This window comes from Ruegeria sp. HKCCD9138 (assembly GCF_057220975.1).
Map to the genome: position 1 here is coordinate 57222 of NZ_JBWVAZ010000013.1, position 56614 is coordinate 113835.

Annotated in this window: 57 protein-coding genes (2 of these 57 only partly in view); 17 read left to right on the plus strand and 40 right to left on the minus strand. The window is 56.3% G+C overall.

Going from position 1 to position 56614, the window contains the following annotated elements; translation table 11 throughout:
* The 4 genes from AC2TEL_RS18880 to AC2TEL_RS18895 all read right to left on the minus strand — a co-directional run.
* A protein-coding gene (locus tag AC2TEL_RS18880) for an ABC transporter ATP-binding protein (protein WP_480844225.1) crosses the window boundary here: on the minus strand, positions 1 to 324 show its 5' portion. The gene continues 777 nt to the left of window position 1, outside the view; only the first 324 of its 1101 coding nucleotides appear in the window; the start codon lies at positions 322 to 324; its stop codon lies beyond the left edge, outside the window.
* 136 nt (positions 325 to 460) lie between these two features.
* Positions 461 to 1171, minus strand: a complete 711-nt coding sequence (locus tag AC2TEL_RS18885; protein WP_480844226.1) for a maleate cis-trans isomerase family protein — start codon at positions 1169 to 1171, stop codon at positions 461 to 463.
* Complete coding sequence (locus AC2TEL_RS18890; RefSeq protein ID WP_480844227.1) at positions 1168 to 2313, minus strand: M24 family metallopeptidase; 1146 nt, start codon at positions 2311 to 2313, stop codon at positions 1168 to 1170. The genes AC2TEL_RS18885 and AC2TEL_RS18890 overlap by 4 nt, the downstream gene beginning before the upstream one ends.
* Positions 2310 to 2543 carry a hypothetical protein gene (locus AC2TEL_RS18895; protein ID WP_480844228.1) on the minus strand — a complete coding sequence of 78 codons (234 nt, stop codon included), beginning with the start codon at positions 2541 to 2543 and terminating at the stop codon, positions 2310 to 2312. Before AC2TEL_RS18895 ends, AC2TEL_RS18890 begins: the two co-directional genes overlap by 4 nt.
* A 211-nt stretch (positions 2544 to 2754) precedes the next feature.
* Here AC2TEL_RS18895 and AC2TEL_RS18900 point away from each other — a divergent pair, with 211 nt between their 5' ends.
* The gene (locus AC2TEL_RS18900) at positions 2755 to 4146 is read left to right on the plus strand and encodes a DHA2 family efflux MFS transporter permease subunit (protein WP_480844229.1); all 1392 of its coding nucleotides are present in this window, start codon (positions 2755 to 2757) and stop codon (positions 4144 to 4146) included.
* Between the two features lie 105 nt (positions 4147 to 4251).
* On the opposite strand, the gene AC2TEL_RS18905 is transcribed toward AC2TEL_RS18900, so the two are convergent.
* Positions 4252 to 5529, minus strand: coding sequence for an aspartate aminotransferase family protein (locus AC2TEL_RS18905; RefSeq protein ID WP_480862761.1), 1278 nt, complete (start codon positions 5527 to 5529; stop codon positions 4252 to 4254).
* A 103-nt stretch (positions 5530 to 5632) separates the two neighbouring features.
* On the opposite strand from AC2TEL_RS18905, the gene AC2TEL_RS18910 reads away from it, so the two are divergent.
* Positions 5633 to 6553 (plus strand): LysR family transcriptional regulator, encoded by a 921-nt coding sequence (locus AC2TEL_RS18910; protein ID WP_480844231.1) that lies wholly within the window; start codon positions 5633 to 5635, stop codon positions 6551 to 6553.
* Here the strand turns inward: AC2TEL_RS18910 and AC2TEL_RS18915 are convergent.
* The 5 genes from AC2TEL_RS18915 to AC2TEL_RS18935 all read right to left on the minus strand — a co-directional run bounded on the left by AC2TEL_RS18915 (position 6550) and on the right by AC2TEL_RS18935 (position 12745).
* Positions 6550 to 8958 (minus strand): GcvT family protein, encoded by a 2409-nt coding sequence (locus tag AC2TEL_RS18915; RefSeq protein ID WP_480906129.1) that lies wholly within the window; start codon positions 8956 to 8958, stop codon positions 6550 to 6552. The genes AC2TEL_RS18910 and AC2TEL_RS18915 overlap by 4 nt on opposite strands.
* Positions 8959 to 9663 carry a maleate cis-trans isomerase family protein gene (locus tag AC2TEL_RS18920; RefSeq protein WP_480906131.1) on the minus strand — a complete coding sequence of 235 codons (705 nt, stop codon included), beginning with the start codon at positions 9661 to 9663 and terminating at the stop codon, positions 8959 to 8961.
* Between the two features lie 2 nt (positions 9664 to 9665).
* Positions 9666 to 10100: an SRPBCC family protein gene (locus AC2TEL_RS18925; RefSeq protein WP_480906133.1), complete on the minus strand. Its 435-nt coding sequence runs from the start codon at positions 10098 to 10100 to the stop codon at positions 9666 to 9668.
* Between the two features lie 11 nt (positions 10101 to 10111).
* Entirely contained in the window at positions 10112 to 11617 is a 1506-nt protein-coding gene (locus AC2TEL_RS18930; protein WP_480906136.1) for a trimethylamine methyltransferase family protein, read from the minus strand.
* Positions 11618 to 11866: 249 nt separating this feature from the next.
* The gene (locus AC2TEL_RS18935; protein WP_480844236.1) at positions 11867 to 12745 is read right to left on the minus strand and encodes a LysR family transcriptional regulator; all 879 of its coding nucleotides are present in this window, start codon (positions 12743 to 12745) and stop codon (positions 11867 to 11869) included.
* A 103-nt stretch (positions 12746 to 12848) separates the two neighbouring features.
* On the opposite strand from AC2TEL_RS18935, the gene AC2TEL_RS18940 reads away from it, so the two are divergent.
* Complete coding sequence (locus tag AC2TEL_RS18940) at positions 12849 to 13577, plus strand: TSUP family transporter (protein WP_480906139.1); 729 nt, start codon at positions 12849 to 12851, stop codon at positions 13575 to 13577.
* 18 nt (positions 13578 to 13595) lie between these two features.
* Positions 13596 to 14606, plus strand: coding sequence for a D-cysteine desulfhydrase family protein (locus AC2TEL_RS18945; RefSeq protein WP_480906142.1), 1011 nt, complete (start codon positions 13596 to 13598; stop codon positions 14604 to 14606).
* Between the two features lie 129 nt (positions 14607 to 14735).
* On the opposite strand, the gene AC2TEL_RS18950 is transcribed toward AC2TEL_RS18945, so the two are convergent.
* The 7 genes from AC2TEL_RS18950 to AC2TEL_RS18980 form a co-directional block, all read right to left on the minus strand.
* Positions 14736 to 16541 carry an aminopeptidase P family protein gene (locus AC2TEL_RS18950; protein ID WP_480906145.1) on the minus strand — a complete coding sequence of 602 codons (1806 nt, stop codon included), beginning with the start codon at positions 16539 to 16541 and terminating at the stop codon, positions 14736 to 14738.
* Positions 16534 to 17529, minus strand: coding sequence for an ABC transporter ATP-binding protein (locus AC2TEL_RS18955; RefSeq protein ID WP_480906148.1), 996 nt, complete (start codon positions 17527 to 17529; stop codon positions 16534 to 16536). The genes AC2TEL_RS18950 and AC2TEL_RS18955 overlap by 8 nt, the downstream gene beginning before the upstream one ends.
* The gene (locus AC2TEL_RS18960; RefSeq protein WP_480906151.1) at positions 17526 to 18518 is read right to left on the minus strand and encodes an ABC transporter ATP-binding protein; all 993 of its coding nucleotides are present in this window, start codon (positions 18516 to 18518) and stop codon (positions 17526 to 17528) included. Before AC2TEL_RS18960 ends, AC2TEL_RS18955 begins: the two co-directional genes overlap by 4 nt.
* Positions 18519 to 18521: 3 nt before the next feature.
* Positions 18522 to 19379, minus strand: a complete 858-nt coding sequence (locus AC2TEL_RS18965; protein ID WP_480906154.1) for an ABC transporter permease — start codon at positions 19377 to 19379, stop codon at positions 18522 to 18524.
* Positions 19376 to 20317: an ABC transporter permease gene (locus AC2TEL_RS18970; protein ID WP_480906157.1), complete on the minus strand. Its 942-nt coding sequence runs from the start codon at positions 20315 to 20317 to the stop codon at positions 19376 to 19378. The genes AC2TEL_RS18965 and AC2TEL_RS18970 overlap by 4 nt, the downstream gene beginning before the upstream one ends.
* A gap of 58 nt (positions 20318 to 20375) precedes the next feature.
* A complete protein-coding gene (locus tag AC2TEL_RS18975; RefSeq protein ID WP_480906160.1) occupies positions 20376 to 21959 on the minus strand; it encodes an ABC transporter substrate-binding protein in 1584 nt (527 codons plus the stop codon).
* Positions 21960 to 22071: 112 nt separating this feature from the next.
* Positions 22072 to 22668 carry a helix-turn-helix domain-containing protein gene (locus tag AC2TEL_RS18980; RefSeq protein ID WP_480844245.1) on the minus strand — a complete coding sequence of 199 codons (597 nt, stop codon included), beginning with the start codon at positions 22666 to 22668 and terminating at the stop codon, positions 22072 to 22074.
* Between AC2TEL_RS18980 and AC2TEL_RS18985 the strand changes: the two genes are divergently transcribed.
* Positions 22667 to 22825 carry a hypothetical protein gene (locus AC2TEL_RS18985; protein WP_480844246.1) on the plus strand — a complete coding sequence of 53 codons (159 nt, stop codon included), beginning with the start codon at positions 22667 to 22669 and terminating at the stop codon, positions 22823 to 22825. The genes AC2TEL_RS18980 and AC2TEL_RS18985 overlap by 2 nt on opposite strands.
* Before the next feature lie 91 nt (positions 22826 to 22916).
* Here AC2TEL_RS18985 and nadC read toward each other — a convergent pair whose 3' ends face one another.
* From nadC to AC2TEL_RS19025, 8 genes are all read right to left on the minus strand, one after another.
* Positions 22917 to 23765: a carboxylating nicotinate-nucleotide diphosphorylase gene (nadC, locus tag AC2TEL_RS18990; RefSeq protein WP_480906163.1), complete on the minus strand. Its 849-nt coding sequence runs from the start codon at positions 23763 to 23765 to the stop codon at positions 22917 to 22919.
* Positions 23762 to 25327 (minus strand): L-aspartate oxidase, encoded by a 1566-nt coding sequence (locus tag AC2TEL_RS18995; protein WP_480906165.1) that lies wholly within the window; start codon positions 25325 to 25327, stop codon positions 23762 to 23764. Before AC2TEL_RS18995 ends, nadC begins: the two co-directional genes overlap by 4 nt.
* A gap of 8 nt (positions 25328 to 25335) precedes the next feature.
* Positions 25336 to 26388, minus strand: coding sequence for a quinolinate synthase NadA (gene nadA / locus AC2TEL_RS19000; RefSeq protein ID WP_480906168.1), 1053 nt, complete (start codon positions 26386 to 26388; stop codon positions 25336 to 25338).
* A gap of 212 nt (positions 26389 to 26600) precedes the next feature.
* Positions 26601 to 27401 (minus strand): metal ABC transporter permease, encoded by an 801-nt coding sequence (locus AC2TEL_RS19005; protein ID WP_480844279.1) that lies wholly within the window; start codon positions 27399 to 27401, stop codon positions 26601 to 26603.
* Positions 27401 to 28147, minus strand: a complete 747-nt coding sequence (locus AC2TEL_RS19010; RefSeq protein ID WP_480906171.1) for a metal ABC transporter ATP-binding protein — start codon at positions 28145 to 28147, stop codon at positions 27401 to 27403. The genes AC2TEL_RS19005 and AC2TEL_RS19010 overlap by 1 nt, the downstream gene beginning before the upstream one ends.
* Positions 28148 to 28149: 2 nt before the next feature.
* On the minus strand, positions 28150 to 28662 hold the full coding sequence (locus tag AC2TEL_RS19015; RefSeq protein ID WP_480844251.1) for a transcriptional repressor: 513 nt from the start codon (positions 28660 to 28662) through the stop codon (positions 28150 to 28152).
* A 283-nt stretch (positions 28663 to 28945) separates the two neighbouring features.
* Positions 28946 to 29689, minus strand: coding sequence for a sulfotransferase-like domain-containing protein (locus AC2TEL_RS19020; protein WP_480906174.1), 744 nt, complete (start codon positions 29687 to 29689; stop codon positions 28946 to 28948).
* Positions 29682 to 30518, minus strand: coding sequence for a hypothetical protein (locus tag AC2TEL_RS19025; protein WP_480906177.1), 837 nt, complete (start codon positions 30516 to 30518; stop codon positions 29682 to 29684). The genes AC2TEL_RS19020 and AC2TEL_RS19025 overlap by 8 nt, the downstream gene beginning before the upstream one ends.
* A gap of 247 nt (positions 30519 to 30765) precedes the next feature.
* On the opposite strand from AC2TEL_RS19025, the gene AC2TEL_RS19030 reads away from it, so the two are divergent.
* The 5 genes from AC2TEL_RS19030 (at position 30766) to AC2TEL_RS19050 (ending at position 36353) form a co-directional block, all read left to right on the plus strand.
* On the plus strand, positions 30766 to 31848 hold the full coding sequence (locus tag AC2TEL_RS19030; RefSeq protein ID WP_480844254.1) for an alcohol dehydrogenase family protein: 1083 nt from the start codon (positions 30766 to 30768) through the stop codon (positions 31846 to 31848).
* Complete coding sequence (locus tag AC2TEL_RS19035) at positions 31845 to 32951, plus strand: mandelate racemase/muconate lactonizing enzyme family protein (protein WP_480906180.1); 1107 nt, start codon at positions 31845 to 31847, stop codon at positions 32949 to 32951. The genes AC2TEL_RS19030 and AC2TEL_RS19035 overlap by 4 nt, the downstream gene beginning before the upstream one ends.
* Positions 32948 to 34060 (plus strand): mandelate racemase/muconate lactonizing enzyme family protein, encoded by a 1113-nt coding sequence (locus AC2TEL_RS19040; protein WP_480844256.1) that lies wholly within the window; start codon positions 32948 to 32950, stop codon positions 34058 to 34060. The genes AC2TEL_RS19035 and AC2TEL_RS19040 overlap by 4 nt, the downstream gene beginning before the upstream one ends.
* Positions 34061 to 34341: 281 nt before the next feature.
* Positions 34342 to 35535 carry a CaiB/BaiF CoA transferase family protein gene (locus AC2TEL_RS19045; RefSeq protein ID WP_480906183.1) on the plus strand — a complete coding sequence of 398 codons (1194 nt, stop codon included), beginning with the start codon at positions 34342 to 34344 and terminating at the stop codon, positions 35533 to 35535.
* Positions 35532 to 36353, plus strand: a complete 822-nt coding sequence (locus AC2TEL_RS19050) for a citryl-CoA lyase (RefSeq protein WP_480906186.1) — start codon at positions 35532 to 35534, stop codon at positions 36351 to 36353. The genes AC2TEL_RS19045 and AC2TEL_RS19050 overlap by 4 nt, the downstream gene beginning before the upstream one ends.
* Before the next feature lie 366 nt (positions 36354 to 36719).
* Here the strand turns inward: AC2TEL_RS19050 and AC2TEL_RS19055 are convergent, their stop codons facing one another.
* Together AC2TEL_RS19055 and AC2TEL_RS19060 are read right to left on the minus strand one after the other, a co-directional pair.
* A complete protein-coding gene (locus AC2TEL_RS19055) occupies positions 36720 to 36938 on the minus strand; it encodes a GDCCVxC domain-containing (seleno)protein (protein WP_480906188.1) in 219 nt (72 codons plus the stop codon).
* A 4-nt stretch (positions 36939 to 36942) separates the two neighbouring features.
* Positions 36943 to 37191, minus strand: coding sequence for a hypothetical protein (locus AC2TEL_RS19060; protein ID WP_480906190.1), 249 nt, complete (start codon positions 37189 to 37191; stop codon positions 36943 to 36945).
* A 172-nt stretch (positions 37192 to 37363) separates the two neighbouring features.
* Here AC2TEL_RS19060 and AC2TEL_RS19065 point away from each other — a divergent pair, with 172 nt between their 5' ends.
* Together AC2TEL_RS19065 and AC2TEL_RS19070 are read left to right on the plus strand one after the other, a co-directional pair.
* Positions 37364 to 37753, plus strand: coding sequence for a MerR family transcriptional regulator (locus AC2TEL_RS19065; protein WP_480844261.1), 390 nt, complete (start codon positions 37364 to 37366; stop codon positions 37751 to 37753).
* A 206-nt stretch (positions 37754 to 37959) separates the two neighbouring features.
* Complete coding sequence (locus AC2TEL_RS19070; RefSeq protein WP_480906193.1) at positions 37960 to 38322, plus strand: YybH family protein; 363 nt, start codon at positions 37960 to 37962, stop codon at positions 38320 to 38322.
* Positions 38323 to 38526: 204 nt separating this feature from the next.
* On the opposite strand, the gene AC2TEL_RS19075 is transcribed toward AC2TEL_RS19070, so the two are convergent.
* From AC2TEL_RS19075 to AC2TEL_RS19120, 10 genes are all read right to left on the minus strand, one after another.
* Complete coding sequence (locus tag AC2TEL_RS19075) at positions 38527 to 39531, minus strand: DUF2652 domain-containing protein (protein ID WP_480906196.1); 1005 nt, start codon at positions 39529 to 39531, stop codon at positions 38527 to 38529.
* Between the two features lie 484 nt (positions 39532 to 40015).
* Positions 40016 to 41104 (minus strand): type II secretion system F family protein, encoded by a 1089-nt coding sequence (locus tag AC2TEL_RS19080; RefSeq protein ID WP_480906199.1) that lies wholly within the window; start codon positions 41102 to 41104, stop codon positions 40016 to 40018.
* Positions 41017 to 41985: a type II secretion system F family protein gene (locus tag AC2TEL_RS19085; protein ID WP_480906202.1), complete on the minus strand. Its 969-nt coding sequence runs from the start codon at positions 41983 to 41985 to the stop codon at positions 41017 to 41019. The genes AC2TEL_RS19080 and AC2TEL_RS19085 overlap by 88 nt, the downstream gene beginning before the upstream one ends.
* Entirely contained in the window at positions 41982 to 43373 is a 1392-nt protein-coding gene (locus tag AC2TEL_RS19090) for a TadA family conjugal transfer-associated ATPase (RefSeq protein ID WP_480906205.1), read from the minus strand. Before AC2TEL_RS19090 ends, AC2TEL_RS19085 begins: the two co-directional genes overlap by 4 nt.
* Positions 43374 to 43385: 12 nt before the next feature.
* Positions 43386 to 44612, minus strand: coding sequence for a CpaE/TadZ family protein (locus AC2TEL_RS19095; RefSeq protein WP_480906208.1), 1227 nt, complete (start codon positions 44610 to 44612; stop codon positions 43386 to 43388).
* Positions 44612 to 45259, minus strand: coding sequence for a TadE/TadG family type IV pilus assembly protein (locus tag AC2TEL_RS19100; RefSeq protein WP_480906211.1), 648 nt, complete (start codon positions 45257 to 45259; stop codon positions 44612 to 44614). The genes AC2TEL_RS19095 and AC2TEL_RS19100 overlap by 1 nt, the downstream gene beginning before the upstream one ends.
* Positions 45256 to 45753 carry a TadE/TadG family type IV pilus assembly protein gene (locus AC2TEL_RS19105; RefSeq protein ID WP_480906214.1) on the minus strand — a complete coding sequence of 166 codons (498 nt, stop codon included), beginning with the start codon at positions 45751 to 45753 and terminating at the stop codon, positions 45256 to 45258. Before AC2TEL_RS19105 ends, AC2TEL_RS19100 begins: the two co-directional genes overlap by 4 nt.
* 15 nt (positions 45754 to 45768) lie before the next feature.
* The gene (locus AC2TEL_RS19110; RefSeq protein WP_480906215.1) at positions 45769 to 47307 is read right to left on the minus strand and encodes a pilus assembly protein TadG-related protein; all 1539 of its coding nucleotides are present in this window, start codon (positions 47305 to 47307) and stop codon (positions 45769 to 45771) included.
* Between the two features lie 9 nt (positions 47308 to 47316).
* The gene (gene cpaB, locus AC2TEL_RS19115; protein ID WP_480844271.1) at positions 47317 to 48276 is read right to left on the minus strand and encodes a Flp pilus assembly protein CpaB; all 960 of its coding nucleotides are present in this window, start codon (positions 48274 to 48276) and stop codon (positions 47317 to 47319) included.
* A gap of 144 nt (positions 48277 to 48420) precedes the next feature.
* Entirely contained in the window at positions 48421 to 48585 is a 165-nt protein-coding gene (locus AC2TEL_RS19120) for a Flp family type IVb pilin (protein ID WP_480844272.1), read from the minus strand.
* Positions 48586 to 49127: 542 nt separating this feature from the next.
* Here AC2TEL_RS19120 and AC2TEL_RS19125 point away from each other — a divergent pair.
* Entirely contained in the window at positions 49128 to 49967 is an 840-nt protein-coding gene (locus AC2TEL_RS19125; protein ID WP_480906218.1) for a helix-turn-helix transcriptional regulator, read from the plus strand.
* 32 nt (positions 49968 to 49999) lie between these two features.
* Here the strand turns inward: AC2TEL_RS19125 and AC2TEL_RS19130 are convergent, their stop codons facing one another.
* The 3 genes from AC2TEL_RS19130 to AC2TEL_RS19140 form a co-directional block, all read right to left on the minus strand.
* The gene (locus AC2TEL_RS19130; RefSeq protein ID WP_480906221.1) at positions 50000 to 50833 is read right to left on the minus strand and encodes an ATP-binding protein; all 834 of its coding nucleotides are present in this window, start codon (positions 50831 to 50833) and stop codon (positions 50000 to 50002) included.
* Between the two features lie 539 nt (positions 50834 to 51372).
* Positions 51373 to 52032 carry a response regulator transcription factor gene (locus AC2TEL_RS19135; RefSeq protein ID WP_480844275.1) on the minus strand — a complete coding sequence of 220 codons (660 nt, stop codon included), beginning with the start codon at positions 52030 to 52032 and terminating at the stop codon, positions 51373 to 51375.
* A gap of 38 nt (positions 52033 to 52070) precedes the next feature.
* Positions 52071 to 52679, minus strand: coding sequence for a PepSY domain-containing protein (locus tag AC2TEL_RS19140; RefSeq protein ID WP_480906224.1), 609 nt, complete (start codon positions 52677 to 52679; stop codon positions 52071 to 52073).
* A gap of 211 nt (positions 52680 to 52890) precedes the next feature.
* Between AC2TEL_RS19140 and AC2TEL_RS19145 the strand changes: the two genes are divergently transcribed.
* The 4 genes from AC2TEL_RS19145 to AC2TEL_RS19160 all read left to right on the plus strand — a co-directional run.
* Positions 52891 to 53898, plus strand: a complete 1008-nt coding sequence (locus AC2TEL_RS19145) for a hypothetical protein (protein ID WP_480844277.1) — start codon at positions 52891 to 52893, stop codon at positions 53896 to 53898.
* Positions 53899 to 54703: 805 nt separating this feature from the next.
* Entirely contained in the window at positions 54704 to 55855 is a 1152-nt protein-coding gene (locus AC2TEL_RS19150; RefSeq protein ID WP_480906226.1) for a tyrosine-type recombinase/integrase, read from the plus strand.
* 74 nt (positions 55856 to 55929) lie between these two features.
* Positions 55930 to 56289: a hypothetical protein gene (locus AC2TEL_RS19155; protein ID WP_480906229.1), complete on the plus strand. Its 360-nt coding sequence runs from the start codon at positions 55930 to 55932 to the stop codon at positions 56287 to 56289.
* A gap of 115 nt (positions 56290 to 56404) precedes the next feature.
* A protein-coding gene (locus tag AC2TEL_RS19160) for a TrmH family RNA methyltransferase (protein WP_480839800.1) crosses the window boundary here: on the plus strand, positions 56405 to 56614 show its 5' end (the start). It continues 450 nt past the right edge of the window; only the first 210 of its 660 coding nucleotides appear in the window; its start codon is at positions 56405 to 56407; its stop codon lies beyond the right edge, outside the window.

Consider the following 56614-nt stretch of genomic DNA (forward strand, 5'->3'; position numbering starts at 1 on the left):
CAACGGGAACGAGAGATTTTCGGCCACCGTCATATGCGGGAAAAGGGCGTAATTCTGAAAAACCATGCCGATTCCACGCTTGTGTGGCGGAATGTTGTTGATGGGCTTGCCATCAAGCAGGATTTCCCCATGGGTGGCAGTTTCAAACCCGGCGAGCATCATAAGGCAGGTGGTTTTACCCGACCCTGACGGCCCAAGCATCGTCAGGAATTCGCCTTTGGGCATTGCCAGATTGAGATCTTTAACGACGAGATTTTCGCCATCATAAGACTTTTGAACGCGTTGAAATTCGACAAACGCGGCGTCGTTCGTTGTATCGGTCACAAGACCCCCTGTTGCGTCAAATGATTATCCGAGAGCGTCGGATTTCATTGATCAGTAGGCATCAGTTAAGACCATGCGATGTGCATATTGCAACTATGAATGCAGATTTTGCCAAATTTGATGAGCGATTGACAAGTCAATTGTCCGTGTTGAGACGGCGCATATGCCATGCAAGGCTTTGATTACTCGAAAGAACAGGCTTTCCAATCCGGGCGCGAATCTCGGGAATGGCCTCGCGGGTTCGAAGGTTGGTGCAACTCAGGAAAACCGCCTCGACAGACGGGTCCGACCCCAGTTTCGTGGCAGCATCAATCACGGATCGAACGGAAATCCGAACGACCTTGGCCTCTTCGGCTTCTCCGAACGTTCCAAACACATCCATTGTTATTCCGCTTTCGGCAAAAGCGCGGCGCAGCGGGATGTTGACCTCTTCAATATACGGTGAAAGCAACGCGAATTTCGAAACTCCAAGGTTTTCGGCGCAGGCCGTGGCGGCACGTAGGGGATTTGTGACCTCGGCCGTATTGCAGGCTTGTTTGACAAGGTGCGCAACACGTTCAGAACCAATGACCGAGCTCGCCGACGTGCACCCATATCCCACCACGCGGTAAGGGCGCGCACTGGGCAATAAGCCGGCGGCCGCTGGCAATGCACTCTCCATTTCAGCCAGGCTGTCAGTCGTCACCTCGATCCCGCTGGGAATGCGGGATACGTGGATCGGGTATCGGTGGTCCGAGAAATACTGACTGAATTCCGGCTCAAGCGTCTCGTCGGTCTGCAGCACAATCAGACCCAATGGCGAGGCTTGCGGATCGTCTTCATCCAGAGTGTACGGAATAAGGGTCATAGCTCGATTATCTCCGGCCCGATGCGCGGGCTGATAAAACGTGGGGCTCCATCGGTGACCACGAAATTTTCTTCGTGCACCAGGATCTTGCCACCGACGGAAATTCCCGGTTCCAGCGTCAATACCATGCCCGGCTCCAATACGGTGTGATCAGTCGGTATAAGAGACGGCCATTCGGTCAGCGACATCCCCAGCCCATGCCCCAAGCGCCCCGCATCCGTACTCTCGGCGTCCCTTGTAAGCACGGAGTTCATAGCATGAAACAAGTCCGCAGCGGTCGCGCCCGGGGTAGCGATTTCAAACGCAGTATCCGAGGCTTCGATGAGCCGGGCATAAGCAGATTTCACATCGGGCCGCGCGGTGCCTATGGACCAGTTGCGGTCGAAATCCGAAAAATATCCGTCCCAGACCAACCCGGTGTCCAGCATCAGAACGTCACCAACCGCCAAGGGGGTTGGCGATGCGGGTGAAATCACATCGGTATAGCCGCCCTGTTCTGCCCCGCCCGCCAGGTAGGGAACCCAATCGGCCCCCTCTTCCAGGCAAAGCACTTGAAATTTGCGGAACACCTCGTCCAGCGGAACACCCTCGCGAACTATCTCGGGCACACGTGCGAAAGCTTTGCCTGCGATGTCACAGGCAGTTTCAATCTTGTCGATCTCGGCCTCTGATTTGATAATGCGCAACCGCCTCAGAATACCGTGGTCGCCTGTAATTGCGCGTGTTCCTATCTCACTGCGCAAACGATCCAAATTCGCCATCGGCATCCGCACATGGGTCTCGTGACCATCCGGTATGCCGATTTTTCCGTCTGTCGGTGTCAGCGCAGCCAGTGCATCAGCCAAGAGCGAGACGCCATCGTCCCTCAGGTCCGGGGAACTCCAGGTTCGGATGTCCTCGATCCAGGTCTGCCCCATCAGCGCAGCACCTATGGATGGTATTATCGCCACTGGTTTTCCAGCGGCCGGGACGATCAGATACCAGGGACGCGTCGGGCTTTCCCAGAACCGGGTCAAATACCCTGTGAAGTAACGCACGCCTGTTTCCGTCGTAAGCAACAGAGCGGACAGGCCCGCTGTGTTCATCAACGTCTGTGCGCGCTCGGTACGCGCTTGGAACTCGGACGGCGCGAAACCCCTCATGCAGCAATCTCTGCATCGTGACACTTAATGCATTCCTGACGGTTTATCACCAGTGCGTTACCAGAGCATTCCTCTGCCAAAGAATAATCGCCCTCTTTGCAGGATGTCGTGAACGCCGGGCTTGTTGTGTCGTTATTGGGGTCAGCGGTGCGAGCTTTGCTCGCAAAACAAAAAGGCTCAGGTGGCCCCGATTTTTCCCTCGACCGGTGCAAGTCGTTGGCGATCTGCATGACCCCTCCGAATTTCTGATCTGTCGACGTGATCCGATCGGTGAAGTCCTGTCAACCTCAGCTTGCTGGCGAACGCTGTCGTCCTGTGGACGCCTCGGGCGGTTCAAAACACTTGATCAGCGTGAAAAACCGGACAAACCTGTTTGCGGCTATCAGGTCGCCGCGCACGCGTCGGATAAAGTGCCGACACAAGCGGTTGCTGCACGGCCGAATGACGCGAAATAATGAACTGGCGGGGGAGTTGCGGGTTTTGGACGCAGGCAATAACAGTCGTTGGTGGATTCTGGGCGCTATGGGCTGCATCCTCGGCGTAATCCTTCTGGATGAAACCGCGGTTGGCGTTGCCCTACCAACAATCCGCAATGAACTGGGGATGTCCGAACTCTCGTCGCATTGGGTGGTCAACATTTACCTGCTGACCCTCGCGGTTCTTGCAGGCGCGGCTGGTCGCATCGGCGATATTATCGGCACCCGGATTCTTCTGACCATCGGCCTGCTGATATTCGGCGCAGCCTCGGCGGCTGCGGGGCTGGCGCCGAATGGCCTTTTTCTGCTTTTGGCACGTGGAGTCCAGGGTGTGGGAGCCGCGATGATCTTCCCGCTTTCGCTTGTACTCATTGCCTTGTCTTTTGACGATTCCGAGCGCGGCATGGCCTTGGGCACCTACGGTGCAATCGGAACAAGTTTTCTGGCAGCAGGGCCATTGGTGGGCGGCGCACTGACAGAAGGTTTGTCCTGGCGATGGATCTTCTGGATCAATCCCATAGTCGTGATCTGCGTTGCCGCTGTTGTCTGGAAATACTGGCGCGATCCGCCGCGACAGGCCGAAGAGAGTTTTGACCTGATCGGCATGATCCTTTTGATCTGCGGACTGTCGCTTTTGATATTTGGCATCATGCAAGGGCCGGAAGAAGGATGGCAACAGACCGGTGTAATCGTTGCGCTTATCCTCGGGGCTGGCATGCTCATAGCTTTTGCGGTCGTGGAATTGCGCCTCACCAACCCTTTGCTTGCTATCGATTTGTTCCGGAACGCGACGTTTTCCGCGTCAAACCTGATTGTTGGAATGGCGCAATACGCCAAGATCGCGACCTTCGTCTTTGGTGCCATGTATTTTCAAACGGTTGAAGGGTGGAGCCCATTATGGGCCGGTCTTGCGCTGCTCCCGGCTGTTGTGCCTACTACTCTGATGGCGCCTGTTGCAGGCCGTTTGTCTGACAGCCGCGGAACCCGGTGGCCCGCGTTATTGGGATTGGTTTTGACGACCGGTGGCTTGATTGCGATGGCAATGGGGATGACGATTCAGGTTCAGATCCTCGTATTTTTCGGCTTCGTTTGTTTTGGGATCGCCGTGTCGCTTATGTTCGTCCCGTCCCAGCGGGCGGTGACCATGTCCGTCCCACCGCAGATGCAAGGTCAGGCCGGGGGTATGGTCCTGTCGAGCCAGCTAATCGGCGGCACCCTGGGAATGACCATCTGCAGCACGACACTGGCGATGACATCGTCTCAGGCCGCCGTCTTTTGGGTGGGCGCAGCCGTGTCCGCGCTGGTTCTTGTCTACGCATATTTTGCGATTGAGGTCTCCGAGACTGCGGCCAATTAGCGGAAATGCGTTATTGCTGCGGTGGGTTTGTCGTCGTGCAGCCTTGGTTTCACACATATCCGCGCACCTCGATCCTTGTGTTCATGCCTGATTGGCAACGGCGGATCAGAGATCTGCGCAGGAGTTCATGGCACGGGCGATTGCGTGTTCGGTTTCTTCAAGATCCGACGCGGTCAGAGCCAGTGAAGCATAGAATTTCATGGGCGCTTTCAAAATACCATCAGCCCGCAAGGATGCGTTGAACTGTTTCTGGCGATCTGCGTTGGCACGCAGCGTATCGCGATAGTCCACAACAGGGCCTTCTGCGAACACGATGTCGAAAAGAACCGGATCACCAACGACAGTCGCAGAAAAACCTCTCTTCGAGGCGGCTGCTTCCAATGCTTTCATCAACCTCTTCCCGGATCTGCGGAGGTCTTCATAGGCGCCGTCGCGCTTGAGTATTTCCAAGGTTTTCAACCCCGCCGCAGCGGCCACCGGATTGCCGCTGAGGGTTCCAACCTGAAACGTGAAGCCCTTTTGGCCCACTTTGTCGACGTCGAAATGGGCCATGATCTCGGCTGTCCCGGCAATGGCGGCCATTGGGAACCCGCCACCGATGACCTTCCCCAAAGTGCAAAGATCGGGCGTGACGCCGTACAATTCCTGTCCACCGCCCAGCGCCAGCCGGAAACCGGTGACAACTTCGTCGAAGATAAGAACGATGCCATGCCGGTGTGTTTCTTCCCGCAACGCCTCCAGAAATCCCGGCGCTGGCGGGATCAAGCGTTGAAGCGGCTCGACTATGATACCGGCAAGTTGTTCAGCGTATTCGGAAATAATCTGACGGGCAAATGAGATATCGTTGAACGGCGCAATGATTACACCGTCCTGCGTCGCCTGCGGAATTCCAGCAGAATCGGGGACGGGCTCGGGAAAGTTCGAAAGGTGCTGCGGGGACATGCTCATCAGGGCTTCACCGGACATCCCGTGATAGCCGCCTTCGAATTTCAGAATGAGGTCTCGCCCGGTATATGCACGCGCCAGACGCATGGCATACATATCTGCCTCGGAACCGGTGGAGACATAGCGTAGCTGATCCGCGCAAGGCACCGCATCGCAAATCACCTCGGCCAGTTCGATTCCGGCTGCGTTGGATGTGAAGAACGTCATGCCATCGGCAAGTTGCGCTTGCACGGCCTCCATGACTTCGGGATGATTGTGACCCACCAGCATTGGACCCGAGCCAATCAGGTAGTCAATGTATTCCTTGCCATCCTCATCCCAAACACGAGACCCCTGCCCCTTTTTCAGAACGACGCTCGGGTCGTAGTTCCCAAATCCTCCGGCGGGCAGAACCCGATTTGCACGTGCACGCCACTGTTCCAGATTGGTCTGAGTCATCCGGCTTCCCCTGTTCCGCTTTCATGGTGAGTTTCGTCTTGACCAAAGTTGAAAGGCAATTAAGAAAATTAGCAGTTATTGTGAATTTTCTTCAGGTGAAGTGATGGCCGACGGCCCTTTTCTCGATCTTCGGCACCTCAAAATGATACAGGCCATAGCGAAACACGGACGTGTAACGGATGCTGCCGAGGCACTGGGCGTGACTTCCTCAGCCTTGTCCCATCGCATCAGAGAAGCAGAGCGGCGGCTGGATCTGGTCCTGTTCACACGGATGCACAAGCGATTGCGCATGACACCGGCCGCCGAATACCTGGCAGATATGGCCGAGCGCGTTCTGAGTGAAATGGACCGTGCAGAACGCGATGTTCGGCGGATGGACCGCGGCGTCGAGCACGTGGTGCGTATCGGCGTTGAGGCCTACAGTTCCTATCACTGGCTGCCTGGTTTCAACTCGTACCTGCGCGCCCATTTGCCCGGCGTCGAGTTACAGGTGATGGCAAACGTCGCGCGCGACCCCATCCAGGCGCTAACAAATCGGCATGTTGATTTAATTGTCACCTCAGGCAACGCGCAGCCAATCGGGACGTATCAATTGCCCCTGTTCACAGATGAGTTGTTGTTCATCGTGCCACCGGATCATCCCCTGGCCGGAAAGTCATTTGTTGATGGTTCCGATATCGAAGGCGAAGAGTTCATCACCTATGCCTTGACGCCGGAACCTGATCGAGAATTCGCGCGGTTGTTCCGCCCTTCGGAAAGTTATCCGCGCTGGGCTGCAACAGTTGAACTTCCCGAAGCCATTGTTGAGCTTGTTGCCGCTGGTCAGGGCACCAGCGTGTTGGCCGGTTGGGCCGTACGCCCTGCGATCTTGGCGGGGCGCATTGTCGGAACGCGCGTCGGTGAAGATGGTATCGAGGTTTCGTGGCAGGCCCTTATTCGGTCAGAAGACAAGGACGCCGGACCAATATTGGAGGTTGGTCAGGCGCTTGCCGATTGGTCGGTCCGGAACGGCGGGTTTGGTTAGGCCCGCAACTTGCTGTTGTCGGAATCGTAGGCGTGGTGGTTATGACGTATGGCCGCACGCATGTCCCCGAAAGCCTGGATGTGGCAGGTCTGTCCAATCGCCAGCGCGCCATTTTCGACATAACCAAGAGCCAATAGATGACCTGTCCGATACCCCATCGAAACAGAAGTGAGATACCCGATGACCTTGCCCTCATTGGTGATCGGGTCCGAAGGCAGCGGTTCCGGCCCCGGGTCCGTGATCTCCAACCCGATGAATTGCCATTCGGGATCGGATTGAGCCTGCTGCACCACGGCTTCTCGGCCAATAAACGACCCTTTCGCCAAGTTGGCAAATTTCGCCAACCCGGCATCGAACAGAGTGTATTCTGTGCCGAAATCCGCACCCCAGCCGTGATACCCTTTTTCGATCCGCATGGCGTTCAACGCATAGGAACCGAAGTTGCAAATGCCATGTTCCGCCCCGGCCTTCCAGATTGCGGTGTAGAGTGCCACCAGATCGTGCGATGCAACGTGCAATTCCCACCCTAACTCGCCAACATAACTGACGCGCATTGCCGTGACGGATACCCCGGCAACGTCGATCTCGGCCACACTCATCCAAGGCGCATTCAGATCGGCGGATGTCAGGGACTGCAGCAGATCACGTGAGCGCGGCCCCATCACCAACAATGCGCCGTCATGGTCATGGCCTTTTCTCAAAGTCACATTTGCCGGGCCGATACTGTCGGAAATCCAGTCAAAATCCCGGTCCACGGCCAAGGTCGGACCGCAGAGCAGAAACCGATCCCCGGCCAATCGCGCAATCGTCGCTTCGGACCATATGCGGCCTTGTGGTGTCAGCATGTAGGACAGGCGGACCCGACCTATGGGCGGTAGCGTGCCACAAACCAACCGGTTCAGAACATCGAAGGCATCCGGCCCTTCCAGAACGAACTTCGTGAACCCGCCATGATCCATGATCCCAACGGCATCACGAACGGTTTCGCATTCTAGCCGAACGGCATCCTGCCAGGGTTCCTGCCCAAAGCTGAGTTCCCCGGTGTTCGTCATGCCATCGCGTTGGAACCAGAACGCACGCTCCCACCCGCCGATCTGCCCCATCACCGCGCCTTGTTCCTGCAAGCGCTCGTAAAGCGGGGTTTGGTTCACCGGCCGCCCGGACGACATGATCCGGTGCGGATAAGGAATTGCATATTGCAGGTCATAGTGTTCAGAAGCACGGGCTGCCGCATACTCGTGGGTGGCCCAGTTGCCGAAACGGCGCGGATCCCACGCCGACAGGTCCCACTCGGTCTCTCCCGCCGTCAGCCATTCGGCCATGGCCTTGCCGATCGCGGCCGAATGCGTGATGCCAATCTGAACCCCCGTCGCATGGTAAAAATTGCGTACCCCTCCGGCAGGCCCAACCAGCGGCAGCGCGTCGGGTGCGTAGGGGATCGGACCATTCACAAAGCGTTGCGCACCCGCCTCAGCCAGCAGTGGCACGTGTGATGCGGCGGCCTCGAACACCTCCATCATTCCGTCAACATCATCGGCAAACAGCTGGTGGTCAAAATCCGCAGGCACACCGTCCTGCCAAACCGGGCGGCCTTTATGTGCGTATGAACCCAGCAACAGGGCGTTGCGTTCGCGGCGCAAATAGAACCGAATATCCGGGTCGCGGATGAGGGGGAAAAGAGCTGCATCTTCCTCAAGTTGCGGCAATGCCGTCGTCACCATGTACTGATGTTCAAGAGTCACGACGGGTAGGTGCAGTCCCGCCATTTCAGCAATCATCGCGCCGCTGGACCCAGCCGCATTGATCACCGTCCCGGCCACCAACACCCCATCGGGCGTATCAACGTCCCATTCGCCATTTGGTCGCTGGCTCAGGCCGGTCACACGGGTGAAACGACGCACCTCGGCACCAAGCGCGCGCGCGTGTTTGGCAAGCGCCTGCGTCAGCTGGCTGGGATCGATGTCACCTTCATATGGGTCCAGAATGCCTCCGAGAACGGTGTTGTCTGCCCGCCAGTAGGGATGCATCCGTTCGATCTCGGTCGGTGAGAGCATCGACAACTCAAACCCGGCTGAGCGGGATACGCCGCAGAGATGTTGGAAAAGCTGCATGCGCTCAGGCGTATGCGCTGGCCAGATGGCCGATGTATGCCGATAGGTAATCGGCGCCTCGGGGTCTTTCGCAAGTTCCTTGTAGAGCGACCAGGCATAATTTCCAGCGCGCATCCCAAGCCACGAATTCGCATAAGTCGGGATATTACCCGCGGCGTGCCAGGTCGACCCCGCTGTCAGTTCGTTCTTTTCGATCAGAACCGTATCAGTGATGCCTGCCTTGGCCAGGTGATACAGGATGGCCGCGCCGACGGCCCCGCCGCCAATGACAACGACCTGAGCGTGTGTGCGCATCTAGTGTTGCTCCAACAATTTCCCAAAGCCTGAAACTGGATCGGTGATCCCTATGGCTCGCAGCGTTTGCCAGTAAACAGCCGCGTTGCAAGCCACGATTGGCTTGCCATGGGCTTGTTCAAGCTCGGCAATCAGCGCCACGACGGGAAGTGCCGTTCCGACCTGCAGAATGACATCGCAATCGGATGCGGCCACCTGAGCGAAGACCTCGCGAATATCGCTTAAAGGTGTCTCGCAGATTTCAGGCAATGTCGGCGCCTCGGTGCCTTTTATCGCGACCACTTCGAACCCTGCGGCTTCGGTGTTGGTTTTGACCACTGCGTCCACTTCGGCGTTAAACGGCGTCACGATACCAACCCGTTGCGCGCCCAGCACCCGTAGCGCCTCGTAATCCGCGCCGGACGCTGCCAACACCGGGACACCAACTTGTTCCGATATTTCGTCACAGCGAGCCTTCAGCTTGCCCGGACCACCCGGCCCCGCATCCGTGGTCAGGCCCACGGCAATTGCCACAGGTCGACAATCCATCAGTTTGGCGGCCTCGTCGGGCAAATCATCCGAGACTTTGTCTCCGCCCAGACGAAACCGCTGCATCTGATTTGTCACGCCTTCAGGGCGCAGCAGTTCGAGTTCCGGCTGGACAACGGTATTCATTGCCGGTGTCATGACGCCGATCACGGCGCGGGGGGCAAGTGTATCGGCCACTTTCAGTCTCCCTTCAAAAACGTGTTCAATCCGGTCATGCCGCCAATGTAGATGGCATCCCCAACAATCCGCTCCATCTCGGACGCGACTTCCGCAGTGCAATCAAAATGGCTCTCCCATATTCCCAAAGTCTGGCGGGTTTGGGTGATCGGGATGAACCGGTGGGTCGAAATGTATCCGGTCACCGGAAGCGGGCTTTCAAGGATGTCGTAGGTGTAGAAATGATCGTGATCGGAATGCGCCAGCAAAGTTTCGCGAAAGATTGTTCCATCCGGAATATGAAGCTCCCGGATTGTTCCGGTGGATGTCGGCGCCCCGTTTTCCAACTCAGCCCTATCCACGCCCGGGTTCCACGCTGCCACACCGTCAAAGGCGCGCACAGCGGCCCAAACCCTGTCGATCTCTGCCTCAATGATCATGCTGCGAAATACGTGCATCTGAGTTCCTTTCATTGCTCAAGGCGGATGGGGAAGCGGGCGCGAATGCGGGCTTCGGCCTCGGCGCTTAAATGAGTGGGAGGCGGGCCTTTCAGAATCTCAGCGACCCGCAGCTGCGCCCGATCCCAGATGGAATGCTTGCCCGCATCAATCCAGTCATCGACGCTTTGCCGGTCGGCAAGAGAGGGATAGTAATAGTCGGATTTCATCCGATTGAGGGTCTCGGCCTCACCCAGATAATGCCCGTCCTGCGTGACCACGCGTTCAACCGCTGCCAAATCCAGCGTGGAATCTGACACTTCTATGCCCTTGATCGACCGCAGGATCGCGCCGCACATGTCATCGTCGATAACCATCGCTTCGGGGCTGGCCACCATGATTGACCCCAACATGCCAACCGAAAGGTTGATCATATCCGCGCCCGCATGACCTGCCAGCGCGACAGTGTATCCTTTCTCGTAACCAGCCTGCGCGTCCACGAGTTTGGAATCCGTCATTCCGGCCGAGACGGTTGATGGCAAACCGACATGCGCCAGAACCTGAGCCGCGGCCGCATTTGCAATCGCGGCCTCACCTCCACCGCCACTCATTGCGCCGGTGCGCAGATCGGAAATGAACGGCATCAAGGCATAGATGCAGGACGCGCTTTTCTGGATTCCATCGACCACCACCAGTCCGGCAAGACATTCAGCCAATCCCTGCGCAAGAGCCCCTGCCAAGGTGACAGGGCTTGTTGCGCCAGCCTGCCCGGCAGAGCATATCTGTGGGATCATGCCGGCATTCACGGCCTTTTCAAGCATATGAATACCTTCGGCGGCATATGTCAGCGGGGGCACCACATGCACTATGACTGCCATGCAGAACGGCCGATCACGAAAGGCTCCGGTGCGACCGAGCGCCATGTCGAACATGTCAACGATCGGGTCGATGTGATCCGCGTCGCAAAAGCTGATACCGATGGGTTTGGAGGTCGCCTTCATACAGGCGAACGCCGAATTGACGTCCAGTTCAAACGGATCGGAAAGGTTACGGGCGACGACCGGACGTAATCCGTAGTGGATGTTCTGCGACGCCTCCAGAACGCGCATCAGGTCATAAAGATCGCCTACGTGACTATCGCGATAAGTGTTGGTTTCGGCGTCCAAAACCTGAACCGCTGCACCGCCAGTGCCGATGTGAACCGTCCCACCACCAATCCGCAAATCGCGTTCAGGAACAAAGCCGGGCAATGCAATCTGTTTTGGCGCGCGCGCAAGTGCCGACAGGATCATGTCTTTCGGAAAACACAGTCGGCCATCGCCGCGCCGTCTTGCGCCTGCCGCCAGCGCACGATTGGCGGCCATTTCCGGTAGATTGGCCATGCCAATGGTTGCGAGAATGTCAAACGCATGGGTCACGATCTTTGCGAGTTCCGCTTCTGACAGAGGGCGCAGATTTCCGCCCGCATAGAATTCCGGCGCGCGTCCTCGATCAGAGCCGCCTGCCTCGTTCTGCCGCTTTCTCGTGCGTCGCGCCATTCTCACTCCCCGATGGGGTCATTAGAATAGAAAATGATTGGTCTGAAAATTCAATAAAACGGCGTAGATGGTGAAAAAATCTCACATCAATGCATCGCGGATTCCTAACTGCCCATCGAAGGAATACCCTGCTGCACCTGCCTGGCGCCCGCCGTGAGTGTTTCAGTGTTTGATTGCCCTGGACCGCGTTGCGGCACGGTCGCGCCAAATGAACGTCCGAGGATTGTTGAACAGCGAATTCGCACGCGACTAGGTTTTCAACAATTCATTGGTGAAGTTCTGCAAGCCCGGAATGTCTTGTGACGCCGAGAGAGCAACCAACCGGATTGGCCAACTCAGGACTGACGTCAAAGGAGTGGCCGAAACCTTGGGGTTACTGGTTATGGCCAGGATTTCTTTGTCGACGATGGCGCGACCAGCCCCTTGCGCAACCATGCTGACAAGTGCGGTTTGAGTTTGTGACTCTGCCCGAACTTGGAACGATATGCCTTCCCGGTCGAACATGAATTCGACTGCACGACGGAATGGGCTAGACGGCGTCAGCATTATCTGTGGAACCGCTGCCAGTTCGGCCGCAGAAATGGTTTTTGCTCCGGCCATTGGGTCATTCAGCGGCAGAATGGCAACCGGTTGTATGTCCGCCAATCGGGTAGAAGCGAGGTTCGGGTCACCAGGGTCGGAAGAAATGACAGCGCAGTCAACGCGCCCCTCCCTCAGCGCTGCAAGGCCGTTCTTTTCATTCAGAACGTCGACATCCACTCGCAAGGCAGAATGGGCTGCCATGAGCTTTCCTGCCGCCACAGCAACCCGGGTATCCGCGACCGCCGGCACGGTTGCCACCCGCAGATGACCACCGGTTCCCGAGGCAATCTGCAAGGCAGTTTCGCGTATGCGTTCCAGTCCCTGATAGTGTCTTTGGACAGCTTGCTGAAGACTATGAGCGGCAGCCGTGGGTTCGAATTTTCGCCCGGACCGGTCAAACAGCGCCACACCCATTTCGGTCTCTAGCTCAGCTACGACCCGGCTGATTGCGGGCTGTGAGATGTGCAAGGCATCCGCTGCTTTGCGTGTTGATCGATGGCGGTAGGCCATTCGGAACAGTTCGATCTGGCGGGCGGTGATGCGCATGGCAGTTGATAACATTTGAGTATCAAAAAATTCAACAAGATGATTTTTTGCCCAGCAACCGCAGTGTTAGTTTTCAGGGCATAAACCGCGATAAGGAAAAACCGTGCCCGTCGAACTCATTGTGCTGTTGCTTGCCATTACCGTCGGCGCCGGGATTCAAGTGGGGGTCGGGGTTGGCTTCAGTATTGTGGTCGCACCTGTGATGATGGTGCTGCTGGGAACGGGCACTGCAGTGCCGGTGTTGCTGATGCTGAACACGCTTGTATCTGTCGTGGCCACAGACCGAAAAGTCTGGATTCGTGACAAACCCCTGATCCGAAAGGCCGTATTTGGATGCCTGGCAGGGATCGTATTGGGACTGCTGATTTACCCTTACCTCTCGGAACGCACGGTTCTGTCACTGACCGCAGTGCTGCTCCTGATCGGAGTCGCCACTTCGATGATACCGCAGGGCAACACCGTTGGCCCATTGGGCTTCAAGGCGATCTCGGGTCTCTCGGGGCTGGCCACCGTGTGGGCGGCCACTCCCGGCCCGTTGATGGTACTGGGCCTGCTTGCGGTAGGCAGGACACCTCAGGAAGCCCGGAAACTGGTTCAGCCGGTGGCTTTGGTTGCTTATGGCGCCGCATTCACGCTGCATTGCCTGTCGGACTGGCCGGCTTTTGCCAACGCCCCGTGGCTTTGGCAGTTTGCGCTCGCCACGATCTTCGGCTGCCTGCTTGGGCGCCTGGCCGGCCCGCACCTACCGCAGAAAGCGATCTCGAACGCGATCCGCGTGATCTCAATTCTTGCCTGCGTAGCCCTGTTCCGGCGCGCCTATCTGGCTGGATGACGAAAGATGGTCAATCGAATGAACATTGACAAAGGGCTCGCAGAATTTCCCCGCGCGAAGCTGATGACCGGCACGACTCCGGTCGAACGTTTGGATCGCCTGTCGGACAGCCTTGGAATCGAACTGTGGATCAAGCGAGACGATCTGACCGGCCTGAGCTTTGGCGGCAACAAGACCCGCCAGCTCGAGTTCTACCTTGGCGAGGCCGAACAGCAAGGGGCGGACACCGTTCTGATCACCGGCGCGGTGCAATCCAACTTTGTCCGGTCCGCGGCGGCGGCGGCTGCCCAATTGGGCATGGGTTCAATTCTGCAACTGGAAGAACGCGTGCCGGGTATGGGAGAGCAATACTACCAGTCAGGCAATGTATTATTGGCCCGGATTCTAGGAGCCGAGCACATGAGCTATCCCTTGGGTGAGGATGAGTCCGGCGCCGATGACGCACTGCACAGACGAGCGGAGCAGCTACTAGCCGAAGGCCGAAGGCCCTACATCATCCACCTTGGTATCGATCATCCACCGCTTGGAGCGCTGGGTTACGTTCTTGGCGCGGCAGAGCTGCTGGAGCAGGTCAGTGAGTTCGACGCGGCAGTGGTGCCGTCGGGCAGCGGCGCGACCCATGGCGGATTTCTGACAGGCCTGCGGCTGGCCGGGCATACCGCACCGGTATACGGTATCTGCGTGCGACGAAATCAACACCAGCAGCATGCGCGCTTGCAAAAGGTACTTGGACATCTTTCAGACATGATGAAATTCGCCCCGGGCCTGGTTTTGGACAGTATCGACGTCTGGGATGGTGCACTTGCGCCCGGCTACGGGCGGATCGGCGAACGTACCCGTGAGGCACTGATATTGATGGCTCGCACCGAGGGCATCTTTCTGGACCCGGTTTACACGGCCAAGACCTTTGCTGGGCTTTTGGAACTGCTTGAGGCAGGCGTCATCGAGAAAGGCCAGAAAGTCATAATGCTGCACACCGGTGGCCTCCCGGCGCTATTTGGGTATCAGGAAGAGCTTCAATCGATCTGATTTACACCGGTGCCGTGGCTATACCGGACGACAGGCACCGCAAGACCCGAGGGCAACTTTGAAAGCATTGAGGTTGGTCGACCCCGGCAGCACGAATGCGTCAAACGAACTTCGCCGACTTGGAACCGGTCAATCAATTGCCGCGCAGGCTGTTTGTGCCCAGGCCAACGCGGGATCGGACAGGTAATGGCCGATCCGCTCCAATAAAGCGGCGTGGTACGTGTTCAACCAATTGCGTTCAGCGACAGTCAATTCGTCTACCAGGATCCTGCGTGTCTGAATCGGAATCCACGTCAGGTTTTCAAACTCAAGGAAGCCATCCTCGGCCTCGGAAATCTCGAACAGGTTTTCGATACGGATCCCAAACGAACCGGCCTGGTAAAAACCGGGTTCGATGGACAGAACCATACCCGGCACAAGGTCGATGGGATTGTAGGGTTTGCCGATACGTTGCGGGTGCTCGTGTACGGAAAGCCGATGACCGATGCCGTGTCCGGTTCCGTGATCATAGTCCAACCCGAGATCCCACAAGGGGCGGCGACAAATTGCATCGATGTGGTGCCCTTGCGTGCCGGGAGGAAAGCGCAGCGTTGCGATTGCGTGAAAAGCCTTGAAAACAGCCGTATAGGCCCGGTCGTACCCATCCGGAGTTTCCGCCCCAAATGCAAAGCTGCGGGTCGCATCGGTCGTACCGGTCTCGTATTGGCCGCCCGAATCCAAAAGATAAGTGCTGTCGCCGAGAATCGGTGCGCTGCCATTCTGTTGAGTTGCGTAATGGCACATAGCGGCATTTGCACCGGCTGCCGAAATCGTGCGGAAACTCTCATAGATGAAACCGGGTCGCGCGCGCCGGAATGACAAGATTTTCTCTTCCGCCTCATATTCGCTCACGTACTCGTTCCGAGTGGCGCGTGCTGGTACTTCGGTCGCAAGCCAGGCGCAAAACTCGGTCCAGGCCACACCGTCCTGAATATGGCAGGCGCGCATCCCTTCCAGCTCAACATGGTTCTTTCGTGCCTTTGCCAAGGTGACCGGGCTGCCGGCGGGCAGTTCCCGCGCGCCCACGCGTTTCAACGCAAACCGCACAGCAGCCGGGGAGAATTCCGGATCGAAAACAACACCTTGCCCAGACAAAACGCGGTTCTCAATAGTCGACAAAAATGAGTCTAGGGGTCGGATTTCCATGTCGGCTGGTAAATGATCCCTAAGACCCACGTCTATTTTTTGATCCGACACAAACCACGAGGCAGGGCCCGCTTTCTCGACCAGTAGAAATGAGTGCGGGATTGGATTGAAAGCCACGTCCGATCCACGAATATTGAGCAGCCAAGCGATGTTATCTGGTTGTGTCTCGACGACAAATTCGGCGCCGCGCGCGCGCATGTCGGCCTTAAGGTCGGAAATTTTGTCCACGCTGCTCTTGCCGGCAAACTGCAACGGAAACGGCTCGATTTTGCCTTGGGGTGGCGACGGCTGATCTGGCCAAATCGCGTCAACTGGGTTATCGCCGACAGCGACAAGCTGGGCATTGTGCTTTGCCAACGCATTTGAAAACCGGTCGTACCAGACCGGTGGCAAATGCATCGCATCAAACCCGATCTTCCAATTGCTTTGCGCGACCGTTGCCAGCCAGAGTTCCGGCGGTTCGTCGAAGAGATGATGATGCGAGAAGACCGGCGCCGAACATTGGCTCGCCGCCTGTACCACGTAACGCCCATCAACAAACAGCGCCACGGTCTCGCGCGTGACAATCGCCATACCGGCAGATCCGGTGAAACCCGTTACGTATTTCAGGCGCTCGTCATGCGGGGCAACATACTCTGCCTGATGTGCGTCGTAGCGCGGCAGAATGAACGCATCCAGATCGCGTCTCGCCAGCTCTTTTCGCAGGGCAGAAACAGCTGGGCGGCATTCGGTTTCCGGGGCGTCAAGCATCGGTATTGATCTCTTCAACATGATGGCAGGCAACTTCACCCCGGCCTTCGAACGGCATCAGAGCAGGCATGTTTGCCTTGCAGATTGCGCTGGCATGGGGACAACGAACGTGGAACGGGCAGCCGGACGGCATGTTCAGGGGCGATGGCAATTCGCCTTCCAGTCGGGTGGCTTGACCACGCTCGTCCGGGTTCAGGGAGGGTGCGGCAGACAGAAGCGCCTGACTATAGGGGTGCGCCGGAGCCGAGAACAGCGTTTCACTGTCGCCTATTTCAACGATCCGGCCCAGATAGATCACCGCGACGCGGTTCGAGACATGGCGCACCAGCCGCAGATCGTGGGCCACGAACAACACGGTCAGGCCCAGTTCGCGCTGCAGGTCGAGCAGCAGGTTCACCACCTGAGCCTGAACTGAGACGTCCAGAGCCGAAACCAGCTCGTCCGCAATCAACACAACCGGTTCGACAGCCAGAGCCCGCGCAATCGCAATGCGCTGGCGCTGGCCGCCAGAAAACTCGTGGGGCAACTTGTCCTGAGCGTCCTGAGGCAGACGGACAAGTTCAAGCAATTCGGCGACCCGCGCCGGAATCTCGGCTTCGGGTCGCATGTCGTGGACACTCAGAGCCTCGGTCAGGATCTGGCCAGTTGTCATGCGGGGGTTGAGAGATGAATAAGGGTCCTGAAACATCATCTGGACGCGCCGGTTATAGTTGCAGTCCCCGCGGGTTGCGTCATCAAATACATCGTGACCTTCGAACCGGATCGTTCCTTCGCTGGGGGCGTGCAGGCGCACGATGCAGCGCGCAAGGGTCGACTTCCCGCAACCGGATTCCCCGACGACACCCAGCGTTTCACCGTGGATCAAATCCAGATCGATACCATTGAGCGCCCGAACCTCGCGACCAGACCGGCCCGAGAGGATATCTCCCAGCCCGCGCCCCAGAGGAAACCGCAAATGAAGGTCGCGGATTTGCATTACGGCGGTCATGCGGCGTTTCCTTCGGCATTTTTCACGGGGTTGAAACAGGCCACTTGTCTGTCATCTGCAATCAGGGTCAGGGGCGGCCGGTCTTGCAAACAAAGTTCAACGCAAGCTGCGCAGCGGGGGGCAAACGCACACCCCAGAGGCAAGTTATTCAAGCTTGGAGGTACGCCCGGCACGGAATATAGCGGCGTCCGGGGTGGCAGGTTTTCCGGAACCGATCGCATCAGGCCGACCGTGTAGGGGTGACGTGGGTCGCGCAGCACATCGCGGACTGGCCCCTGCTCTACGATCCGGCCAGCATACATGACGGCAACCTTGTCGCAGGTTTGCGCGACCACGCCCAGATCATGGGTTACCAGAACCACGCCCATGTCCAAATCCTGTGCAAGCCGCAGGATCAAATCCAGAATCTGCGCCTGAATGGTGACGTCCAGCGCTGTCGTGGGCTCATCCGCCAGCAACAGTTTCGGGTTCGCAGCAAGCGCGATAGCGATCATTACCCGCTGGCGCATACCGCCCGAGAACTGATGCGGGTAGTCCTTCAGCCGTTCTGCTGCCGAGGGGATGCCAACCAGATCCAGCATCTCGACTGCCCGAGCCCGGCGCGCGGCCCGGGACAGATCTGTGTGGGCGCGCAGTGTTTCCTCAAGCTGAAGGCCGACCGTCAGCAACGGGTTCAGCGACGTCATCGGCTCTTGAAAGATCATTGCTATCTCGCTGCCCTGAACCTGTCGCATTGCCCGATCTGAAAGCTGCACCAGATCGCGCCCCTGCCACTTCACCTGCCCGCTGACATCGCCATATCGGCGCGCCAGACCAATGATCGAACGCAATGTCACGCTCTTGCCGGATCCACTTTCACCGACCAGTCCCAGCACCTCGCCGCGTGCAACGCTGAAACTGACATCCCGCAGGGCCGGCAGTGGGCGCCCGTTACGGTGAAACGTGGTGTTCAACCCGTCAACTTCGAGGATCGGTGTCTTGTCTGCCATCCCTTATCCTCTCGGTCTCAGCAGGTCGGCCAGCCCGTCGCCGAGCAGCGAAAAGCCAAGCCCCGTCAGAACGATGGCGATACCGGGCATCAGGCTCAGCCACCAAGCTGTCGAGATAAAGTTGCGCCCCTCGGCAATCAGGACACCCCATTCTGCCTGAGGTGGCTGCGCACCCAAACCGAGATAACCCAGCGACGACCCCAGCAGGATCACCAGCGCCATATCGGTCATCCAATAAACGATGACGGGTGTGATCGCATTGGGCAGCAGATGTCGAAAAATGATACGCCGGTCGGAATACCCCATCACAACACCGGCCGCGGCATAGTCATTGCCCATCTGCGCAATGACTTCGGCCCGCATCAGACGGGCGTAATAGACCCAGTAGACCACCGAAATGGCAATATACATGTTGATCAGACCGGGCCCCAGAACCGCAACAACCGCGATGACCAGAACCAGAAAGGGGAACGTGATCACTGCATCGACGATACGGCCAAAGATCAGGTCGGCGATCCCTCGGTAATAACCGACCAGAGCCCCCACCACGACACCGGTCACAAGCGCGAAGACCGTACCGAAAATCGCCATTTGCATGTTGACCTGATAGGCCCAAATCACACGCGACAGGCTGTCCCGACCCAGTAGGTCGGTGCCGAACGGATGCGCCCAGGATGGCGGCTGTCGCACAGCCAGATAGTCTATTGCGTTTGGATCGTAGGGCGCGAAGGCGCCGGGAAAGATCGCCAGCAGAACCGAAAATCCGATGATCAGCAATCCGGCCAGAAACCCCGGCTTGCGCAGGGCCGCCTGAAGGAAGGTCGGCCGACGGGTTTCGGCGTTGAAGGGAACATCACTCATTGCAGACGCATCCTCGGGTCAAGGCGGCTCTGGAACAGGTCCGTCATCAGGAAGACCACCGAGACCAGCACTGCAAAGGTCAGAGTCAGCCCCTGTATCAGCGGATAGTCACGGGCAAAAATGGCTTCCAGCATCAGCCGCCCCATCCCCGGCACCGCGAACACGGTTTCCGTGACCAGCGTTCCGCTCATCAGGTTGCCAATGGATAGCCCCAACAAGGTCACGGTTGAGATCAGCGCATTGCGCAGCACGTGCCGCCCCAGGATCAGCCGCGGAGGCAGGCCCTTGGCGCGGGCGAACTGAACATATTCGGCATCCAGAACTTCGATGATTGCGCTGCGCAGGTTCCGCATGATGATGGCCGATGTGTACAGCGCGACGGTGACCGACGGCAGAAACAGGTGATACAGCCGCTCGCCGAACGTATCGCCATAACCACCGACCGGAAACAGCCGCAGCTGCGCGGCCAGAAAGGTCAGCAGAACCAGCCCGATGTAGAACACCGGCATCGACAGGCCGATCTGAAACACCGTGCGGATCACCGTATCCGGCCAACGGCCGCGATTGAGCGCCGCAACAAAGGCCAGTGGCCCCGCGATCAGCAGCGACAGGACAACTGAGTATATTGTCAGAAATACGGTGATGGGCAGGCGATCGGCAATCACATTCATTACATCGGTTCGCATCAGGATCGACCGGCCCAGATCCCCCTGAACCGTGCTGCTGAGAAACAGCCAGAATTGCACCAGAACGGGCTGGGTCAGGCCCAGCCGTTCGCGGATCGCCTGAATGTCGGCGTCCGAGGCCCGGTCGCCCGCCATCGCAATGGCCGGGTCGCCCGGCAACAGACGCACCAAAAGAAAGATGATGACCATAACCAGAAAAAAGGTCGGGATCATCAGCAGGAGGCGTTTGAATATGTAGGTCAGGCTGGACATTGTTGACGCTTTGCAAATGGCCCCGCCGGTGTGCTCCGGCGAGGCAGGGGATCAGCTTTTAGCGGCTGACAGTTGCTTCATCGAAGATGTTATTGCCCAATGGCGTCTGAACATAGCCCTCGACTGCTGTACTCAGCGCCACTGCAAAGGGCGTTTCGTACATGAACAAAAGCGGAGCGGCCTCTGCATAAAGCTCTTGCATGCGCGCGAACTTTGCCTTGCGGGCATCAGGGTCCATTTCGTTGGCGGCTTCTTCGAACAGCGCGTTGAATTCGGCGTTTTCCCAACCGGTGCCGACGGCCTTGGCGGTTGGCGTGTAGCCCAGCCATCCGACAACCTGACTTGGATCGTTTACGTCATTGACCCAGCCATAGGTGTGTATGTCGAACTCGCCCGAACGGTTCTTTGCACCGCGCGTGGCACCGTCCACCTGCTCGACCACCAGATCGATTCCCAGCGGCGCCCACATCTGTTGCAGCGCTGCAAAGATCGTCGCATCGTCAGCCGAACCTGCCAGTGTCGTCAACGTGACCTGAGTTCCATCCGTCACCCCGGCCTCGGACATCAGCGACTTGGCTTTGTCCAGGTCATAGGAGTAGAGCGGACTCAGATCCGACGCATATTGCGTGGCCTTGGCCATCAATGGAGAGCTCATCGGCTGACCGGCGCCGTGCAGAACCACGCCGATCAGGGCATCCTTGTTGGTGCCATAGTTCAATGCCTGCCGGACACGCGGATCCGCCAGGGGATTTGGTGAACCGTCGGCACGGGAGTCACGTGTATTGATCGGTGAATAAATGATCCGGGTCGACGGGTAGAGCTGCATGTTGACGTTCGGATCAGCCTCCAGTTCGGCCACGCGGCTAAAGGGAATGAACTCGGCCGCGTCCACCTCACCTGCTTGCAGGCTCAGAATACGGGTCGCGTCATCCGGGATGATCTCGAAATGCACGCCGTCCAGATATGGCAGCGGTTTGCCGTCCGCACCCATACGCCAGTAGTGTTCGTTGGCGCAGAAATCCATCGAAGCGCCCTGTTCGAACCCACACAGGTAGAACGGTCCGGAGCCAACCCCGGCAGCAGTGGCAGCAAACAGCGCCGCTGATTTATCCTGATCGGTGTCCCCAGCAGCGGCGTCAAAGGCAGCTTTCGAAACGATTGCCGTATTAAAGGTAGCCAACATGGACAGGATCGTTGGGTCCGGGTCTTTCAGCGCAATGGTTATCGCATTTCCATCCGACGACACGTTTTCGATTGACCCCAACAACCCAGCCCAGGGACTAAGATCGGGATTGCGCGCCCGGTCCAGCGAGAAAACAACGTCCTCGCCACTCATTGGTGATCCGTCAGCAAACAAAACACCCTCACGCAGGGTCAGAGAAACCGTTTTGCCGTCATCCGAAACCGAAAACTCCTCGGCCAGGCCGGGTTCCACCGAATTGCCATCGGCACTGCCGCGCAGAAGCGTGTCGAACAAACTGCCAACCATCCAGATGTCCGGGTTGCGATCGGCATAGATCGGGTCAATCAGGCGCGATCCGTCGTAGCGGGCGAAGTTCAGCGTTCCGCCCCTTTCCTGTGCTGTCACCGGCATCGCCAGCGTCAAAGCAACGGTCATTCCCAGAACCGTTTTCAGCGTCATCCTCTTCTCCTCCCGCAAAATTCATTTGCCTATGGGCCAAGACAATAAGCGATTCTTAGCAATACTAAAGTTTTTTTTAGTAATAAGAGAAATTTTTTTACCGCGATTTTTCCTACCGCCCCGTTTCACTCATTGGCGAAGTTGTAACCCAAAGCTCAACAGCCTCCTCTTCTCCAAGAACGACTGAATAGTGACGCACCGAGGTATCGTGGTGAATCACATCACCCGGCGACATGACAAAGACCTTTCCACCGAGGTGATATTCCAGCTGACCGGACAGCAGGTAACAAAACGCCTCGCCCTTGTGGCACATCTTTTCGGAAACATGACCAGGCGGGCGGTGCACGATCTGCGGGTGAAACAGGGCACCTGAAAAACCGGGCCCAAGCTTTTCGTAGAACCGTCCACGAACGCCCAATGAATAAGTTTGTCGGCTGTCATGCGCGACATATTCCGAAAACACTTGCGGCACGCTCAGCAGCTGTTCGACACTGGTTTGCAGTGCCGCCGCTATTGCCATCAACGATGTCAGCGACGGAGAACTTAACCCCCGTTCGACCTGAGACAGAAAGCCAGTCGTCAGGTCCGCCTGTGTTGCAACCTTCTCCAAGGTCATGCCCATCGCCTTGCGTCTGCGCCGGATCGTTTGACCCAATTCAGTCGGATGCCCCTTGGACTTCGGTTTTGGGCGCTCGTTGGGCGATTGCATGCAGAACCTCCTGCTGGTCACTTGGTGTTCGCCCATTGAACAGAATATCCGGGCGGAGATCAAAATTTATTTTAGTGCGGCTAAAAATGCCAATCGCATTCAAGCATTGCGTACGGCGACAAGCTTGAGCGCCTTCGGCGCGCCCAAGTCCTTTTGAAAGAGCCCCGCACGAGGCTTGAAAAACCGGTAGCCGGGTTATGGTACATCCATGCGCATCACTGCGGCGACAACCAGAGCAATCTGGTGGTTCAAAAATCCAAACCCAGGTCAATGGTCCGGTATGAATGCGTCAACGCCCCCGACGAGATGTAATCCACACCTGTCGCAGCAATGGCCGCAACCGTTTCGCGCTTTACATTGCCGGATGCCTCGGTCACCAGCCTGCCATCCACCATCGAGACCGCCTCGGCCAGCGTGTCAGTTGACATGTTGTCCAGCAAAACCACATCCGCGCCACCAACCGCCAGCACTTCGGCCAGTTGATCCAGCCGATCCACCTCGATTTCAACCTTCATCATATGTGAGGCGCGGGCCTTCGTGGCCTCCAGCACTGCACGCACACTGCCTGCTGCCGCAATGTGGTTGTCCTTGATCAAAATCGCATCGGACAAAGAGAACCGGTGGTTGAAACCGCCGCCATGCAGCACCGCCTGTTTCTCAACAATGCGCAGCCCCGGTGTGGTTTTGCGAGTACAGGTGATGCGTGCCCTGGTGCCTTTGGTTTCAGCCACCAAAGCCGCTGTCGAAGTTGCAACACCGCTCAACCGCCCGGCAAAGTTCAGCGCGACCCGCTCGCCCGACAGGATCGAGGACGCCTTTCCGTTGATTTCCATCAACGTGTCACCTTTCGCGCAGCGCTGCCCATCCTGCACATGTATGGTGATTTCAAGCGACGGATCGACCAGTCGAAACGCCAGATCGGCCACCAGAAGCCCGGACACCACCGCATTTTCGCGCGCATTCAGCCGCGCGGAATAGGTTGCATCATCCGGAATTACGGTCAGCGAAGTAATGTCGCCATTGGCCCCCAAATCCTCCGTCAGCGCAGAACGGACCAGAGGCTCCAGGATCAGGTCGGGCAATGCGGGAAAGGTCATTTGGATTCCTTTGAAATTCTGTCGCGCAGCGTCATAGCCTCGCTCAGCGTCATGATCGAGCGTTGGCCGGGGCCAGGTGCAGCCTGCGGGAAATCCGACCGATAATGCGCGCCACGGCTTTCTTCGCGCACAAGTGCGGCGGCGGCGATCAAAGTGGCGGTCGCAGACATATTGAGAAAAGAGGCAGACGTCGCGTTGTCGGCCTCGAGTTTGGCAATGGCGAACAAAGCCCGGCGCAGCCCGGCGCTGTCCCGCACAACGCCCACGAAGTTGGTCATTGTATCCCGCAATGCCTGAATCGCATCGGTTCGCTCGACTGCAGGGCCTGAACGGAACTCAAGATCCAGTAGTGTTGCCTTGCTCTCTGGCACAACTGCCGCAATATCCAGCGCACAGGCACGGGCAAAAACCAGCGCTTCGAGCAATCCGTTGGACGCTAGCCGATTGGCGCCATGCAAACCGGTCGAGGCAGCTTCGCCACAAACCCACAAACCTTGCAACGAACTGCGGCCCGTCATGTCCGTGGCCACGCCGCCCATGTGATAGTGTGCTGCCGCTGCGACCGGGATCGGTTGGGTGACCGGATCGACACCGTTGCGAATGCAGGCTTCGGTCACCGCAGGAAACTGAGAAACGATTTCGGCCCCGATTGCCGAGCGCGTGTCGAGCGCCGGGTGTTGCCCGGCCTGGGTTTGCAGATAGACCGCGCGGGCGACAATATCGCGCGGCGCCAATTCCCCCTCGGGATGGATGCCCTGCATGAATCGGTCACCGGTTTTGTCGACCAAAACGGCACCATCGCCGCGCAGCGCCTCGGTCGCCAAGGGTGCAGGGTCCTCGCCAACATCGATGGCCGTCGGATGAAACTGAACAAATTCGGCATCTGCAATCCTCGCCCCCGCACGGGCCGCCATGCCGATCCCCTGCCCCCGGATGCGCGCGGGATTGGTCGTCAGAGCATAAAGCCCCGCTGACCCACCTGTAGCCAACACATGGGCAGCGCCCCGTACCAGCACCGGCTCTGCTTCGGGGGATTCGGTACTGGTGAAAAAACCGCCGGTGACGCGTGAACCATCGCTTTCCAGCCCAATTGCCTGTGCACCTTCGATCACTTGGATTGTTGGTGTCCGGCGCAGCTCGGCGATCAGCGCGCGCATGATCTCGGCCCCTGCCTGATCCCCTTTGACCCGAACCACGCGGGCGGCAGAATGCGCTGCTTCCCGGGACTGGATAAACCCTCCGTCCGCGGCGCGATCGAAACCGGTTCCAAGATCGGACAGATCAAGGACGTGGTCCCGAGCGGCGCGGGTCACAAACTCGGCCACTTCGCGCAGGACCGAACCGGCGCCTGCGCGCATCGTGTCATCGGCATGCGCCTCGGCACTGTCGCTTGGTGCCATCGCAGCGGCTACCCCACCCTGCGCCCAGACCGAGCTTGCGCCGGATCCCAGTGTTTCGGGCGAGATCATCACTACGGGGCGCGGCGCCAGTTTCAACGCTGCGTACACCGCAGCCAGGCCAGCGCCTATGATGACCACTCGGGGGGTGGTGACCACTTGCATCGGGTGCGTCAGATCCCCAACTGGCGCGACAAATCGATCATGCGCTGAACGGCAAGACGTGCCTTGTCGGCAATCTCGGCGTCAACTTCAACCTGACCGGTCATTGTGTCGAGCGAAAAGAGCACCTTCTCCAACGTGATCTTTTTCATGTACGGGCACATGTTGCAGGGGCCAACGAAATCAACCTCGGGCAGCGCATCGGCGATGTTCGAAGCCATCGAGCATTCGGTGATAAGCAGTGCCTTTTCCGGCTTATTATCAGTGACATATTTGATGATGCCGCTGGTGGAGCCCGAGAAATCAGCCTCGGCCACCACGTCGGGCGGGCACTCGGGATGCGCAATAAGCCGCGTGCCCGGGTTCCACTCGCGGAAGTCGCGCAAGTCGCTGGCGCTGTATTGTTCGTGCACGATGCACGAGCCTTCCCACCAGACCACGTTCTTTTGTGGGACGTCGCGGGCCACGTTCTGCGCCAGATACTGGTCCGGGGTCATGATGACCGTGTCGCTGTCCTGCGCGGCGACGATCTGGGCCGCGTTGGACGAAGTGCAGCAAATGTCCGAGGCCGCTTTGACCTCGGCCGTCGTGTTCACGTAGGACACCACCGGTGCGCCCGGATAGCGGCGCCGCATTTCCTCGATACCCTCGGCGGTGATCGATTCCGCCAGCGAACACCCAGCCTCCATATCCGGCATCAGCACGGTTTTTTCCGGGCTGAGGATCTTGGACGTCTCAGCCATGAAATGCACGCCGCATTGAACGATCACATCCGCCTCGACCTCGGTTGCCTTGATGGCCAGTTGCAGGCTGTCGCCACCGAAGTCCGAAATGCCGTGGTAGATCTCGGGCGTCATATAATTGTGGCCCAGAATGACGGCGTTCCGGTCGACCTTGAGATCGTTGATCGCTTTGACATAAGGCGCATAGATCGCCCAGTCGGCCGGTGACACGACGCGTGACATGCGGTCGTAGATATCGCTCATGCTGGCGGCCAGCTCGGGCGATGGGGTAAGGTCGTATTTTTCGGAGAGATGCGCGCGCTGCGCCGGAAGGTCGAACACGGGACTGATTTCTGCCTGATGAACTCGTGACGCCTTAGATATTGGGTTTGTCGAGGATTGACCACCACTCAATGAAGAAGAATGTTCCAAAATTCCATTTCTCTGCGGAATTTTCTGCCGCGGCCACGGCAAGCAGTCATGGCCGACGACCATGAAACCGGTTACGGCAGAGCCAATGGCGGAACCGGGAAGCTGTGATCTATGATGCCTGATTACGAGGTTCTGCGCTGGCTCTGCCAACCAATCAGGCTGAGGCAGGCAAACAGAATTGCAGCCACACAGACAATCGACGGACCAGCCGGCGTATCGAACACATAGGCCGCGCGCAGGCCCGCAACGGCAGAAATCGCTCCGATTGCCGCAGCAATCACGGCCATCGATTCCGGCGACCGCGCCAGGCTGCGCGCTGCCGCAGCCGGAATGATCAGCATCGCGGCAATCAATAGAACACCGACGACCTTGATCGCCACCGCAACCGTGACGGCCAGGGATAAGGTCAGGACCAATTGCTCGCGCTTGGGATCAAACCCGCTGGCATAGGCCAACTCTTCGTTCAGGGTTGCAGTCAGCAGCTGAGACCAGCGCCACGCGATCAGCGCCACGACAAGCGCTGCACCGCCCCAGATCACCGCCAGATCGGCGCGTGACACGGCAAGGATGTCTCCGAACAGATAGGCCATCAGATCAATACGGACGCCAGACAGGAATGAGACTGCAACCAGGCCAAATGCCAATGCGGAATGCGCCAGGACGCCCAGCAGAGTGTCCATGGCATAGCCACGGCCCGCCAACAGCGTCACTGTCAGCGCCATCGCAAGCGCAACCGCCAAAGCGCCAGCAAAGATCGACATCTGGAACGTCAGCGACAGCGCAACGCCAAGGATCGCTGCATGCGCCGTGGCATCACCGAAATAGGCCATTCGGCGCCAGACGACGAAACACCCAAGCGGCGCTGCCGCAAAAGCCACGCCAATACCTGCGAGCGTTGCCCGCGTCATGAAATCGTCCAGCATCACTCTGCCGCTTCCTTAGAATTCGGGCCATGGTCGTGATCGTGATCGTGATCATGGTCGTGGCGATACAGCGCGAGCGCGCCTCCCGTGCCTGTACCGAACAAAGCCCGATATTCCGGGGCTGAAGCAACCACCGCAGGTGAACCTTCACAGCAGACGTGCCCGTTGAGACAAATAACCCGATCGGATGCACTCATGACCACATGCAGTTCGTGGCTGATCATCACGATGGCGCAACCGGTGTCGCGGCGGACGGCTTCGATCTGACGATAAAACGCAGCCGAACCGGGCTGGTCGAGACCCTGTGTCGCTTCGTCCAACAACAAAATATCAGGCCGGTTGATCAAGGCCCGAGCCAGCAGCACACGTTGGAACTGGCCGCCTGAAAGCTGCGACATTTGACGCTTCAGCAGATCCGGCACTCCTGCCGATTCAAGCGCCTCTGCGCAATCTCGCCTCGATACAGGACTGGTCAGGCGCATGAACCGTTCGACAGTGATCGGCAGTGTCGGGTCGATGTGCAGCTTCTGCGGCACGTACCCGATTTTCAAACCCGGCTTTCGAACAACCCGGCCGACCGAAGGTTTGGTGGCACCGATTATTGCCCGCAACAGGCTGGTCTTGCCCGAGCCATTTGGCCCGACAATTGTCACGATCTCGCCCGGCTCGATCTTCATGTCCACGTGACGCAAAACTGTATTTGCGCCGTAGCGGATGCTGAGGTCATCAACCGTTACCAATGTCATGCCTAAGCCTTTTCACTGCAGGCCGGGCAGACGCCTTCGACTTCCACAACGGTTCGCTCAATCTCGAACCCAGCGGCGCGTGCCGCTGCGCCAAGTGCGCCTTTCGTGGGCGAGGATTGCGCCTCGGCCACGGCGTCACAAAGCCTGCAAATCATGAAAGCAGGCGAATGGTTCGCGCCTGGGTGCGAGCAGGCGACAAAGGCATTCAGTCGCTCAATCTTGTGCACGAACCCGTTCTCGACCAGAAAATCCAGCGCGCGATAAGCCACCGGAGGCTGTGACCCGAACCCCGCCTCGCGCAAGCGATCAAGAATCGCGTATGCCCCGAGCGCCCGATGCTCCTGCAGCAGCATCTCCAACACTTTTCGCCGAACTGGCGTCAGGCGCAAACCGTCCTCGCGGCACCGCGCTTCGGCTGCGGCCAACGCGGATTCAACGCAGTGCGCATGGTCATGTTTCTGGAAACCGACCAGGCCCGATCTGTCGGCTGGTGCTGGTTGGGAGTCTTCAGTCATGTTCTTCATATCGCATTCGACACTCGGAATGTTATAAAATCACACGGCGGAGCCGATGTCCAGAAACCTTCTTCCTGTGTCGACGACGGTTTCGCTGCCGCGTCGGCGCAGTCCCGGCCATGATGGAAGCCGCAATCGACTTTTCGCCGATCTACTCGCGGTTTCCAGACCTTTTGGATCTGAGCGCATATGCCCACAAGATGCGCACCGGGCAACAACTCCTCCATTCGAAGCGTGCTTCGCAAGGAAAGCGCCTATTTTCGCGCTCCCGCAAACTCGAACGTCAACCGCTTTTGATCCGGTGCCGGAACAAATGATCATAGTGAGGTTTCATTCGGCGGTGCACTCGGCGAACGCGTTCGGGAGAGTCTTCAAGTTCAACGTAGCGACGAACCTGAGGCTTTAAACCTGTCGATGCCCGCAAGTTGGCATGAAAGCTGCCCCCGTCCCACCAGCTATAGTCTGAGGTATCCGCCCCGGGCTCCCAGCTTAAAGCTTCTGGTATGAAAGGGATATCCACGGCTTTGCAAAACGCTTCGACCATGGTTTCGGGGTCTTCAAGCAGATCGTCGCTGTCGATGACCGGCGGTGCTTTTCCGTTCAATGCTGTCAAAAGGTCAAACAGCGCCCTTTGTTCGGGAAACCCGACCTCAAGCTCATCAAAATCCGGCCATTTGTTGTACATGGACGAAATTGTCTTGCCGGGGTCACGGATCAGGAAAGCGTGGGTGAAGTGCGCCAAAAAGTCCGGTGTCCACATGTGATTGATGTAATGCGGAAAATCCTTGAGGAAGACCGGCCCTTTCTCGGCCCGTGCCTGAATGTCCCCCCAGGTACTCTCGATCGTCAGACCGGGTGTCGTCTTTTCTCCGTCCTTGTAGCGTGGCCAGAGCGGATCTTCCCCCTGATACCATGCCTCGCCGAATGGCTCGTGCAAGCAATCCAGATCGCCGCGCTGGCGCATCATCCATTCAAACGCGGTGGACGTCGAACGGGGTACGGCCCAAAGGGCAATGATTTTATGCATGAAGGCTCTCCAACAATACGCCCTGCGGTGTCGTGGGCGCGATCCCCAAGTCTTTCATGATCCGCCAATAAAGTGCGATATCGTGGCCAATGATCGGTTTGCCAAGAACGGCCTCCATGCTGCGCGCCAGATGCAGCGGGCGCTGAGGCAACCCGCCCGGGCCGCTGCGAAAGTTGCACATGCCGTTGATCAAATAGGCATCGGCCTCGGGGGCTTGTTCGGCGACATAGGCAAAGCTCTTCTCGAACAGATCACCATCGAAAATCCAGCGCATGGCATTTGTAGCCTCCTGCGTGGGAAACCAACCCTGATCGACGAAATTGCCCGCCCAAACAACATCGAACCCGGCCTCTGCCAGAAAGCCAACCGTACCTTGCCACCAATCGGGCCAGTGATAGGCCGCGTTCAACGCCACTTTTTCGACGTTCATCGCCCGCAAGGCTTCGACCATCGCATAACCCGCCATATGGAACCGGGTTTCGTATTTTTCGGACAGATCAGCACAATGCTGGCGGATGCCTTCGACTCCCAATCCGCTGGCATGAACCCAGTTGGAACCGACCTGCCCGCAAACATCGACGCCATTACGCGACATGCAGTGGACGAAGTCTTCGAGCATATTGAAGTTCTGTTTGCGCTGGTCGAGCCCGTGCACATAGTCCGGCACATGCAGCATCCAGCCGTGCACTCCGACTGTATCGGGGCTCATGCGCAGGAAATCTGACGGAGCGGCGTCAAAGTCAAAAGGCGGGCTGGTGAATCCAACCTGATGGGGAAAAAGCTTTTGTTCTGCTGTCCAGCGGCTGGGCATCGCCAGGGTTTCAGCCATCAATGACCTCCTGCATCGCACGTCAAAAGTGCATCATTTTCTTTTGGAATATCGTATCTGTTTGGACCCCTGACGCCTCGGCAAATGCCGGTGAGTTTGGCCGAAAATCAAAAATGATACATATGTTCCATCTTTGGTTGACGATGGTATATTTGTCCACTTACCTTGTCCAGCGAAAGTGAGATTACGGCAGGGCCCGACTCGCCGACTGCTACCACCACAGCCTGAATTCACGAAAGGACGCAGCATGAATTTGGCCCCAACTATGAAGGCCATGGTCACAATGGGCCACGGCGACCTGGACCAGATGAAATTCCATGCGGATTGGCCTCGCCCCGCCCCTGCTGCCGGAGAAGTCCTGATCCGGGTCGGCGCCTGTGGTCTGAACAACACGGACGTCAACACCCGCTCGGGCTGGTACTCCAAGACCGTAACCGAGGCCACGACGGGCGGTGCATTCGAAGAAGTTGGTGAGGACGATCCCACATGGGGCGGCGCCCCGATCACCTTTCCCCGAATTCAGGGGGCGGACGTCTGTGGCGTGATCGTCGCCGTGGGCGACGGTGTCGATGCCTCGCGCATCGGAGAGAGGGTCATAACGGATGGCTGGTTGCGTGATGCCGAAGACCCTGAGGATATGAACAAGACAGGCTATTTCGGCTCGGAACGAGACGGTGGATTTGCAGAGTACACCACAACGCCGTCACGCAATGCCTTTGCAATCAAGTCCGACCTTTCCGATGCCGAGCTTGCGACGTTTTCCTGTTCCTACTCCACCGCCGAGGGCATGCTGTCGCGGGCCAATGTGACTGCACGCGACACGGTTCTGGTGACAGGTGCTTCGGGCGGGGTTGGTGGCGCCCTGGTCCAGTTGGCTAAGCGGCGGGGTGCAAGAGTTGTCGCGCTGGCCTCGGAAGCGAAGCACGATGAAGTTGCCACCTTGAAACCCGATCTGATCCTACCGCGAGCGCCAGATGATCTACGCGCTGCTTTGGGGGCAGAGAAGATCACGGTCGTCGCGGATATCGCCGGCGGGCCGTATTGGCCGAAACTCATCGACATTCTTGAGCGCGGCGGGCGTTATACCTGCTCGGGTGCTATTGCCGGTCCAATGGTCGAACTCGATCTGCGAACCTTTTACCTGCGGGACCTGACCTTCACCGGATCGACCGTGATCGGGCAAGAGGTCATGCCGAACCTTGTCCGATACATTGAAAGCGGGGAAATCAAACCCGCTCTTGCGGCAACCTATCCCCTTGAGCAACTGCGCGAGGCTCAGGCCGCCTTCATCGCCAAAAAACACACAGGCAATATCGTCGTCGTCCCATGAAAATCACGCGGATCAGGGTTTTCAAAACACCACTTCCTTACGTCGGCGGAGCTTATGTCTGGGGAGCCGGCAACGCGATCGAGGTCGCGTCGGCCAGCGTGGTCGTCATCGACACGGATGCTGGTTTGCAGGGATGCGGAGAGTTTACGCCTTGCGGTGAAAACTACATGGTTGCGCATTCTGAAGGGGTCGAAGCACTGGCCCGGCTTGTCGCGCCAAGGCTACTGGGTGAAGACCCAAGACAAGTCGCGCGGATCGAGCAGTTGATGGATGGCCTTGTGCAAGGTCACGGCTATGCGAAAGCACCCTTTGACGCGGCGTGCTGGGATATTCTGGGGCAATCCTGCGACCAGCCAGTCTGGATGTTGATGGGCGGAAAACTGACCGATGGCGCGCCGATGTATCGGGTTGCACCGCAAAAGGCGACCGATGAGACATTGGCCGAGATGCGACGCTACCGCGCCGATGGCTACCGGCAGTTTCAAATCAAGGTCGGCGGCGACTGGCCCGGAGACATTGACCGGATAATGGCCGGAGTGGCACTGTTGGAACCCGGCGAAAAGGCTATGGCAGACGCCAATCAAGGATGGCGGGTCGACAATGCAATCCGCGTGGCCCGAGCCACACGCGACATTGATTACATTCTGGAACAACCCTGCAGGACTTATGATGAGTGCCAACAAGTACGGCGGGTTGCCGAACACCCCATGAAGCTGGACGAGTGCATTACCGGTATGGCCGCCGCGCAACGGATCGTGCAGGACAAAGGGGCCGAGATCTGTTGCCTTAAAATTTCCAACCTCGGCGGAATCAGCAAGGCGCGCCGCGTCCGGGATTTCCTGATCGAGAACCGTTTGCCCGTGGTGTGCGAGGATACCTGGGGCGGCGAAATCACGACAACGCTGGTTGCCCACTTCGCAGCGTCCACTCCGGCGGAATTTTTGCAGAACACCACCGATCTGATGAACTACAACACACGGTCCACTGGGATTGGCGGTGCATGGGCAGAGAATGGCAACCTTTATGCACCGGACACGCCGGGGCTGGGCGTAGTGCCCGATTTCAAAAGCCTTGGCGAGCCGGTAGCGGAGTATCAGGTATGAAGATCACGCAAATAACGGTTTTTCAAAAGAATTTGCCGCTTGAGCATCCCTATTGGCTGTCCGGCGGTCGCCTGAAGTTTGAGGTATTGGATGCGACATTCGTCAAAGTCGAAACCGATGAAGGCCTGACCGGCTGGGGCGAAGGTACGCCATGGGGCCATACTTATGTCCCGGCTCACGGCCCCGGTATCCGGGCGGGGATCGAGACGATGGCTCCGTTCATCTTCGGTCTTGATCCGCGCCGCGTTCTGGATGTGGAACGCGCGATGGACCTTGCGTTGCCGGGACACCTTTACGCCAAGAGTCCGATTGATATGGCCTGCTGGGATATTGCGGGCCAGGCGGCGGGTTTGCCGATTGCTGACCTCATGGGCGGTGGATCCCGAACGCCACGCCCGATCGCGTCCTCGGTCGGAGCAAAGACCATCGAGGACACGCGCGCCGTGATCGACCGGTATAGACAGCGCGGATACATTGCGCATTCAGTGAAAATAGGTGGCGATGTCGAACGCGACATTGCTCGCATCGAAGACGTTGAATCCATCCGAAAACCCGGCGAAATCGTACTCTACGACGTCAACCGCGGCTGGACCCGCCAGCAGGCTTTGCGCGTGATGTCAGCAACTGAACATCTGAACGTGTTGTTCGAGCAACCCTGCGAGACGCTGGACGATATTGCAGCACTGGCAGGCAAGCACGCCTCACCCGTCAGCGTAGACGAAAGCCTTGTCACGTTGCAGGACGCTGCCCGAATTGCGCGGGACGGAGTGGCTGAAATCTTCGGCATCAAGCTCAATCGCGTCGGCGGCCTCACCAAGGCGGCCCGAATACGCGATATCGCATTGGCGCACGGTATAGACATGTTCGTGATGGCCACCGGCGGTTCTGTCCTCGCCGACACCGAGGCGCTGCATCTGGCCGCAACGATACCGGATGCCAATTGCCACGCGGTGTGGGCATGCCAGGACATGCTGACACTGGACATCGCCGGCGGAAGAGGTCCGCGTAACATGAATGGGTTCCTGCACCTGCCAGAGGCTCCGGGTCTCGGCGTTCATCCTGACGAGGGCACGCTCGGTGATCCTGTCGGGTTCTATTCATCGAAATGACAAACGGGGCTCACTGATCGACAGGTTACACCGATCAGTGAAGACAGCAAGAAGCTTAGTTTCTCAAGTTCCGGAGGTTGAACCAGATTACCGTCTGGCAGCAACCAAATCAGTGGATTTGGTCCCTCACGTCGAAAGGGTACGGTCAGGGCCGTTGTTTTTTTGAATACTAAAAAAACTTCGCCAACCGGTTGGTCGCTTAGCCGCTTGTGCGATAGCATTTTGCATGTTCGGAAATCGACGTCTCGATCCTCAGGTCAACACTTGAAGAGGTGCACAACATGTCAAAACCGCTTGAGGGAATTCGGGTTCTGGACCTGACCAACGTTTTGGCTGGCCCGTTCTGCTGCCACCACCTGGCCCACCTGGGCGCCGAAGTGATCAAGGTCGAGGCAGCCGGGCGCGGCGACCTGGCGCGCCAGCTGGGGGCTGATCCTGAGTTGAACAAGGCAGGAATGGGCGTGTCGTTCCTGGCCCAGAATGCCGGCAAGAAATCCGTAACCGTCAATCTGAAACATCCTCGAGGCAAGGCGCTGTTCCTCAAGCTTGTCGAGACCGCCGATGTAGTCGTCGAGAATTTTCGACCCGGTGTGATGGACCGATTGGGTGTTGGTTACGAAACACTTCAGGGCATGAATCCGCGCCTGATCTACTGCGCTATCTCGGGATTTGGACAGGATGGTCCCTGGGTGCACCGCCCGGCTTATGACCAGATCGTTCAGGGCGCGTCGGGCGTGATGTCGATCACCGGCGGCGCAGAAAGCGCGCCGCTGCGCGTTGGATATCCGGTGGCCGATACGGTGGGCGGGATCACTGCCGCATTTGCGATCACAGCGGCGCTGAATGGTCATCCGCGTGGAAGTTTCATCGATGTCTCCATGTTGGAATCGGTTCTTGCGACAATGGGTTGGGTCGTATCCAACTATCTGATCGCAGGCGTCGAACCTGAACCGAAAGGCAACGAAAACCCGACTTCGGCGCCGTCTGGCACCTTTGAGGCCCAAGACAGTCTTATCAATATTGCCGCCAACAAGGACGAACAATGGGTGCTGTTGACCGACCACCTCGGCCTCGCCGTCCTGCAAAAACGGAGTGAATTCGCAACGCGGGAAGATCGAAAGCGCAACCGATTGGCATTGAAGGGTGAACTGGAAATCGTTCTCAAAACCCGCCCGGCGCGCGACTGGGCCAAGGAACTGAATCGCATCGGTGTTCCATCAGGGGCCGTATTGACGGTGCCGGAAGTGTTGAGAATGCCACAAGTCGCCGATCGCGGCTTTCTCCACAGGTTTGAAAGTGTTCCGGGCGTAGGCCGCGACATCCAGGTCGCAACCACCGGGATCAAACTGGATGGCCAAGCTGCGACCGTAGAAACACCTCCGCCAACCCTTGGCGAACATAACGCAGAGATTTGGTGCGACCTTGGCCTATCTCTAGACGAAATTGCAGAGCTGAAGAAGGACGGAGCAATATGAGCGGCCACGGAAACGACGTATCCGACTGGTGGACGACCGAAATCATCGACATGGCTCCCGGCCAAATCCGGATTCGCGGCATTCCCATAGAGGATCTGATCGGCAACGTGTCATTTTCACAAATGATCTGGCTTATGACCCGCGGTGAATTACCCACCAAGGCGCAAGCGGATTTACTGGAATGTGCCTTGGTTTCCGCTGTTGACCATGGTCCGCAGGCCCCGTCCATCGCTGCGGCGCGGATGTCCGTGACCTGCGGATTGGGTTTGAATGGAGCCATGGCCTCAGCAGTCAACATGCTGGACGACATCCACGGCGGCGCCGGAGAACAGGCGGTTGAGCTTTATACGTGGATCGACGATGCGGTTCAAAATGGGCTCGCTTTGGATGATGCCGCAGCCCTAATGATCGACCGCTGGCAGGCAGAACGAACAAGGTTCATCCCCGGTTTTGGCCACCGGTTCCACAAACCCGAGGATCCCCGTGCACCCCGGTTGCTGGCTCTCGTCGACAAAGCAGCCGGCACCGGAACAGTCAGCGGGCGCTTCGCGGAAATCGGGCGCGTGGTTCAGCACACGCTCAACACCCGCAAAGGCAGTCCGGTTCCCATGAACATCGATGGCGCGACCGCCGTAATCTATGCGGAGTTGGGCTTTGCCGGCCCTCTTGCGCGCGGTCTCTTTTGCCTGTCGCGATCTGTAGGCGTCATCGCCCACGCATGGGAACAGATGAACCAGGGCGGGCGGAACAAAGGCCCGACTCCACCAGCCTATCGCTGGACTTATCAAGGGCCTAATCCGATTGAAAACCGGAAATAGTCTCGGAGGCCGCAGCCTGCATTGGACACGGCGCAGGCAGGAAGGCTTGTGCAGAAACCTTTCGGGGCGCGCGTCGCAGGCTTTCGAAGAGCTTTCACTTCGTACGGTTGGGCGCAACCCGATTGCGTGTGTTTTTAGGACTCAGATGCAGCGTTAATTGTCCGGTGGACTGTTTGCAGATCGAACGGGCTGTTCAGATTTTGGTTGCGGGAGCAGGATTTGACCTTTGTCGAACCACTGTGAAACTAAGAAAAAAATGTACAAAAACTCTAAGGAGAGACATTAGATCCGTTTGCACTCATATAAAGTTGACAATGGATTGGCCATTGCGCAACAGCTGTTGTGCAGACAAAGTGAGCGTTCGCTTTACCTGCAACAACTATCGCCTAGCTGGATTGGTGGGCAGGGCACGGTGGCATAGGAGCAGTATACACAACAGTCACCGTCCAACGGCTTCAAAACCGCTTTGCACGACTTGCACTCGTAGAACCACTGGCAGGCGTCCGTCGGCATTTCTTCGGATTCGCTGTGCCCACACTTTGGGCAAGTCAGTGTGCTTTCAAGCACTACAGTTTGGTCCGTCATTGTCTCACATCTGCATAATCAGGTAATCGTTGATCCAAGCCTCATAGAAAACGACGACCCAAGCTAAACCGGTCATCGCGGTCGTTCCCCAAAGCCACCATTTCAACTTTGGCATTGAATCGCGCCGATAAGACACCAGCCAAGATACCGCGACGAGCGCGGTCGAAATCGCCAACACATAGTAGCTTGCTGCTGCTATCTTCCCAAAGATTGCTATCCAACTGCCGCTCAATCCCAGCAACATCATCGTCATGGGCAATACACAGCAAGTCGCGACGCCAAGCGCGGACAGCGATCCTATGTAACTAAGGCCAAGGTACTTATGCATTTTCGTTTCTGACAGCCATTTTTGTGCGGAGTTGTATCAGCGGCACCCTCTCGTATAGCTTCTGTAGCCACTACAGGATCAAGGCGGGAAATCTCACATGTTCGCGATTGGGGAAGCATCCCGGCAAAGCGGTGTCGGCATAGAAACTATCCGCTACTACGAACGCGCAGAGATCGTGCCGAAGCCAGCACGGGCATCAAATAATCGCCGCAGATATTCCACGCAGGATATCGGAAGGCTTCGCTTCCTAAAGAAGTGCCGAGACCTGGGCTTTTCGCTCTCGGACGCAAAGACGCTACTCGACCTGTCCGAAGGCGACGTTGAGGATTGCCAATCTGTCAAGCAACTGGCCGAACTCCATATCTTTAACGTGCGAGCAAAGATAGACGAACTTAAGCGCTTGGAGGGGGCGTTGGTCGAACTTACCGCCAACTGCGACAGCGGGAATATTTCCTGCCCAATGATTTTTCAACTCCGCACTGAATAGTGGAACTTTGGGCTCGGAATGGACCTTGGGCGCTTTGCGGACGAAGCTGCTATCCGTCGCATGGCTGACGAACAACGGTATAACGGCCAAAGCTACCTCAATTCGTTGTGGCATTTCCAATAATTCTTTGGGCCACCTCGGATGAGTATCGACTCGGACTACTGTGATAGCCTGATGACAACATCGGAAAAACTCAGGAGAAAAAGATGTCTGATATTGATATTGTAAAAGAGCTCGACGCTGCCATCATTGAAGGGATCAACGAAAAGGACGCAAGTAGGGCAACAGCACCCTACGCCGAAGACGGCGCGGCCATGCCGCCGGGAGCGCCGATAATGTCAGGTCATGCAGCCATTCGGGAGTATTGGCAGGCAGCTATTGACAGCGGTCTGAGTGAAGTCGTGGCCCATCTGACCGAGGCCCATATCAGCGGAGACTTTGGCGTTACTGTGGGAACCTTGACGGGCACCATGGGCGGACAAAAACTTGCTGGAAAGTACATTCTCTACTTCCGCAAAGGCGACAACGGCTGGAAAGTTCAGCGCGACATCTGGAACTTTGACGCATAGACTGTACGCAACAGCCAGACGGTCGTACCAACAGCTTTGCGTTGACAGGTTGCGCCTACTAAAGGTCGTTTGTGTAGCGAGGCGGCCTGATCACAATCTGCGCAGTCCAGTCGCCGCATCGTTTCTTGCCACGTCTACTTCTCAGACAAAACTGACCCCACATTTTTCAATGTAGGGGGCGACCGACCCTTGGGTGGAAGAGTGCTATTTGGATTGGCAGAGTTGTTCATTCATGTCGGCAAAAGACACAGCCCAGAACTCTGCCAAAAACGCGGAACATTCTATTTCGGAAATTTCCGAACGTGCGCCATTGGCATCGGTCGCCATACCCATTGTATAGCGCAGCTCGGTGCCCGTTTGTGTTTCTGTCAGATGGTAGGTCTCAGGGAAGCTGATGTCCGGGCGCGCAGGGTCCAGAATGCGCGTCGAAAAATATTCAAAAGGTTCCCAATCTGTGACACGATAATAAAATCGGGCCATTTCGTGCGCGCAATGATAACCCGACCCTTGACCAAGGCGTCCTAGGGGGTTCTCCATCTTGATATCACTGACGCGATTCATCCACTTCAGTTTGTGCTCGGGAGCGACGAGAGATTCCCAAACGACCCCAATAGGAGCGTCGAATTGATATCGCAAAGTCCATACGCCATCCTGTTCTTCGAGGAACTCGCGTTGGCGGCGTGCGCGCATTTTTTCCCATGCTTTGGCCAAATCGTAGACCATCATGCGGACTTTACCAAAATGCTCGATGTCCTGCGAGAAAGGCTCCATTATGTCGCTGATGTCCATTGCGGTCACGGCCGCTTCGCTGAACAGGGCATAGCTGCGAATACTGGTGTTCTCAGCTACATCTGTCTTGGTCATTCGATGAACAAGAATGACATCAGCGCCAGAAATGTCCTTCGTGGGACCCAGATGCATTTCATCAAATTGACCGTGATGGGCAATGATTTTGAGATCCAGATTGCCAACATTTGCGCAAGCTCGGCATGGGCACGTCGTGTTGGCGATTATGTCCTGCCGCCTGAGGGTGAATGCGTTGTAGAGGTTTTCGCAGATGGTGAGAAACGTCTCTCCTGACGGAAAATCCTGACGTGTCGAATAAGCCAAAACGGCATCCCCTTCAGTTTTCCAAAAGTGAAGCGGGTCTCCAATTTGTTCAAGCAAAACGCTCAGAAGAGATTGCAGGATGGGATTGGCATGATCCATTTCTGAAGATGTCAGGAACCGAGTGTATCCGGTAATGTCAGCAATCAGAAGGTAACCTGTGTGTGTTGCTATCATTGTTCCCCTCCCCAAGAAGAACGGCTGACATAGTTTTTTGCACCAGCTCTGGAAGAGTACACGCAGGCGACTATCATGGCCAGTCGGGCCAAAGAATGTTCGATTTTAGATCGGATTGAACCGCCGTTTTTGGCTCGGTGTCGCCGTTCATACTTTTGCATCAGTGACTGGTCGCAGCCCAAATCGGACATGCGAGACCCGAGTGCTTTGCGGGCAATCAAAGAATTCATTCGCAACGCCGCACAAAACATCTGCTATCGCAGGCAATTTCGATACCACAAATGTAACTCGTCGAAACTTCGAACTACTTCGGCTTTCAGTCACCAATTAGTATCGCAAAAACTAAATTGTGTTTCGAGTGCCGTAGCTGCGCGTTAACTTAGCAATTTCGATTTCGTCCTGCCGCACTTTACCCGAACATGTTGATCCAACGGATCAGCATTGGTGCAAGGCAAATCAGCAATAGAACTGGCATCATGCACATTGCCATCACAGCGGACATCTGCACCGGTAGGCGGTTAGCCTTTTCCTGGGCACGTAGTTCGCGATCCAATCTCATGTCGGTCGCAAACCTGCGCAATGAAGCGGAAATGCTGGTCCCGTACTGATTGGACTGCAAAAACGCATTCGCGAACGAGTTCATCTCGTCGATGCCGACCCGCTCAGCCATGTCCAGAAAGGCGGTCTGACGCTCCTTACCAGCTTGCAACTCCAGCTGAAGGATCGAGAATTCCTGTGAAATCTCGGGCGCTGCAAGGGCCATTTCATGCGAGACGCGGATCATCGCCGCATCAAAACCCAGCCCGGCCTCAATCGCCACTTGCAGCAGATCCAGCGCGTTCGGCAGGCTGTGCTCGATCGCCTGGCGGCGTTTTTTTATCCGGTAACGCAACCACAATGCAGGGCCGTAAAATCCAGTGACCATCAAGGCCGTCACAATCTGTAATGCGTTCACCCATGAGATGCTTTGAATTAGATTGGCGATCCCAAGTTGAACCTGCGTTTCAATCGGCAAGGCCATGGCAATGACGAATACCGACGGCAGGACAAACCCCATGACCGCACGAAAGACATAAAACGAACGAATGGCGTGTTTTCGTTGAATACCCGCCTGTTTCAGAAGTTTGCCGATTTTTGAACGTTCGCGTTTTGATGACGGTACAAACGCTTTCAACAAACCATGCGGGTCGCTGTTGTCACCTTGAATGAGGTCAAAATCCTCTCCGTGCGCCCGTGAAAGGGATCCTACATGCATGCGACGTGCAGCAGTGTTGTCGCTTGCCGTCATTCCTGAAAGCCCCAATACGACAAAGAAGATGCTCACTGCTAATCCTGCAAGCAGAAGATACTGCGGAGGAAGGCTCTGGTCGCTCAGAATTTCTTGAATCATGTCCATTTCTCCGCTCCCCGTTAAAACTTGAACTTTACGAGCCGTCTCAAGATCAGCCCTTGGGCAATCGTCAGGCCGATGATGACGTAGACAAAAAACGGAAACCACGGGTCACTTCGGACATCGCCATAGAAGGTTGGTGTGGATATTTCGATCGACAGGTAGATGACGATCGGCAGGATGGTAAGGATGAGACCACTCAGGCGTCCTTCGGCAGAGATGGCTTTGATTTTCTTCTGCATTGTGTGTCGGTCCCGGATCACCTGAGACAGAATTCCCAGAATACGCGCCAGATTGCCGCCGGTCCCGTGCTGGATGCCGATGCTGACGGCAAGATAGTTCGCGTCCTCGGTTCCGACGCGTTTTGCAAAATCATGAAACGCGGTCGCAACGTCATCGCCATAGTTGATCTGATCCTGAATAATGCCGAATTCCGAGCCAATCGGGTCCGGCAGATCAGTGGCCACATTTCCAACCGTCACTGCCACGGGATGACCAACTTTCAGGCCACGTGCCATCAGATCCAATGCATCCGGCAACTGTTTCGTCAGCTTCTTGGAACGGGCTTCCTTCATGGCAATCAGCACGACCAACGGTAAGGCTGTACCCAAAACGGTACCCAAGGCCAAGGCGAGTTCCGAAGCGATGAACCGTGATGCGCCCAAGAAAACCATCGCGGCAAGGAATGCTGCGGCAAAAACGAACCAGATTGGGCTAATTGCCAATCCAGCTTGAACAATAAGGCGGCGAAACCGGGCTATAAACCCAGGCTTCTCGCCGGGTGCCAGCATGGCAGGATCCCTGAGTAACTGTAAAACCTCATCGGCCGTAGCTCCGCTTTGAATCATTTTCATACGGCGGTTTCTGGCTTCGCTGAGGGTCTCCTTGCGCAGGAGAAGCTGGTGAAGCCCCTCGTATGCCAGCAAAATGCCCAGAAAAATCGAAATATAAATAAGGATGCTCAGTGTGTTTGGCTGTAAGTCGATCATGATGACATGGCCCCGCGAACAAACATGTTGGTATCAACGTCAATTCCGGCAGCAACCAGTTGGTCGAAGCATTTCGGTCGTATGCCAGTGGGCAGAAACTCTCCCAACACGACGCCGTCTTCTGATTTGCCGCGGCGCTTGAAGACAAAGATGTCCTGCACGGTGATAGTGTCGTCTTCCATGCCCGTGATTTCCGAAATACTAACCACCCGCCGTGTACCATCGCTGAGGCGACTGAGCTGGAGCACAACATGAATGGCCGAAGCGATCTGGGATCGGATTGTTCTGATTGGCAAGTCCGCGCCAAGCATTGTCACCATCTGTTCAACCCGGCTTAATGCATCGCGGGCCGAGTTGGCGTGAACGGTCGTCATCGATCCGTCATGCCCTGTATTCATTGCCTGAAGCATGTCGAAGCATTCGGCGCCGCGCACCTCACCAACGATAATACGGTCGGGTCGCATCCTCAGTGCGTTTCGGACCAGATCGCGCTGGGTGATAACGCCCTGACCTTCCGAGTTGGGAGGGCGGGTTTCCAATCGAACCACATGGCTCTGCTGCAGTTGAAGTTCGGCGGCGTCCTCGATTGTCACGATACGCTGCCTGCCATCGATAAAGGACGAAACGGCATTCAACATGGTTGTTTTACCGGTACCGGTGCCGCCTGAGATCAAAATGTTCAGCCGAGCTTCGACCAGCGCCTCCAGGAGCATCGCCGCCTGTTCGTTCATGCTTTCCTGTTGAACGAGCTTTTCGATCGTCAAAGGATTGCGCGAGAACTTCCGGATCGACAGTGCTGGCCCATCGACAGAGCACGGCCGGATGATCGCGTTTACACGGCTGCCATCCTCCAGGCGCGCATCGACCCAAGGTTGGGATTCATCGATACGTCGGCCAACCTTGCTGACGATCTTGTCAATGATCCGTAGAAGATGCCGCTCGTCACGAAAACGAACCGTTGAAAGCTCCAGAAGCCCGAAGCGTTCGACATAGACTTTGTCATACGAGTTGACGAGGATGTCGTTGATGGTCGGATCTTCCAGTAGTGGCTCCAATGGCCCCAACCCCATCACTTCGTGGATGAGCTCTTCGACAAGCGCCGTGAAAGACTCGGACCGCATGTGCAAGCGTTCGGCCTCGATCAGGCCAGTGACCAGGGACGCGATCTGCCGCTTCAGTTCTGATCGCTCGACCTTGTCGATGACAGACAGATTAAGCCGGTCAAGAAGCTCGCTGTGCAGGCGGCTCTTGAGCTCCAAATGAGCCTGAAGATCAGCGTCAACAGGTTCCGGTGCCACTTTTGCTTTGAGCGGAGTCTCAATCGGGCGCTCCAGCGTAAGTACGTTTGATTTGGACGCTGCTTTGCGTGATCTATATTCGTTGAACACGGTGATCTCCCTTTAATTGTTCTTTGTTGCCACGGCCTGCACGTCAGCCGACACGGCGGCAGCCAATTTTGCCAAAGCTTTCCCAAGGTCCGATTGCGGCTTCATGTCTACGACCGGGCGTCCAAGATCCACCGAATTGCGGGCTACCTTCGGATTGTCCGGCAGCCAGTGTTTCAGCTTTGTTTCCAGTACCTTCTCAGCTTCGCGGACGTGCGCTGGTTTGATCAGAGTGTTCCGCTCGCGGTTGACGATGATCTCGACCGGTAGACCGACATTTGCCTCGCGGTAAAAGTCGATCAGGCGCCGTGCCTGGCGAACGCATGGCACGGTGGTGTCGGTGACCAGGACAAGCTGGGAGGCGCGCTTGAATATGGGTTCGACCCATTCGACAACGGCGCAGGGAAGATCAATCACGACATAGTCGTAGCGACGCTGCAGCAGATCGAGCATACCTTCGATCAGACCGGGGCGCATTGATTGAAGTGGAACCATCGGAGCTGGCGCGCACAACACATCAACACCCAAAACGTGACTTTGAAGGATCGAAGACAGAAAATGATCGTCAGGTTCTTCAGCGTTTTCTATAAGTTGAAGACATCCGCCATTGTCTTCCAAATCCAAAAACACATTTGCGTTTCCGAACTGCAAGTCGAAATCCAATAACGCGACCCTGCTTTTTTCGGTCTTGCGAAAGAAAGATCCTTTCCCGCCAACCAGCGAACACGCCAGGTTTACCGCAACGGTCGAGGCCCCGATCCCACCACGAGATTTCGCGACCGGTACCACTTTGCCAAGCGCGGAAGGACCGTCCAAAATCAAAGCTTGTGCAACGTTGCGCGCATTGAATTTCTCGCTGACCACTGCCTTCAGCTCTTCTCCATCGATCGACAAGGGAAGAACTTCATCAATGCCGATTTTTCGAAGTTCGCGCGCTTTGGTGATCGAAAGGTCATTCTGTGTCAGCGCAACGAACAAGGTGTCATCATCGCGATGCGCCAGCAGCTCTTCTGTGGCTTGTACCTCAGCAGAGTCATCAGGATCGATTTCAAAGATCACCACATCATGCTTGAACGCCAACTGAAGTGCAGTCCCGTTCAGCGCTTTGAATGAGCTCGCATTTTCGGTGACTTTGTTTCCCTCTTCAGCAGGAAAGACGTCGGCAACCACCTGCGCAATGGTCTCTTGTTCGGAAACAAGCATGACCGAATGTGATTTCAGATTGGAAACTGTTCTATCCATTATCCTGACTCTCCTAGTGCTAGGTCTTCAGCAGGCAGCGAGACGCTGAAGTTGGAGTAACCGGCTGTTGAAGAAATTGCGCTGCTTGTCGCGCCCGCGGCATTTGCCAACGCGGCCAGCGGTGAGACGAACTGAAAATCGTTCAGGTTCAATTCGACTGTGACCATGGGTGTGTATGGACCACCCAGAAATCCCAGATTTGAGTCGAAAGTATATGAAAACTGCATCACATCGATTGTGGTGCCCGGCGGCAAAAGCGGACTGATGCGACCCCAGATTTCCGACGCGGTGGTATTTGCGACCGCACCTGCGCAGGAAAGGGTTCCGACGTTGGCGCAAACTCCGGCCGAAGCGCTGCAGGACGTGCCGAACCGCGGTGCCAGGGTCGAAGTGCCCCTCTGATGAGTTTGAGGAACACCAGCGCATGCCGCAGGTCGAACGACGGCAATGCGGGCGGCCAGCTGCGCGGCTTTTTGTGCGTTCACACCGCTGTAGGAAAGTCGGCCAAAGTCCAGAAGCGCCAGGAAAAGGAAGGAAAACAGCGAAACGACCAGGGCGAATTCGACAAGAACCCCACCGTCCTGGTTGCCCAGAAAGCTGTTACGTGCGCGGCGCAATTGGGCGCGGATATGCAACAAGCGCATCATTGCCCAAAAATCCGCGATGTGTCAGCAACATCCGTCGTCACTGATGATGCACCGCTGCCAAAGAGTGACAAGAGGCCGCCCATCGGAAACTGAATAGTGATATTGGCACTGACCTGGCCAACAGGAGCCGGGTTTATTCGATAAGTCCCAGTTACGCAGGACAGGCTTGGCGTCACCGAATTGACCGTAACGCTGGTAGGGAACAGGTTGCTGTCGTTGATGTCCTGTTCCACTATGGACTTTAACGTTGTGGAAAGGCCTGCGACCGAGCCACCAGAAGTACAGACATCCGCCGGAGTTACTCTGGACAGGTATCGGCTGGCATCCCGGACGCCGGCAATGACCGACTGGTATGACCACATCAGTCGCGCGGATTCCAAGGTTACGGCCAGCAGTAAAAGCATGACCGGCATGACAAGGCCGAATTCCACTAGAATTGCGCCGTCGTTATTTTTGGCAAAGCGTTTGAGTGGGGGTATCAGGCGAAATTTCATGGCATTGTGCTCCCCCTACCGATACAACTGTACGACGTCGCGGAAGATGCCGCCGAAACCATTACCGCCGCTACCAACGCCGGTGACATCCGGGAAACCCACGACCTCGCCGTGAATGTCAAAGCTCGGCGGTGATCCACCGTCGTCGCCCACCGGTTCCGTCAGGAACACGGCGACGAATTTCGTAACCGGAACACCGGTCGTTGAGCCTGAAACCGGGTTTTGCGCACAGTCGATCCCCGCAGCTGTGACAACGCGTCGTGCCGGATTGTTCGACATATGGCTCGAACACATCGGGCGGCCGGTTTCGGAAAGCAAAGGATCGAGAATGGCATTCGCGTTTGGTGCTGGATGCGGGTTTGTGTTTCCGTACGCAATTTCACGCAGGTACATCCCATATCGCGTACCGGCAAATACAGTGTTCGACCCGGAAAGCGGCGGAAGATGCGCATCACTGCCAAACCCGTCTGCCAAACCATCCGCCAAATCATGGTTGCGATCGAGGTAGCCGGCGCGATCCCAGGTACCATCGCCAAACCGATTGTTGCCGCCGCAGGTTCCTGCGGTCAAACAGAGGTCGCGGCCAAGAGCTGTCGTGTCAGGCGTGGTCTCTTCGTTGCCCTGGATGCAGAAGCCACCCCCCTTTTTTTGGATCCCTTTGATAACGTTCGGAGCCGGCGCAAAGTCGGGGTTGTTTTTTTCGCCATTGAGAACGGCTCGGTAAATGTCAAAGCGCACATTGAACGCGGCATTTGTAATGCCGACTTTCTGGCCGGGTTCCGTGTCCAGGCCATTTGTCAGGACGCATTGGGTAATCTGATCCTGTGCTGCGATGAGGCAGGCCAGCTTGTTGCCGCCTTCATCTGCGCACACGCCCGAGGTATCCTGAAAGTTCGCCAGATCGATAAAGCCGAAATTGCCCGGCCCCCAGGCAGCGCCATTGCCGCCACTGCGTAACAGGATCTGGTCACCTACTGTCAACGTCGTCTCCCAGTTGGGTGGCAGGCAGAACATCAGGGGCGAGATATCGCAGGCCGCTTTTGAGTACCCGGCGACCGCCTCAGCCGAAACGCTGGCTGCCGAAAAGCCGGCCCCGCCAAGCATTTTGTCCAAGGCTGACGCAAGACTCATGCTGAGCGATTTGGGCGTCAGCACGACTTGCGCGAACTTAGCTTGCCTCGGGTCTGTCGTAAGGTCTGCGCCAAGCGGAGTCAGATCCGATGCCGGCAGCGCAGAATGAAAGGAAAGCGTGTAATCCGACGATCCCGAAAGCGCAGTGGGTCCGGTGGCAAACGTCTGACTGTCACTGATCAGATTGGCCGCAGCATTTGTTGCGCGGGTGATCGCATCGGGTTGCCCGTCCAACTCTCCCGCTGCAGCCAAAGCCACGTTGTCAGCAAAGGACTGAAGCTCTGCATGTGTCGCGTTCAACCGGCCGACATCCAGCGTGATCGCAAAGAAGCCCAAAAACGCAACCAGTGCCGTGCCCCAAAGGATGGCAACCGTGCCATGCTCATCCCTGGTGAAGGCGGATATGATCGCTTTTGCGCGCATGGCAGGGGCTTACTGTCCGGGTTTCTGGCTGATTTCGATTGGACGAATGCGGGGCTTGGCTTCTGGTGTCACGACCGCCGGAGCAAGTTGCGCATCTGTCTGATTGTCAGGCTCCAGCTCAGTTGCGGGATCAGAGTCTGCCGCCTTCTCCGTCTCTTGACGCTTTCTCTGGATGGTCACAACCTCGGTCTCGGTGCCTCGGCGCAACCTTACGGTTGGCTGGGCTTCGACCTTTTCCACCGGACCTTCCTCTTGCAGAAGATCGCGCAGGCGAACCATTTCCATTGGTTCGTCTTCTACGTTGTCCAGCGTTCTCAACGTCAGGCTCAGCGTGCCTGCCTTTTGTGCCAACGCGAGGCGCTGACCCTGCTGCGGGGTCACTTCGACCGTGATCGTCCGGGCAACTTCTGGCTGATCGCTCAGCTCTTCCGACTGCTGATCCACACCGATCACGCGGATGTTTTGCAGGATTGTTACTGCACGCAACTCCTGTTTTGCACCCTGTGTCAAAACAATATCCACGTGGTCACCGGGGGTAACAAACCCACCCACCGCGGTGACAGCGTCGACATCGATTGCCATGGCGCGCGTATTTTCGCCTAGCTTTTGGACCAGAGTGACCTTTTCGCCAAAGTTCGAAACTTTGGAAAGAAGCATCACTTCGCCAGGGTAGAAGCGGCCTTTTGCACGGCGCAGCTGTCGCCGATTGTCCGGAACCAGAACGTCAATTTCTGTGAAGACTCCGGCCGGAAGTGCCTCGCGCGGCCATGGATGAATTGTGACGTGGTGCTTTTCGATGGTCTGGCCGAAAGCAATTTCAGATTTGGCAACGTATATTTCCACCAATTCGGCATTGGGTGCCACACCGGCGGTGCTGGTCTTAAGCTGAATATGATCTTTCGCCAGGTAAACGGAACCGGAAGCAATCGCAATTCCGAAGAGTGTAGTAATGATCGGTCTGATACGCATCTCTGTCTCCAAAAGTTACGCTCTCAAAATTCGGAACTTCGGTGATCCTGTTTTCGCGAAAATCCCGGCGGGAATTTCTGCGCCGCGAAGCTGTCATGCGGCGCAGAATCTTTTGGGTTCTGCACAATGCTGAACAAGTTCGGGTCAGCAGGTTGCGCTACCCAAAGCGGCACAGGCGCCGGTCACGTTGGTGTTCGTTTGTGTACCCAGATACGTGAACGCACCAACAGCAATCGACGCGACGACCAAAAGAGCGAGGCCATATTCAACAATTGCCGCGCCGCTTTCATTCTTTGCAAACTTCTTCATGAATTTAGTCATATTACCCCCGAAAGGTTAGATTGATATCGGCGCTGCGCGATATTGCAGCGCAAGCCAGGCAAATTTGCAGTAGCTCATCAATTAGAATAGATGCGCCAATGATATCTGCCTTCCGCCAAAAATAAAAAAAATACAACCTGAGGATGCCTTCTTATGAAAAACGTCGTCTAAATGGAGATTTTTGTGAACCGCAGATTAACGGCCTATTAATACTAAATCGAATCACAAAATCAGGAAACAATATCGGGAATTTAGGTCAAATTGTGGCGAATTTGAGAGCATATATATTGGCCGTGAAGATCGTTGGGCAGGACAAGCGAAAAGACAGTCAGCAAGAAACAAAAGAGGAGAAATATGCATAAAAAACAATTCCATAACAAACTGTGAAATTGTGAGCTCAGTTGCTTTCATCAACGATTAAAGCCATGAAACCGTTTGCTGACCTGACATAATCTGAACAACAGTTGTGAATGTAACGGGGAAGCGTGGGGCCCGACTGCAGTTTTTTAGTCGGGTTGTTTAGTAGAGTAATGAGTGTAAGTTTTTCAAAAGGCGCCCGTGCGCAAGACAGTTTGAATTTCGCAATGGAATGGGCTCGGGCATTAAATGGTAATAATGCCATTCCAAATGTTCTCGGGCAGCTAATGCAATTAGCGAACGCAGACGCGGCACTAATTGCCCGCACTTTCTTGGTGAATCGGAAAGTTAGGCATATTGCACGTCGTTGCGTTCAGGAAGGAAAAATCTGGCCGTCGCAACCGCAAACTCAGGCTGAATTGGTATTCGGCAATTGCATTTCAACCGCAAAACCTGGATCAGTTTGGAAGCTGGCGGACATGATGGCTTCTGATGCCGCGGCGACGACCTGTTTTCAGGATCGGAAGCCCAACGGTCTGGAAGAGGTAATTGTCGTTCCTCTTGAATCTAACGGAGGACATGTCGATCATATTGAACTTCACTTCAGCGTCAGACCGAAAAACCACGATCTGGATATGCTGATAGTATTGGCTCCGTCCCTTGCGTCCGCGTGGAGTAAACGCGTGCCGGGCTCGGTTTCCGCACACTCCGAGCAGGTTCGAAACCATTTCCCGATAAATGGAAGCAGTGGCGGTGATGTCCCGATCCTTGACCCTAAGAACCCTGCCGCACTCAGCAGATGCGAGTTTCGCGTTTGCGCGATGATGAAAGAGGGAATGACCGTAAAGCTGATTTCGGAAATTCTGTCGGTTGGGCCGGCTACCGTTCGTTCGCACCTAAGTTCGATATTCTCCAAGACGGGTACATCAAATCAAGTCGAACTTCTGCATCTTTTGAACCGGAAGACAGAAACTGGAACCAAGTTCATGCGCACTGCTGGTGGAACAAAGTAAGGGAAAACAGGCTTGGGTCTGGCGGCTTGGTCTTAGGCGTCTTGAGAAGGAATGGTTTGCGCGGACAATCCCATGGGTCTTGCCGGTATCACCACACAAACTTCCAGTCCGCCCAACGTCTGAGATGCACCTAATTCCAGTTTAGCGTCATAGGCATTCAGCAAATCAACCGAGATCGGCAGCCCCAATCCGCTGCCCGCGACGGATGTATCCAGACGACCACCCGACCGTAGCGCTTCACGACGTGCTTCCTGAGGAATCCCTGGCCCGTCATCTTCAATTCGAATTTCTATGCAACGTTCTTTTCGCCTGGCAGAAATTTGAGCAGATTCCCGGCACCACTTGACTGCATTATCCAGCAAGTTTCCCAGGACTTCTTCAATATCTTGCGCGTCCATGCGAACCCATAAATCGGGGTCACACGAAACCCTTAGGGACTTTTGTTCCCGCTCGGCCGTGACGGAAAACAATCGCGCTAGCCTTTCAATGGAATTGGTTAGATCTGTCCGCGAATGCGTCAGATCCGCAGCGTTGATCGCTCGCATCCTTGCCAATGAACGACCCAGTTGCGCGTCAATCCGATCAAGAGCTTCTTGCGCAATGTCCGTCCTGGCGCCGCTCTCGGCCAAACTGTCCAGCTCATTCCTCAGGATGGATGACGGCGTTTTCAGGGCGTGCGCCAAGTCAGCCGCCTGCCTGCGAGACCCAGACACAATGTCCCGATTTCGGCGCAAAAGCTGGTTCAGGTCTTCGACCAAGGGCGCAACTTCTCCGGGGTAATCCGACGGTTTGAGATCCTCGTCCGTCTCCCAGCGGTGGGAGACATCCGACTGCAATCTCCGAAGCGGCCCCTGAATGACCGACATCAGAAGAAGAGAACCGGCAACGCCAATCAGCCCGACCAGCCCAAACACCGGCAGCAGATTCAATTGAGTTGCCTGCCGTTCAGCGATGAGCTGCCCTCGACTTTCAGCGACACTTACCCCCCAGACAGTACCATCTTCATAAGTGATTTGCTGATACGCACTTCGCACCGCTTCATTGTCAGGCCCGACCGTGTCCCAAAGTGTCGGAACATCCGGAGATCCCTCGGGCTCTTGGATAGTGTCGTCAAACAATGATGAAGACGTAAATATTTCTCCGCCGCTGTTAGTGACCTGCCAGTAGCGCCCGGAATAAGGGGTGCTGTATGTCGGATCGAACATCAGATCGCGCAATGCTTCGGGGTTTTCAGTTGTGACGCTTAACCCAACAACCAATTGGGTATGCCGATCCAGCAAGGTGGTATCGAAACGATCCGACACTCTGGAATTGATGTATGAAAATACTGCAAGTGTACCCACGCCGACCGACAAGGCACCTGTCGCCATCCCCGCCAGCAGAGCCCTTTGGCGCAACGATAACATCAGGCGGAATCTATCATGTATCCGCGGCCGCGCACCGTAGTGATAAGATCTGAACCCAGTTTCTTGCGCAGCCGGGTTATGAAAACGGCAATTGTGTTTGAATCCCGATCACCGTCGTATTCATAGATGTGCTCTGACAATTCGGTTCTGGAAATCATTCGCCCTGCATTATGTGCCAGATACGTAAGGACGGCGATTTCCTGTGCCGTCAGATCAACCGGTATACCGTCAGCAGTAACACGCCCATTTCGGGTGTCCAAAACGACATTCCCCATCTCAATCACCGGATTCAGTTGGCCGCTTTGACGGCGCAGAATTGCGCGTACCCGGGCTGCCAATTCGGGCATGTGAAACGGTTTGGCCATGTAGTCATCTGCTCCGGCGTCAAGCCCGTCAACTCGCTCGCTCCAGCCATCGCGGGCGGTCAGGATCAGAACCGGGGTTTTGACACCTGCACTGCGCCATTCCCGCAACACAGAAATACCGTCACGTTCCGGTAAACCAATGTCGAGAATGATCATATCGTACGGTTCGGTCGAGCCCATGTGCAGGGCATCATTGCCACTGTGAACGACGTCCACGACGCGTCCTTCGGCGTTCAGCAGTTTTTTGATCTGCTCACAAAGATGCGGCTCATCTTCGGCCAGTAAAACTCTCATATTCAGAAGTTATAGGCGCACGGATGCCAATTCAGCTATTATTTTTTGCCGCCTCCGTTCCCACCGCCGTTCCCACTGCCGTTTCCGCCTCCGTTCCCACCACCGTTTCCGCCGCCGTTGCCGCCAGAATTTCCACCACCGTTGCCGTTGCCGCCAGAATTACCACCACCGTTGCCGTTGCCGCCAGAATTACCACCGCCGTTGCCGTTACCGTTGCCGCCGGAATTGCCATTGCCATTACCGCCCCTATTGCTGTTATTGCTATTATTTGCGGAGTTACCATTCGATTTGGCATTGGCCGATTTGCCGGCACTTGATCGCGCGGCTTCCGATATCTCGCGACCAACACTGGAGTTGTTGGAAACAACGACCCCAGTTTGCGCGTTGACAATGACACTGACGATCCTGCCATTAGGTTTTTTGACAAGGATGCGGTAATACACTTTGTCCGCCTGGAACGCCCGGGCATCGACAGGGGTTCCTCCAAAAACCCTCTCAACACCCTTGATAACCGATTTCAGTCGAATGGCATTTCCCGACGTGGTTGCCTTGCGCACCTCGGATTGCTTCATCTCGCGCGCTGCTGTGTACCCCACCTCCGGTTGGAGCAGGGCAAACAGAAACAGGATTACGAAGATCTTTTTCATCCTCGGTACTCTAAATGGCGCAAATGCAAGAAGACTCTACAAATTTCAATGTGAACTGACAATGAACAGCCAGTTACGAGAGTGTTCAACCAAGATCGGGTCAACTAGGGGAAATGATTATTGATTCCAATGTGCCCATCTTGATTTTCATGGATCAGAAGGCACACGCCAGAGGATTGCCGAAATTGGCGCGCGATTGACGAGGATTGAGATGAAAACAAGTAAACCAGGCTTGTTGAAAGCCACCGCCATTGCAATTGCCCTGTTGGGTTCGACCGCTGTTTTGGGGGCTGTCGCGTTTCCGGATGTTGCATTTGCGAAGGAAGGCAAAGGAAACGGAGGCGGCAAGGGTGGTGGAAACAATGGCGGGGGTAACGGTAAAGGTGGTGGAAACGGCGCATCCAAGGCTGACGGCGAAAAAGCCGCCGGGAAACCCGGACGAAAAAGTTCAAATGCCAAAGGCAATGCCGGCAAACGCGTATCGCGCAACGGTAAGGGGAGCAAAAGCGTCGACGGGAATGGGTTTTCGCTGAAGGATTTGTTTGGTGGCAGGAAAACCCGCGCGTATTCGACTAAGACAAAAAAGGAATCCATCCGCGTAACGCGAAACTTGGAAGAAACGGTACGTCCTCAGGTTCGGCCGAAAGGCAACAAAATGGCAGCGCTTTTGGGGGCGCATCCGTCGGAACTGGGGGCTCTCAATGCTGCAAATGCAAGCGAGAACGCCTTGAAAAATGCGTCACCCAATTCTCGGGTCGGTCGTATCTCCGCCTATCGGGATGAGGTTCTGGCCGGAAATGAATTACGCGAGGCGCTGGACGAGAAGGAAGCGCTTCTTGATGGCATGATGCCACCCGACAGGTCGGTTTCGGAAATCGAAACCGATCTTGAGGCCGCGCTGACAGATGTTCAGGAAAAACAAGATCGTGTGACTGATCTTGAAGATGCTTTGGCCGATGCCGGAGGAGACGATCCGGATCTTCAAGAACAGCTCGATCAGGCCAATTCGGACCTGCAGGAATCCATCGATTCAGCCGAAGAGCTTGAAGCGGAACGGCAGACTGCCGTCGAATACGACGAAACTGTTTCCGAAGTCGAGGAATTGGCAGAACTCGTCGACGACCAGGCGGCAACCGAGCGCAAGGCGCTGGAAAATGCAGCCAATAAGCCCGTGACGGATGAGGTCGAGGCTGCCGTCAAAGCGCTTCTTGGTCTCTGAAATTCGCTACCTTTGCCCTGCTGCTCACGGAGGCAAAGTAGACCGGGCAGGCCGGCGCAGCGACCAGTGAAGCGCCTGGCTGGCCCGGTCGCAGTTTCAAGTGTCCGTATGGCGCAGTTTCGGGCGGTCGGGGATCATCTTCACGACAGTCTGGATGAAGTTGACGAGCAGGCCTCGCCGTTGTCTTCCCGGGCGACCGTCCGAGTATGTCGTATAGGTCAATGGGCAACCGGCATCTTTTCAGACATAGCAACAGGTCTCGATTATATTCTGACGGCGTTTGTCGCGCGAGAGACGCTTGTCTCACGGCGTCATCTATGACGTCCTGATTAAGCGTGGGCACTTTCAGGGTGCTGTTCTTTGCTGCCCAGCGTAGCACCGTTGTAACACTGGGCGCGTTAACCCTAAACGCAAAAAGCCCTGCGGGTTGCGAGGCTAAGTAGTTGTTTTCCGACCGTTCAGTTTGGTTTCGGGAGTAGGATTTGAACCTCTGACCTTCAGGTTATGAGCCTGACGAGGTGAGATCGTAAAGCAAACAGTCCAGTGGACTGTTTGTAGATCGAACGGGCTGTTTGGATGTTGGTTGCGGGGAGAGGATTTGAACCTCTGACCTTCAGGTTATGAGCCTCACGGTTGTATTATTGACCTAGTTTGCTGAACATATTTCTTTGCTTATTTTTCAATATCTTAATCGAAGTGCGTTCAATCTTACAATGCCTACAGATTGTCCAATTTTGCTCTCCGATGTAGCACCAGTGTAGCACCATCAACTTTTCGTAGCACCAAAGCAATTCAAGGAAACACCGTGGCCAGTCACCGTTTGAACTTCACCAAAGCCGCCCTTCTGAAAGCACCAGCCGCAAAGAAAGGTTCGCGGGATTACTACTACGACGAGCGGGAAGCGGGCCTCATATTGGCCGTAACGGGCGCAGGGTCGAAAAGCTTTTACCTCTACAAACGGATTGAGGGGAGACCCGAGCGACTGTTGCTCGGCAAATTTCCTGACATGACCGTGGAACAAGCCCGCAAGGCAGCCGCAAAAGCCAAAGGCGGCATCGCGTCAGGGTCTAACCCTCAGAAAGAAAAAAGGGCCGTCCGGGATGAAATGACTTTCTCCGCGCTTTTTGCCGAATACATGGACAAGTATTCCAAAGTTCACAAGAAATCTTGGCAGTATGACGAACGGGAAGTGAACAAGTATCTGTCCCATTGGTTTCGCCGCAAGATTTCCAGCATTGACCGAGCCGAAGTAGAAAGGCTTCACGCAAAGATCGGCAAGGAAAACGGACTCTATCAGGCCAATCGTTTGCTGGAACGCATTCGCTCCATCTTCAACAAGGCGATTGAATGGGGCTGGAAGGGGGTTAACCCCGCTGTCGGCATCAAGAAATTTCGGGAACAAAGTCGCGACAGGTTCTTGCAGCCAGACGAACTGCCTCACTTCTTTGCGGCATTGGCCAATGAGTCCAACGAGGCCGCGCGAGATTTCTTTATGATTTCCCTGCTGACAGGGGCGCGAAAGTCAAACACGCTGGCAATGATGTGGAAGGATATCAACTTCAAATCGGCCACATGGCGGATCGAAGAAACCAAGAATGCAGACCCGTTGACGGTTCATCTCCCCCAACAGGCAGTTGAGTTGCTAATCGAACGAAAGCTCAAGTCAGACAGCCCCTACGTTTTCGAAGGCTCGGGCAAAAGCGGCCACCTTGCCGACCCCAAGAAAGCTTGGAGCCGAATCCTGAAAGAGGCAGGAATTGAAGACCTGCGCATTCATGACCTGCGTCGCACCTTGGGCAGCTATCAGGCGGCAACGGGGGCCAATGGATACATTATTGGTAAGTCTCTCGGGCATCGGTCCCAACAGTCCACAGCAATCTACGCAAGGTTAAACCTAGACCCGGTCAGGGAGAGTGTGGACAAGGCGACAGAGTTGATGTTTTCAAAGTCTACCTAGGGCGGAAAGAGCCCAAACCGACGACGCGGCTATCACCTCTTGCGTACACAAATCTCACAAGCTAATGCTCTGCCATGTTCCAAATCTATTACCACGAAAAGCTAATTGGAACTTCGGCACTGGAGGATGGTGACCCGCCAATGGGTTGCGCGGAAGGTGTATTCGTTGCCGAAGAAGGCTTCGCAGATTTCCGAGCACGCATCGCGCCGCAACCGGACGATGATCCGTCCATAAATCGTTGGGTTGGTCTATCGGTGCAATCCAAGGATTGTAACGCAATTGAGTGCTCCGACGCAGTACTTTTTGAGTATGATTTTGGCGAACACAAAGAACTCCGTATTGATGTTCTGGGAATTCCGCACCCTCGATACGAAGAGTTGTTCCCGGGTCGCTATGCTGTTTATGAACAGAGTTTAAGTGAAGGCAATTCCTGAACTCTGTAAGTGACATCAATGACTGCTTCTGAGCCCAGAGCGGGCATGCTGCTTGACAGCTTCTGGACTAAAGGACGTGTCTTGAAACTTGCCTGCTACGTGATACTCGTCTGAGATGGAAAACACAGAACCCAAGAAGTCCAAGGCGACGGTCCGCAAGCGTGCAGATGCGATAAAGGCATTTCGCTGCAAGAACTTGATTGCCGTCATAGAAGATCCGGTCGATATCAAGAACATCGGAACGGTCATTCGCAACGCAAACGCACTAGGCGTTGAAAAGGTCTATATCGTCGATCCGCGCAAAGCCTTGCCGGAAAATTGGCAA

Coding starts and splice junctions, on each gene's coding strand:
- AC2TEL_RS19145 (WP_480844277.1), top strand. CDS start 52,891: ATGAAAACAAGTAAACCAGGCTTGTTGAAAGCCACCGCCATTGCAATT.
- AC2TEL_RS18935 (WP_480844236.1), bottom strand. CDS start 12,745: ATGCGCATCACCGCCCGCCAGATCGAACTGTTCCGAATGGCCTACCGC.
- AC2TEL_RS19020 (WP_480906174.1), bottom strand. CDS start 29,689: ATGCATAAAATCATTGCCCTTTGGGCCGTACCCCGTTCGACGTCCACC.
- AC2TEL_RS18885 (WP_480844226.1), bottom strand. CDS start 1,171: ATGACCCTTATTCCGTACACTCTGGATGAAGACGATCCGCAAGCCTCG.
- AC2TEL_RS18945 (WP_480906142.1), top strand. CDS start 13,596: ATGAACATTGACAAAGGGCTCGCAGAATTTCCCCGCGCGAAGCTGATG.
- AC2TEL_RS19095 (WP_480906208.1), bottom strand. CDS start 44,612: ATGGATAGAACAGTTTCCAATCTGAAATCACATTCGGTCATGCTTGTT.
- AC2TEL_RS19130 (WP_480906221.1), bottom strand. CDS start 50,833: ATGTCGGTCATTCAGGGGCCGCTTCGGAGATTGCAGTCGGATGTCTCC.
- AC2TEL_RS18980 (WP_480844245.1), bottom strand. CDS start 22,668: ATGCAATCGCCCAACGAGCGCCCAAAACCGAAGTCCAAGGGGCATCCG.
- AC2TEL_RS19120 (WP_480844272.1), bottom strand. CDS start 48,585: ATGAAGAAGTTTGCAAAGAATGAAAGCGGCGCGGCAATTGTTGAATAT.
- AC2TEL_RS18970 (WP_480906157.1), bottom strand. CDS start 20,317: ATGTCCAGCCTGACCTACATATTCAAACGCCTCCTGCTGATGATCCCG.
- AC2TEL_RS19055 (WP_480906188.1), bottom strand. CDS start 36,938: ATGACGGACCAAACTGTAGTGCTTGAAAGCACACTGACTTGCCCAAAG.
- AC2TEL_RS19030 (WP_480844254.1), top strand. CDS start 30,766: ATGAATTTGGCCCCAACTATGAAGGCCATGGTCACAATGGGCCACGGC.
- nadC (WP_480906163.1), bottom strand. CDS start 23,765: ATGACCTTTCCCGCATTGCCCGACCTGATCCTGGAGCCTCTGGTCCGT.
- AC2TEL_RS18955 (WP_480906148.1), bottom strand. CDS start 17,529: ATGACCGCCGTAATGCAAATCCGCGACCTTCATTTGCGGTTTCCTCTG.
- AC2TEL_RS18900 (WP_480844229.1), top strand. CDS start 2,755: ATGACGCGAAATAATGAACTGGCGGGGGAGTTGCGGGTTTTGGACGCA.
- AC2TEL_RS18905 (WP_480862761.1), bottom strand. CDS start 5,529: ATGACTCAGACCAATCTGGAACAGTGGCGTGCACGTGCAAATCGGGTT.
- AC2TEL_RS19110 (WP_480906215.1), bottom strand. CDS start 47,307: ATGCGCGCAAAAGCGATCATATCCGCCTTCACCAGGGATGAGCATGGC.
- AC2TEL_RS19105 (WP_480906214.1), bottom strand. CDS start 45,753: ATGAAATTTCGCCTGATACCCCCACTCAAACGCTTTGCCAAAAATAAC.
- AC2TEL_RS19035 (WP_480906180.1), top strand. CDS start 31,845: ATGAAAATCACGCGGATCAGGGTTTTCAAAACACCACTTCCTTACGTC.
- AC2TEL_RS18960 (WP_480906151.1), bottom strand. CDS start 18,518: ATGGCAGACAAGACACCGATCCTCGAAGTTGACGGGTTGAACACCACG.
- AC2TEL_RS18965 (WP_480906154.1), bottom strand. CDS start 19,379: ATGAGTGATGTTCCCTTCAACGCCGAAACCCGTCGGCCGACCTTCCTT.
- AC2TEL_RS18915 (WP_480906129.1), bottom strand. CDS start 8,958: ATGCGCACACACGCTCAGGTCGTTGTCATTGGCGGCGGGGCCGTCGGC.
- AC2TEL_RS19040 (WP_480844256.1), top strand. CDS start 32,948: ATGAAGATCACGCAAATAACGGTTTTTCAAAAGAATTTGCCGCTTGAG.
- AC2TEL_RS19065 (WP_480844261.1), top strand. CDS start 37,364: ATGTTCGCGATTGGGGAAGCATCCCGGCAAAGCGGTGTCGGCATAGAA.
- AC2TEL_RS19135 (WP_480844275.1), bottom strand. CDS start 52,032: ATGAGAGTTTTACTGGCCGAAGATGAGCCGCATCTTTGTGAGCAGATC.
- AC2TEL_RS19005 (WP_480844279.1), bottom strand. CDS start 27,401: ATGCTGGACGATTTCATGACGCGGGCAACGCTCGCAGGTATTGGCGTG.
- AC2TEL_RS18925 (WP_480906133.1), bottom strand. CDS start 10,100: ATGCACGTATTTCGCAGCATGATCATTGAGGCAGAGATCGACAGGGTT.
- AC2TEL_RS19070 (WP_480906193.1), top strand. CDS start 37,960: ATGTCTGATATTGATATTGTAAAAGAGCTCGACGCTGCCATCATTGAA.
- AC2TEL_RS19045 (WP_480906183.1), top strand. CDS start 34,342: ATGTCAAAACCGCTTGAGGGAATTCGGGTTCTGGACCTGACCAACGTT.
- AC2TEL_RS18930 (WP_480906136.1), bottom strand. CDS start 11,617: ATGGCGCGACGCACGAGAAAGCGGCAGAACGAGGCAGGCGGCTCTGAT.
- AC2TEL_RS19015 (WP_480844251.1), bottom strand. CDS start 28,662: ATGACTGAAGACTCCCAACCAGCACCAGCCGACAGATCGGGCCTGGTC.
- AC2TEL_RS19010 (WP_480906171.1), bottom strand. CDS start 28,147: ATGACATTGGTAACGGTTGATGACCTCAGCATCCGCTACGGCGCAAAT.
- AC2TEL_RS19075 (WP_480906196.1), bottom strand. CDS start 39,531: ATGGATCATGCCAATCCCATCCTGCAATCTCTTCTGAGCGTTTTGCTT.
- AC2TEL_RS19140 (WP_480906224.1), bottom strand. CDS start 52,679: ATGAAAAAGATCTTCGTAATCCTGTTTCTGTTTGCCCTGCTCCAACCG.
- AC2TEL_RS18890 (WP_480844227.1), bottom strand. CDS start 2,313: ATGAGGGGTTTCGCGCCGTCCGAGTTCCAAGCGCGTACCGAGCGCGCA.
- AC2TEL_RS19100 (WP_480906211.1), bottom strand. CDS start 45,259: ATGATGCGCTTGTTGCATATCCGCGCCCAATTGCGCCGCGCACGTAAC.
- AC2TEL_RS19085 (WP_480906202.1), bottom strand. CDS start 41,985: ATGATCGACTTACAGCCAAACACACTGAGCATCCTTATTTATATTTCG.
- AC2TEL_RS19060 (WP_480906190.1), bottom strand. CDS start 37,191: ATGACGATGATGTTGCTGGGATTGAGCGGCAGTTGGATAGCAATCTTT.
- AC2TEL_RS19125 (WP_480906218.1), top strand. CDS start 49,128: ATGAGTGTAAGTTTTTCAAAAGGCGCCCGTGCGCAAGACAGTTTGAAT.
- AC2TEL_RS18895 (WP_480844228.1), bottom strand. CDS start 2,543: ATGCAGATCGCCAACGACTTGCACCGGTCGAGGGAAAAATCGGGGCCA.
- AC2TEL_RS19155 (WP_480906229.1), top strand. CDS start 55,930: ATGTTCCAAATCTATTACCACGAAAAGCTAATTGGAACTTCGGCACTG.
- AC2TEL_RS18995 (WP_480906165.1), bottom strand. CDS start 25,327: ATGCAAGTGGTCACCACCCCCCGAGTGGTCATCATAGGCGCTGGCCTG.
- AC2TEL_RS19050 (WP_480906186.1), top strand. CDS start 35,532: ATGAGCGGCCACGGAAACGACGTATCCGACTGGTGGACGACCGAAATC.
- AC2TEL_RS19025 (WP_480906177.1), bottom strand. CDS start 30,518: ATGGCTGAAACCCTGGCGATGCCCAGCCGCTGGACAGCAGAACAAAAG.
- AC2TEL_RS18950 (WP_480906145.1), bottom strand. CDS start 16,541: ATGCTTGACGCCCCGGAAACCGAATGCCGCCCAGCTGTTTCTGCCCTG.
- AC2TEL_RS18910 (WP_480844231.1), top strand. CDS start 5,633: ATGGCCGACGGCCCTTTTCTCGATCTTCGGCACCTCAAAATGATACAG.
- AC2TEL_RS18975 (WP_480906160.1), bottom strand. CDS start 21,959: ATGACGCTGAAAACGGTTCTGGGAATGACCGTTGCTTTGACGCTGGCG.
- AC2TEL_RS18985 (WP_480844246.1), top strand. CDS start 22,667: ATGCAGAACCTCCTGCTGGTCACTTGGTGTTCGCCCATTGAACAGAAT.
- cpaB (WP_480844271.1), bottom strand. CDS start 48,276: ATGCGTATCAGACCGATCATTACTACACTCTTCGGAATTGCGATTGCT.